The organism is Mycobacterium sp. 29Ha (assembly GCF_032883055.1).
Lineage (GTDB): Bacteria > Actinomycetota > Actinomycetes > Mycobacteriales > Mycobacteriaceae > Mycobacterium > Mycobacterium gallinarum.
Map to the genome: position 1 here is coordinate 56,853 of NZ_JAMQTI010000015.1, position 56,988 is coordinate 113,840.

Annotated in this window: 60 protein-coding genes and 1 pseudogene (2 of these 61 running past the window's edge); 38 read left to right on the top strand and 23 right to left on the bottom strand. The window is 64.4% G+C overall.

Annotated elements, in window-relative coordinates:
- Both M1248_RS19835 and M1248_RS19840 read right to left on the bottom strand, forming a co-directional pair.
- Positions 1-51, bottom strand: the start of a protein-coding gene (locus M1248_RS19835) for a glycoside hydrolase family 15 protein (protein ID WP_317149493.1). Its footprint begins 1,659 nt before the window's first position; the window shows 51 of its 1,710 coding nt (coding positions 1-51); its start codon is at positions 49-51; its stop codon lies beyond the left edge, outside the window.
- A gap of 201 nt (positions 52-252) precedes the next feature.
- The gene (locus tag M1248_RS19840; protein ID WP_317149494.1) at positions 253-612 is read right to left on the bottom strand and encodes a DUF488 domain-containing protein; all 360 of its coding nucleotides are present in this window, start codon (positions 610-612) and stop codon (positions 253-255) included.
- A 118-nt stretch (positions 613-730) separates the two neighbouring features.
- On the opposite strand from M1248_RS19840, the gene M1248_RS19845 reads away from it, so the two are divergent.
- Positions 731-1,510, top strand: a complete 780-nt coding sequence (locus M1248_RS19845) for a helix-turn-helix transcriptional regulator (RefSeq protein ID WP_410506698.1) — start codon at positions 731-733, stop codon at positions 1,508-1,510.
- 171 nt (positions 1,511-1,681) lie between these two features.
- Here the strand turns inward: M1248_RS19845 and M1248_RS19850 are convergent, their stop codons facing one another.
- Positions 1,682-2,185 (bottom strand): VOC family protein, encoded by a 504-nt coding sequence (locus tag M1248_RS19850; protein ID WP_317149495.1) that lies wholly within the window; start codon positions 2,183-2,185, stop codon positions 1,682-1,684.
- Between the two features lie 614 nt (positions 2,186-2,799).
- Between M1248_RS19850 and M1248_RS19855 the strand changes: the two genes are divergently transcribed.
- The 11 genes and pseudogenes from M1248_RS19855 to pstB all read left to right on the top strand — a co-directional run.
- Positions 2,800-3,372, top strand: a complete 573-nt coding sequence (locus tag M1248_RS19855; RefSeq protein WP_317149496.1) for a hypothetical protein — start codon at positions 2,800-2,802, stop codon at positions 3,370-3,372.
- A 10-nt stretch (positions 3,373-3,382) separates the two neighbouring features.
- Positions 3,383-3,970, top strand: coding sequence for a DUF5994 family protein (locus M1248_RS19860; RefSeq protein ID WP_317149497.1), 588 nt, complete (start codon positions 3,383-3,385; stop codon positions 3,968-3,970).
- Positions 3,960-4,475, top strand: coding sequence for a DUF3040 domain-containing protein (locus M1248_RS33420; protein ID WP_410506699.1), 516 nt, complete (start codon positions 3,960-3,962; stop codon positions 4,473-4,475). The genes M1248_RS19860 and M1248_RS33420 overlap by 11 nt, the downstream gene beginning before the upstream one ends.
- Entirely contained in the window at positions 4,472-5,377 is a 906-nt protein-coding gene (locus M1248_RS19865) for a slipin family protein (protein ID WP_317149498.1), read from the top strand. The genes M1248_RS33420 and M1248_RS19865 overlap by 4 nt, the downstream gene beginning before the upstream one ends.
- Positions 5,378-5,474: 97 nt before the next feature.
- Positions 5,475-6,248, top strand: a complete 774-nt coding sequence (locus M1248_RS19870; RefSeq protein WP_163732412.1) for a universal stress protein — start codon at positions 5,475-5,477, stop codon at positions 6,246-6,248.
- Between the two features lie 105 nt (positions 6,249-6,353).
- Positions 6,354-6,881 (top strand): DUF488 family protein, encoded by a 528-nt coding sequence (locus M1248_RS19875; RefSeq protein WP_197905546.1) that lies wholly within the window; start codon positions 6,354-6,356, stop codon positions 6,879-6,881.
- Positions 6,847-7,191 (top strand): MGMT family protein, encoded by a 345-nt coding sequence (locus tag M1248_RS19880; RefSeq protein ID WP_197905585.1) that lies wholly within the window; start codon positions 6,847-6,849, stop codon positions 7,189-7,191. Before M1248_RS19875 ends, M1248_RS19880 begins: the two co-directional genes overlap by 35 nt.
- Positions 7,154-7,369, top strand: coding sequence for a hypothetical protein (locus tag M1248_RS19885; RefSeq protein WP_317149564.1), 216 nt, complete (start codon positions 7,154-7,156; stop codon positions 7,367-7,369). Before M1248_RS19880 ends, M1248_RS19885 begins: the two co-directional genes overlap by 38 nt.
- Positions 7,370-7,666: 297 nt before the next feature.
- A complete protein-coding gene (locus M1248_RS19890) occupies positions 7,667-8,071 on the top strand; it encodes a MarR family winged helix-turn-helix transcriptional regulator (RefSeq protein WP_317149499.1) in 405 nt (134 codons plus the stop codon).
- Between the two features lie 1,020 nt (positions 8,072-9,091).
- On the top strand, positions 9,092-9,394 hold the full coding sequence (locus tag M1248_RS19895; protein WP_232076223.1) for a hypothetical protein: 303 nt from the start codon (positions 9,092-9,094) through the stop codon (positions 9,392-9,394).
- Between the two features lie 65 nt (positions 9,395-9,459).
- Positions 9,460-9,735, top strand: a pseudogene (gene pstB / locus M1248_RS19900) (phosphate ABC transporter ATP-binding protein); the annotation flags it as partial.
- 2 nt (positions 9,736-9,737) lie between these two features.
- Here pstB and M1248_RS19905 read toward each other — a convergent pair.
- Both M1248_RS19905 and M1248_RS19910 read right to left on the bottom strand, forming a co-directional pair.
- Positions 9,738-9,983 carry a DUF6328 family protein gene (locus M1248_RS19905; RefSeq protein ID WP_286201646.1) on the bottom strand — a complete coding sequence of 82 codons (246 nt, stop codon included), beginning with the start codon at positions 9,981-9,983 and terminating at the stop codon, positions 9,738-9,740.
- A 250-nt stretch (positions 9,984-10,233) separates the two neighbouring features.
- A complete protein-coding gene (locus M1248_RS19910; RefSeq protein WP_163732385.1) occupies positions 10,234-10,605 on the bottom strand; it encodes a hypothetical protein in 372 nt (123 codons plus the stop codon).
- 1,128 nt (positions 10,606-11,733) lie between these two features.
- Here M1248_RS19910 and M1248_RS19915 point away from each other — a divergent pair.
- The 5 genes from M1248_RS19915 to M1248_RS19935 all read left to right on the top strand — a co-directional run bounded on the left by M1248_RS19915 (position 11,734) and on the right by M1248_RS19935 (position 16,393).
- Complete coding sequence (locus tag M1248_RS19915; RefSeq protein WP_317149500.1) at positions 11,734-12,411, top strand: general stress protein; 678 nt, start codon at positions 11,734-11,736, stop codon at positions 12,409-12,411.
- Positions 12,408-13,463: a S1C family serine protease gene (locus M1248_RS19920; protein WP_317149501.1), complete on the top strand. Its 1,056-nt coding sequence runs from the start codon at positions 12,408-12,410 to the stop codon at positions 13,461-13,463. The genes M1248_RS19915 and M1248_RS19920 overlap by 4 nt, the downstream gene beginning before the upstream one ends.
- Before the next feature lie 220 nt (positions 13,464-13,683).
- Positions 13,684-14,199: a nitroreductase family deazaflavin-dependent oxidoreductase gene (locus M1248_RS19925; protein ID WP_163732379.1), complete on the top strand. Its 516-nt coding sequence runs from the start codon at positions 13,684-13,686 to the stop codon at positions 14,197-14,199.
- A gap of 233 nt (positions 14,200-14,432) precedes the next feature.
- Positions 14,433-14,678, top strand: coding sequence for a hypothetical protein (locus tag M1248_RS19930; RefSeq protein WP_197905545.1), 246 nt, complete (start codon positions 14,433-14,435; stop codon positions 14,676-14,678).
- Positions 14,679-15,469: 791 nt separating this feature from the next.
- On the top strand, positions 15,470-16,393 hold the full coding sequence (locus tag M1248_RS19935) for a DUF1295 domain-containing protein (RefSeq protein WP_163732374.1): 924 nt from the start codon (positions 15,470-15,472) through the stop codon (positions 16,391-16,393).
- Here the strand turns inward: M1248_RS19935 and M1248_RS33425 are convergent.
- The 6 genes from M1248_RS33425 to M1248_RS19965 all read right to left on the bottom strand — a co-directional run bounded on the left by M1248_RS33425 (position 16,365) and on the right by M1248_RS19965 (position 23,269).
- Positions 16,365-16,745, bottom strand: a complete 381-nt coding sequence (locus M1248_RS33425; protein WP_410506700.1) for a BCCT family transporter — start codon at positions 16,743-16,745, stop codon at positions 16,365-16,367. The genes M1248_RS19935 and M1248_RS33425 overlap by 29 nt on opposite strands.
- Positions 16,746-16,915: 170 nt before the next feature.
- Entirely contained in the window at positions 16,916-17,806 is an 891-nt protein-coding gene (locus tag M1248_RS19945) for an alpha/beta hydrolase (protein ID WP_410506705.1), read from the bottom strand.
- Positions 17,796-18,719 carry an SDR family NAD(P)-dependent oxidoreductase gene (locus M1248_RS19950; protein ID WP_197905544.1) on the bottom strand — a complete coding sequence of 308 codons (924 nt, stop codon included), beginning with the start codon at positions 18,717-18,719 and terminating at the stop codon, positions 17,796-17,798. The genes M1248_RS19945 and M1248_RS19950 overlap by 11 nt, the downstream gene beginning before the upstream one ends.
- A 100-nt stretch (positions 18,720-18,819) precedes the next feature.
- Entirely contained in the window at positions 18,820-20,079 is a 1,260-nt protein-coding gene (locus M1248_RS19955; RefSeq protein ID WP_410506706.1) for a cytochrome P450, read from the bottom strand.
- A 1,112-nt stretch (positions 20,080-21,191) separates the two neighbouring features.
- A complete protein-coding gene (locus M1248_RS19960) occupies positions 21,192-21,458 on the bottom strand; it encodes a hypothetical protein (RefSeq protein WP_163732365.1) in 267 nt (88 codons plus the stop codon).
- A 50-nt stretch (positions 21,459-21,508) separates the two neighbouring features.
- Positions 21,509-23,269: an alpha/beta hydrolase gene (locus M1248_RS19965; protein ID WP_163732362.1), complete on the bottom strand. Its 1,761-nt coding sequence runs from the start codon at positions 23,267-23,269 to the stop codon at positions 21,509-21,511.
- An 822-nt stretch (positions 23,270-24,091) separates the two neighbouring features.
- Between M1248_RS19965 and M1248_RS19970 the strand changes: the two genes are divergently transcribed.
- Together M1248_RS19970 and M1248_RS19975 are read left to right on the top strand one after the other, a co-directional pair.
- On the top strand, positions 24,092-24,343 hold the full coding sequence (locus M1248_RS19970) for a helix-turn-helix transcriptional regulator (RefSeq protein ID WP_232076222.1): 252 nt from the start codon (positions 24,092-24,094) through the stop codon (positions 24,341-24,343).
- A gap of 252 nt (positions 24,344-24,595) precedes the next feature.
- Positions 24,596-25,738, top strand: coding sequence for a hypothetical protein (locus tag M1248_RS19975; RefSeq protein ID WP_232076221.1), 1,143 nt, complete (start codon positions 24,596-24,598; stop codon positions 25,736-25,738).
- A gap of 290 nt (positions 25,739-26,028) precedes the next feature.
- Here the strand turns inward: M1248_RS19975 and M1248_RS19980 are convergent, their stop codons facing one another.
- Complete coding sequence (locus M1248_RS19980) at positions 26,029-27,018, bottom strand: TerC family protein (protein ID WP_232076220.1); 990 nt, start codon at positions 27,016-27,018, stop codon at positions 26,029-26,031.
- Between the two features lie 295 nt (positions 27,019-27,313).
- Here M1248_RS19980 and M1248_RS19985 point away from each other — a divergent pair, with 295 nt between their 5' ends.
- The 4 genes from M1248_RS19985 to M1248_RS20000 are packed head-to-tail and all read left to right on the top strand — an operon-like array spanning position 27,314 to position 32,316.
- Complete coding sequence (locus M1248_RS19985; RefSeq protein WP_317149502.1) at positions 27,314-28,834, top strand: proton-conducting transporter membrane subunit; 1,521 nt, start codon at positions 27,314-27,316, stop codon at positions 28,832-28,834.
- Complete coding sequence (locus M1248_RS19990) at positions 28,831-31,389, top strand: DUF2309 domain-containing protein (RefSeq protein ID WP_317149503.1); 2,559 nt, start codon at positions 28,831-28,833, stop codon at positions 31,387-31,389. Before M1248_RS19985 ends, M1248_RS19990 begins: the two co-directional genes overlap by 4 nt.
- Before the next feature lie 17 nt (positions 31,390-31,406).
- On the top strand, positions 31,407-31,706 hold the full coding sequence (locus M1248_RS19995) for a P-II family nitrogen regulator (protein WP_232076219.1): 300 nt from the start codon (positions 31,407-31,409) through the stop codon (positions 31,704-31,706).
- Positions 31,707-31,728: 22 nt separating this feature from the next.
- Positions 31,729-32,316, top strand: a complete 588-nt coding sequence (locus tag M1248_RS20000) for a carbonic anhydrase (RefSeq protein WP_317149504.1) — start codon at positions 31,729-31,731, stop codon at positions 32,314-32,316.
- A 64-nt stretch (positions 32,317-32,380) separates the two neighbouring features.
- Here the strand turns inward: M1248_RS20000 and M1248_RS20005 are convergent, their stop codons facing one another.
- Positions 32,381-33,373 (bottom strand): zinc-dependent alcohol dehydrogenase family protein, encoded by a 993-nt coding sequence (locus M1248_RS20005; RefSeq protein ID WP_317149505.1) that lies wholly within the window; start codon positions 33,371-33,373, stop codon positions 32,381-32,383.
- 150 nt (positions 33,374-33,523) lie between these two features.
- Between M1248_RS20005 and M1248_RS20010 the strand changes: the two genes are divergently transcribed.
- Positions 33,524-34,519, top strand: a complete 996-nt coding sequence (locus M1248_RS20010; RefSeq protein ID WP_163688834.1) for a GlxA family transcriptional regulator — start codon at positions 33,524-33,526, stop codon at positions 34,517-34,519.
- A 108-nt stretch (positions 34,520-34,627) separates the two neighbouring features.
- Here M1248_RS20010 and M1248_RS20015 read toward each other — a convergent pair whose 3' ends face one another.
- Both M1248_RS20015 and M1248_RS20020 read right to left on the bottom strand, forming a co-directional pair.
- A complete protein-coding gene (locus tag M1248_RS20015) occupies positions 34,628-35,182 on the bottom strand; it encodes a CIA30 family protein (RefSeq protein ID WP_235690129.1) in 555 nt (184 codons plus the stop codon).
- A 119-nt stretch (positions 35,183-35,301) separates the two neighbouring features.
- Positions 35,302-35,688 (bottom strand): DUF4174 domain-containing protein, encoded by a 387-nt coding sequence (locus M1248_RS20020; protein ID WP_317149506.1) that lies wholly within the window; start codon positions 35,686-35,688, stop codon positions 35,302-35,304.
- Between the two features lie 331 nt (positions 35,689-36,019).
- Between M1248_RS20020 and M1248_RS20025 the strand changes: the two genes are divergently transcribed.
- Entirely contained in the window at positions 36,020-36,646 is a 627-nt protein-coding gene (locus M1248_RS20025) for a class I SAM-dependent methyltransferase (protein ID WP_317149507.1), read from the top strand.
- A 167-nt stretch (positions 36,647-36,813) separates the two neighbouring features.
- Positions 36,814-38,280: an APC family permease gene (locus M1248_RS20030; RefSeq protein ID WP_163688838.1), complete on the top strand. Its 1,467-nt coding sequence runs from the start codon at positions 36,814-36,816 to the stop codon at positions 38,278-38,280.
- 12 nt (positions 38,281-38,292) lie between these two features.
- Here M1248_RS20030 and M1248_RS20035 read toward each other — a convergent pair whose 3' ends face one another.
- Positions 38,293-39,546 carry a YihY/virulence factor BrkB family protein gene (locus M1248_RS20035; RefSeq protein WP_235690130.1) on the bottom strand — a complete coding sequence of 418 codons (1,254 nt, stop codon included), beginning with the start codon at positions 39,544-39,546 and terminating at the stop codon, positions 38,293-38,295.
- Between the two features lie 222 nt (positions 39,547-39,768).
- Positions 39,769-40,500 (bottom strand): ZIP family metal transporter, encoded by a 732-nt coding sequence (locus M1248_RS20040; RefSeq protein ID WP_163688839.1) that lies wholly within the window; start codon positions 40,498-40,500, stop codon positions 39,769-39,771.
- A gap of 205 nt (positions 40,501-40,705) precedes the next feature.
- Between M1248_RS20040 and M1248_RS20045 the strand changes: the two genes are divergently transcribed.
- The 3 genes from M1248_RS20045 to M1248_RS20055 are packed head-to-tail and all read left to right on the top strand — an operon-like array spanning position 40,706 to position 43,247.
- Positions 40,706-41,569 carry an alpha/beta fold hydrolase gene (locus tag M1248_RS20045; protein ID WP_232076213.1) on the top strand — a complete coding sequence of 288 codons (864 nt, stop codon included), beginning with the start codon at positions 40,706-40,708 and terminating at the stop codon, positions 41,567-41,569.
- Between the two features lie 35 nt (positions 41,570-41,604).
- Positions 41,605-43,005: a WS/DGAT/MGAT family O-acyltransferase gene (locus M1248_RS20050; RefSeq protein WP_163688840.1), complete on the top strand. Its 1,401-nt coding sequence runs from the start codon at positions 41,605-41,607 to the stop codon at positions 43,003-43,005.
- 35 nt (positions 43,006-43,040) lie between these two features.
- A complete protein-coding gene (locus M1248_RS20055; RefSeq protein WP_174262126.1) occupies positions 43,041-43,247 on the top strand; it encodes a zinc-ribbon domain-containing protein in 207 nt (68 codons plus the stop codon).
- A gap of 46 nt (positions 43,248-43,293) precedes the next feature.
- Here the strand turns inward: M1248_RS20055 and M1248_RS20060 are convergent, their stop codons facing one another.
- Positions 43,294-44,472: a lycopene cyclase family protein gene (locus M1248_RS20060; protein WP_232076212.1), complete on the bottom strand. Its 1,179-nt coding sequence runs from the start codon at positions 44,470-44,472 to the stop codon at positions 43,294-43,296.
- Between the two features lie 339 nt (positions 44,473-44,811).
- On the opposite strand from M1248_RS20060, the gene M1248_RS20065 reads away from it, so the two are divergent.
- From M1248_RS20065 to M1248_RS20085, 5 genes are all read left to right on the top strand, one after another.
- Complete coding sequence (locus M1248_RS20065; protein WP_163737925.1) at positions 44,812-45,927, top strand: coiled-coil domain-containing protein; 1,116 nt, start codon at positions 44,812-44,814, stop codon at positions 45,925-45,927.
- A 281-nt stretch (positions 45,928-46,208) separates the two neighbouring features.
- On the top strand, positions 46,209-47,054 hold the full coding sequence (locus tag M1248_RS20070; RefSeq protein ID WP_410506701.1) for a nitroreductase: 846 nt from the start codon (positions 46,209-46,211) through the stop codon (positions 47,052-47,054).
- 165 nt (positions 47,055-47,219) lie between these two features.
- A complete protein-coding gene (locus M1248_RS20075) occupies positions 47,220-47,912 on the top strand; it encodes an NmrA family NAD(P)-binding protein (RefSeq protein WP_317149509.1) in 693 nt (230 codons plus the stop codon).
- Positions 47,913-48,003: 91 nt separating this feature from the next.
- On the top strand, positions 48,004-49,155 hold the full coding sequence (locus tag M1248_RS20080; protein WP_317149510.1) for a hypothetical protein: 1,152 nt from the start codon (positions 48,004-48,006) through the stop codon (positions 49,153-49,155).
- Positions 49,152-49,472, top strand: a complete 321-nt coding sequence (locus M1248_RS20085) for a hypothetical protein (RefSeq protein WP_163732324.1) — start codon at positions 49,152-49,154, stop codon at positions 49,470-49,472. Before M1248_RS20080 ends, M1248_RS20085 begins: the two co-directional genes overlap by 4 nt.
- A gap of 6 nt (positions 49,473-49,478) precedes the next feature.
- On the opposite strand, the gene M1248_RS20090 is transcribed toward M1248_RS20085, so the two are convergent.
- Positions 49,479-49,823, bottom strand: coding sequence for a MerR family transcriptional regulator (locus M1248_RS20090; RefSeq protein WP_317149562.1), 345 nt, complete (start codon positions 49,821-49,823; stop codon positions 49,479-49,481).
- Between the two features lie 108 nt (positions 49,824-49,931).
- Here M1248_RS20090 and M1248_RS20095 point away from each other — a divergent pair, with 108 nt between their 5' ends.
- Together M1248_RS20095 and M1248_RS20100 are read left to right on the top strand one after the other, a co-directional pair.
- Positions 49,932-50,351: an Hsp20/alpha crystallin family protein gene (locus M1248_RS20095; RefSeq protein WP_163688848.1), complete on the top strand. Its 420-nt coding sequence runs from the start codon at positions 49,932-49,934 to the stop codon at positions 50,349-50,351.
- 562 nt (positions 50,352-50,913) lie between these two features.
- On the top strand, positions 50,914-51,240 hold the full coding sequence (locus M1248_RS20100; protein ID WP_317149511.1) for a J domain-containing protein: 327 nt from the start codon (positions 50,914-50,916) through the stop codon (positions 51,238-51,240).
- 32 nt (positions 51,241-51,272) lie between these two features.
- Here M1248_RS20100 and M1248_RS20105 read toward each other — a convergent pair whose 3' ends face one another.
- The 3 genes from M1248_RS20105 to M1248_RS20115 all read right to left on the bottom strand — a co-directional run bounded on the left by M1248_RS20105 (position 51,273) and on the right by M1248_RS20115 (position 54,268).
- A complete protein-coding gene (locus tag M1248_RS20105; protein WP_317149512.1) occupies positions 51,273-51,947 on the bottom strand; it encodes an NADPH-dependent F420 reductase in 675 nt (224 codons plus the stop codon).
- 76 nt (positions 51,948-52,023) lie between these two features.
- A complete protein-coding gene (locus tag M1248_RS20110; protein ID WP_317149513.1) occupies positions 52,024-53,610 on the bottom strand; it encodes a phospholipase D-like domain-containing protein in 1,587 nt (528 codons plus the stop codon).
- Positions 53,611-53,644: 34 nt separating this feature from the next.
- The gene (locus M1248_RS20115; protein ID WP_317149514.1) at positions 53,645-54,268 is read right to left on the bottom strand and encodes a TIGR03085 family metal-binding protein; all 624 of its coding nucleotides are present in this window, start codon (positions 54,266-54,268) and stop codon (positions 53,645-53,647) included.
- Between the two features lie 164 nt (positions 54,269-54,432).
- On the opposite strand from M1248_RS20115, the gene M1248_RS20120 reads away from it, so the two are divergent.
- Entirely contained in the window at positions 54,433-55,701 is a 1,269-nt protein-coding gene (locus M1248_RS20120; protein ID WP_317149515.1) for an oxygenase MpaB family protein, read from the top strand.
- Positions 55,702-55,711: 10 nt separating this feature from the next.
- Positions 55,712-56,305 (top strand): TetR/AcrR family transcriptional regulator, encoded by a 594-nt coding sequence (locus M1248_RS20125; protein ID WP_163732312.1) that lies wholly within the window; start codon positions 55,712-55,714, stop codon positions 56,303-56,305.
- Between the two features lie 15 nt (positions 56,306-56,320).
- Here M1248_RS20125 and M1248_RS20130 read toward each other — a convergent pair whose 3' ends face one another.
- Positions 56,321-56,988 carry the 3' portion of an HD domain-containing protein gene (locus M1248_RS20130; RefSeq protein WP_163688855.1) on the bottom strand. It continues 10 nt past the right edge of the window, so the window shows 668 of its 678 coding nt (coding positions 11-678); its start codon lies beyond the right edge, outside the window; it ends in the stop codon at positions 56,321-56,323.

Genomic DNA, 56,988 nt, shown 5'->3' on the forward strand with positions numbered 1-56,988 from the left:
GAGCACGGCGGCGAACACCGTCGGCGAGTCCAGGTTGGGCAGGGCAACCAATCAATAGATCCGTCGCGGCCGACCAGAGCAGCCGTGCGGCCATCGCCGATCACCGCGTAGTCGCGCAGCGCAAGATAACCGTCGGTGCGGTGCACCGGTTCGGCCGGACCGGCTTCACCATGTTCGTCTAGCTCGGTGTTCGACGGCCCGTCGCCTCCGTTCGAGGCAACGAATTTGGGCCGCAGCTCACCGCGCGTCACGTCACTGCAGCACGGCAGCCAGCACGGTGGCCTCGCTGATGTCAACGGCCTTGCTCGCCGTAAGCAGCGTCAGAGTTCCCCTTCGTGCGAGGTAGCGTAAGTGCGTCAGGACTTCGGCCCGCACAGGCTCGGTCAACTCCTCCTGATACCGGCGAGTGAACTCCTCGAACCGTTCCGGAGCGTGGTTGTACCACTTGCGCAGCTCATTGGACGGCGCGATCTGCCTACACCACTCGTCCACATCCGCCTTTTGCTTGGTCATCCCGCGCGGCCAGATCCGGTCCACCAGCACCCGGGTGCCGTCGCCGCGGACCCGAGGGTCATACACACGGCGCACCTGCACCGGGTGGGTGTACCCCATTGGTTTGCCTCCCGCCGCTGACAAGGCACTTCGCCTCCTCCATGGACATCTGAATCCACGGATTTCTGCTAATATAGAGGAAGTATATCCGTTAAACACGGGAAGGGTAAGGCGCGAGGTGGACGACGAATCAGACACTGTGGCCGGTCCGCGTCGGCGACGAAATCGCCTGCCGCGCAATCGGCAACGTGAACGAACGCTTCAGATGGTGCGCGAGCGCGGCGGTGCGATCGATGCGGTCGAGCTTGCTTCGCTCATGAAGTTGCATGTCACCACCGTGCGATTCCACCTCGATGCGTTGTGCGACGAGGGAGCGATCGAGCGCATCCGGATGAATCGGGATGGCAGGGGTCGCCCACGCACCGGATACCGCGCCGTAGCGGAGCGCCTGGACTATCGCATACTCGCCGAGATCCTTGCGATGGAGCTCGGCGAGACGGTAGAAACACGCGCTCGGCGTGCTCAGCGCGCGGGAGTGCAGTGGGCCGAACGGATCGCGACTTCGCGGCCTGAAGCTGTTGGGGGTCAAGGTGGTACGGACGCGGCGCGGGCCGGTGACCTGTTGGATAGAGGTGCCGTGCTGGCGACTGAGGTGTTCGACCGTATGGGGTTTGACGCCGAACTGGCCGCTGAATCAGAACCATCGGCATCGCTGTCGGCTGATAGCGAGCAGGTTTTCGGGGCCGAGCGGGTCATTCGTCTACACGCCTGCCCAGTGCGCGATTTGTCTCGAGCCCACCCCGAGGTGGGTTGCGGCCTACACCTGGGGTTGCTGCAGGGCTTGGTCAACCGGGCCGCGGGTGGACATGCCGACCACGACGAGGTGTCAGTGTCCGCCAGGCTCGAGCCCTTCGTCGAACCCGAACTCTGCATTGCTCGGTTGGGGCCTCGGCAATAACGGAGTGGTTGAGGTGCGGCCACCGCTGGAGGGCTCTCTGCATCCTGTCAAAGGGCTCGATGATCTCCGGGGACACCATCCTGGGCAACACCGCGCATGTCGAGCGCTCCCGCGTATCGGCGCTCACATTCCTCAACTACCTTGAGGGTCAACGAATCCGGTGCGGGTGGCCTAGGCCGCGAGGTCTCTGGTGCGCAAGCGTCGCCGAAGAGAGCGCAGTCGTCCCCGCAGTCGCGAGCCGATCACCTCTCTCGGGAGCTGGCTCGGACTTGGGTGTGCCACGATGACCCGTCCGCCGTCGGGGTCACATCCCTCGACGAAAGTAACCCCATTTTCGGTGTAGGTAAAAGTCGCGACATCATAGGCGAATAGACGCTGGGATATCTGCAGCAGTTCTGCTCGGTTGTCGGTCGCCCACATAAGGTACTGGACGCCCGTGGCGCCGATACGCCGCCGCCGGGGCGGTGCTTCCGAACGCAGATAGATCTGAAAACCGCCCGTTGTCAACAGTAGTGCGGTGTCCTGCTCCTGCAGCGCCACCTGGCACGAAAACACGTCGCAATAGAAGTTGATCGAGCGGGCCAGATCGGAGACCGTCACCAAAGACGACGCCACTGTGGCGGTGCCCCCACTGGCCGACCCGGGTTGACCCTCGCGGTCCGGGTCCGTCTTCATGACGACCTCCGATTATAGATGATTATTATCATTCATAATACGCCTTTCAGGTTTAGCAGAAAAGCTTCCGACTAGAAACCGGGATCGCTGAACGAGGTCCGTCTTGACGACCGCTGTCTTGCGGCGTCGGTGGTTACGGCGCCGGCCAGAGAGGAGCATCGAGTTCTGCCGCGTCATTGCCGATGTGGGCGGCGGCGCATCGCGCGAACAATTCGGACGCTGGAATTTTCGCGTGCTGGCGACTGGGTTATGTACATCTGGTCGATAGTCCCAGTCAAACACGATGTGCTGCGGGAAAAGATGGGGGGCAAGCGCGCGCTGCTCATGCCCGCACGAATGAGTGCCGACTACCACGAGTCGCACATCACCATCAGGTGTGATCCCAGCTGATTCAACAGGATTTTCGCCGACCGCTCAGCACGGATGTCGTTGTGAAGGACGCGGCCGTTGAAGGCGGCGTAGCGGCGCCTCGCACCAACGCGATCGGTAGATCCAGCGGCCCGACGAATCCTGGGGTTGAGCATGCGACAACTTATCTCGCACCCTTATCAGGCACATTTTTAAATGATAGTATTCCTTTATATTGACCGTCCCAACGAGAGAGGTAGGCAGCCGTGATCGTCGGCGATGTCTACGGCGGAGGCGCCGGACTACCGGAGATGGCCGAGTTGGGGCGTTGCAATACCGTCTTCTCGTGGTCGAAACCCAACGGCTACACAAGCTTGCAGTTGGTCATCGAAATCCCCGTCCGCTCGAGAAATCGGACCCGATTGGTGCCGGTCGAGGTGCAAATCAAAGCCCTCGCACAGGATCTGCGGACCAACAGCGAGCACACGATCGATGACAACTCCCCGCACGCGATACCTAGCCTGGCGCTCGGCCCGCTGACCCAAACCGCCCATGCCGCCCACCGACTCAATAGGGCACTGCAGCCAGTACAAGGCCACGTCATGCCCTCGGTCACATCGAATGCTGATGACGGCGACCGGAACTCACCGCCTGGGATCGACCTCGACGCACGTGCCCCACGCAGGACGGCTGCGATGACGCGCCCCGTCACAACCCCAACGACGCAGACAACGGGCAAGGCGGAAGCGCGCGTGAGGCCGTCGAGCACCCAAAGCTGCTCCGCGTACGCGAAACTGGCCAGCTCGATCCCAAGGCTTCAACCAACTTTTTCCCGGTAGGAGGCAACGTATGTCCGCGCCAACTCTGCACGGCAATGCACCCCTGACACGTCCCAGCGTCGAGCGAGGTCTGCGATTTAGATTGAAGCCCGCACACCGATCCTCCGGGTTCGTGCAGGGTGCGTGGTGGCCCCGCACCGATCAACTACTCACTGAACTTCCGCCTCTGCTGACGGCCCTCACGCGGCGGCTCGGCCAGATCGACCACGTGATCTTCGATGAGACGTATTGGACGCCAGCATCATTGCGCATGGAGGTTATGGGTCGCAGCATCCTCCTGGAAGGCTCTGCGCAATCATCCACCAACACGCTGACGGTGATCGGTGAAGGGTTCGGCAAGCTAGTTCTCCTGGTCGTTCCCCCCTATACCAAACCAGCGCGCGCATACGCGGCCGTGATGACAGCATCGAAACCCGATGACGTGTCAAGCCCCGACGAACTGTTGGGGATCGGACCTCGGGAGGCGCAGGGTCGCCGCCGCGCAGTGCTGGCGCGCCAGCGTTGGCAGTCCGAGGGCAGAGTGCCGCGCCGTCTGGACTGTCAACGCGGTAACGGCAGCGTTGTAGAAATATTTCCGGAGGTGCGGAGTGCTCAGTGACGACGAGCTCGCTGCGCTGCGCGACATCGAGCGCCGGTTGTACCGGGGTAGCCCGGAACTGTTTCGTCTCTTCGACAGCGTGGAGCCGCAGCCGGCGACGAATCATCGTAAGCCGGCCAGGACCCGAGTGTTAATAGCTGCGGTCGCGCTTTCGGGGTTGGCGCTGCGGGGACCACGCATGCTCAGCGCGACCGAAGTCCGAACCCTGCGGCGCCAGCCGCCGTCGCGCACCGCCCGCGCAGACAGCGCCCTCGCCGAACGAACCGACCTAGTTGCGGATCCCGCCGGCCCGGTCGAGGAGCTGGGCATACTCCCCGCCCGGTCAATCACAGTCAGGGCGCCCTCCTACGGCTCATATACGGAAGAGGGACCTAGCCATCTCGATTGGGTACCCGAACACGTCGAGTCGCCTAGTCAAGAGGTGTTGGTGTTTCCACAAATAGCAGTCCGAGCTCGCGAACGAGTACCAACAGCCAAAGCCCGGGCGGAACTGGAGAGAAAATGATCGTCCTCTCTGCAGTGGCCGCGGTCTGCGGGCTTGTCGTTCTCTGGCTGGGATCGCATTTTCGCGTCATCAAACAATATGAGCGGGGCGTTGTCTATCGATTCGGACGGGTGCAATCCGGCGTTCGCGGACCGGGGCTCACGTGGTTGATTCCAATCTCCGATCGCCTCGACAAAGTGAACATGCAGATCATCACAATGCCGATACCCGCCCAAGACGGCATCACCCGCGACAACGTCACCGTCCGGGTCGACGCCGTCATCTATTTCAATGTCGCCGATCCGCAGCGCGCGTCTGTGGACGTGCAGGACTACATGTCCGCAGTAGGACAGCTCGCACAAACATCGCTGCGTTCGATCATCGGCAAGAGCGAGCTCGACGACCTCCTGTCCAATCGCGAAGGTCTCAACCAGGGCCTGGAATTGATGATCGACAGCCCCGCGCTGGGCTGGGGGATCCACATTGACCGCGTTGAAATCAAGGACGTGGTGCTGCCGGATACGATGAAGCGCTCAATGTCGCGCCAAGCCGAAGCCGAGCGCGAGCGACGGGCACGGATCATCACCGCCGACGGCGAACTGCAGGCATCCGACAAGCTGGCTGAGGCGGCCGAGGTGATGGCCGAGCACCCAGCCGCGCTGCAACTGCGACTCTTGCAAACCGTCGTCGAGGTCGCCGAGAAGAACTCCACCCTGGTACTTCCGTTCCCCGTGGAACTGCTCCGTTTCCTTGAGAAAGCCACCCCGCAACAGCAGGGGGCCACAGTAGGCACCACGCCCGCCGAAGCGGTCCCGCTTCTCAACGGTCAGACGCCGAATGTAGATATCCCGACGATCCACGACGACGCTCGCAGTCTGCCTCTCGAAAGTGTTGCAGGCCAACCCTTCCGGCTGAACCAGTAGCGCCCGTATAGCCGACATTGCCTGCCCGTCAGACCGTCGTGGGCAGTGGTGACTACAGCGCCCACTTCCAGAACAGATCGGAGCTAGGACAATAGCCATGACGGAGCAAGCCCAAACTCAAGCAGTGGTCGTTGGCATTAACGGCTCTCAGGCCGCGATCGACACCGCCGCTTGGGCGGTGGCAGAGGCGGTCAGCCGCGGCGTGCCCCTACGCCTCGTATACGTCCGCCCCGCCACTTACACATCGCGCGTGGCTGTTAAGGGCCGTCCATGGGACGTCGTACGTGCCGAAGCAACCTTAGACCGCGCGGAGATGGCCATTGACCACATGGGAAAGCCGATACAAGTCGAAACTGTCATCCGGCGCGGCCGTCCCGATTGTGTGCTCGTAAACGAATCCCGTGGAGCGTCACTGATCTGTGTCGGCTCGGAGAGAAAAGGACCCTGCGCACGAATGCCGCTCGGTTCGACCGCGGCGGCCCTAGCGAGGCATGCGCACTGCCCGGTAGCGATCGTCCGGTCCGGCGGCACAGCGGAATCAGACATCGGTTGGATCGCTGCTGTGCAAAACGACGACGCCGACAATGACGCGGTCGTGCACCGCGCGATGGAGGAGGGGCGGCTGCGCAGAGCGCCGGTTCTTCTGATCGATATGCGAGTCGATAGCTGGGTGCGACGCTATCCGGACGTTCATGTGCAAACCGTTGCTGTGCGCCGAGGTGCGACACGACGCAACGACATCCGCAGTGATTCAATCCAATTAGCGGTGGTGGGTAGTGCAGATGCCGAGCACGTCGCTCGACTCGTCTGGCCGGCTTACCATCCAGTACTGGGCTACGCCAACGGTTCAGTGCTGCTGGTCCGTCAGTGATCGTGACATCGCCAGAAGCGCGCCGCGCCCACTGGTGAATCAAGCCGTCGCCCGGAAAAATCGCTGATGCGTTCGATCACCTCGACCAAAAGGGAGGGTTTGATATTGGCCATTCGTGTCTGGACGATCGGTCATTCAACACGCGCCTTCGAGGACGTAGTGACCATGTTGCGCGCCACCGCGATCACCGTTCTGGTCGATGTGCGCTCCTATCCGGCGTCGCGAAAGTTCCCGCAGTGGAACCAAGCGGCGATAATCGAGGAGATGCCGACCGACATTGACTACCGGTGGCTTCAGAAGCTGGGTGGTCGGCGCCATACCCCGGCTGGTGTCGAAAGCCCGAACGGAGGGTGGCGAGTCAAGGCGTTCCGTGACTACGCCGACTACATGCAAAGCACCGAGTTCGCCGATGGGCTGAGCGAGCTGCTCCAGCTCAGCGACCACCTCCGTCCGGCGATCATGTGCAGCGAGGCGGTCCCCTGGCGCTGTCACCGCAGACTGATCACCGATGCGCTGATCGTCGCCGGAGCCGAGGTCCGCCACATCATGTCCGCATCGACCACGACCCGAGCGACGTTGAGCGACTTCGCCCATGTCGATGGCGGCAACCTCACCTACCCGCCCGCCGGATGAGGACCAGGTGAGCATCGTCGATGACGTCTGTGAAGACGTCCAAACCATTCCTCTTGGCTCCGTCACGACTTACGGAGACATCGGCAGCAGGATCGGAGTCGGCCCCCGTCAGGTCGGCCGCGCAGTGAGTCTGCTCGACGCCAATGTGCCGTGGTGGCGAGTCGTCCGCGCCGACGGGACCCCCGCCACCTGCCATGGTGGCCGCGCCCGCGCGCTGCTGATCGAAGAAGGCGTCCCCTTCCATGCCAATGGATGGCGCGTAGACATGAATCGTGCTCGATACCCGGGGGCCGGAGCTCGCCGACAATGATCGTTCGAGAATTCACCGGACATCTTCGTGTCGGGTGGACGATCAGTATCGCCTGAGCGACACCGACATTCATACCACGGAAGATCGCAAATCCCGCCGGACAAAGTGCATTGTCGACGACTGCACCTCCGATGCGCCTCGACCGGAATACCACACCGCCGAGGATTACCTGCGCTGACGATCTCCTTATCGGTGCCGCAGACGCCGATAGCCAAGCCGTCGACCAGTAGCTCGTCGGGTGGGCGGCGCGGGTCCGCCACGTCCTCGACGCCTAGCGATTCGGCCGTCTTGGGTTGCACGGTCAGAGCTTGCATACTCGAGTAGTTGCCGGACTGCAGTGGTTGCAAACACGCAATGGTTGCGGTGTGATAACAATTAGGCGGTTCTTGTCGATTGGAGGGTTATGGCTGAGCACAACAACAGCCGGGTATCGGCGGATCAGGTGGAGTCGGTACTCCGCGCGTCGCGGGCTTTGGTGGGCATCACCGCAGCTTCGATCGCCGAAGTCGACGATGTTGTCACCGTCCCACAATTGCGCGTGATGATGATGCTCGCGACCCGCGGTCCGTTGAATCTGGGGGGCGTCGCCGTCGGCCTGGGAGTGGCCCCGTCCAACGCTAGCCGTATTTGCGATCGACTACTTAAGCTCGGCATAGTCGACCGCCGCGACGACCCGTCAGATCGCCGCCAACTGGAACTAACGCTTACCGCCGACGGAAGCGCATTGATCGAGCGCGTCATTCGTCACCGCCGGACCGCGATCCGGCGGATTCTCCGCAAGTTGGCTTCCACTCAACGCGATCAACTGGCCGCTGCACTGGACGACTTCGCGACTGCTGCCGGCGAACCCGTCGCCGAACATGATCGCGCGTTCATATGAAGAAGTCGGGCCTATCGACGCCGTCTGTTTCTTATGCGCTTCTGCTGATCGGGCGACCACAGTGTGCGCGACGCTGAGCCATCGCACAAGAGTTATCGCACCTTCAGACTGGGATTGTGAACTTCCAGGTCGAGAGTGAAGATTTAATAGGACTGGCTTCCGTCCTGATGCCGCATTTTGCAAACGGAAATCGGTCACGCTCCAACCCCCGCAACGCCTTTCGCTGAGAGTCGCACGTTCTGCAGACACCATCTCGGCGGCCAACGGTCTCGGAGGCTCACCGCGAATGTCACGAACGCGAACGCTCGTGCCGATAGACAGTGCGTCCCGTTTGTGGACGTAGAACCGTTCGACGCCTGGACACTTTCGGCCAAGCGATTCGGCGACAAATTTTCATATCGCCTCGTTCAAATAAGGAAAGCCAAGCCCAGTAGCTCGACGAGGTAGCTCGCCGAGCGCCGGGATGTCCAGGACGATAACCGTTGGGGAGACTCGGTATGCATCGCGAGTTCGCGCTCGGTGACGGTCCCCAATCCCGGCGCCGCGTTCGATGGGTTTCGTGGGCAGATACCGGCTAAGTTGCCCGACCTGTGCATGGGAATCCTCGGACAAGTCATACCCATGGTCCACGCTGAACGTCAGTTCCTCACCGAGCAGGGTCACCGCGGCGGTCCTGGTTCCTGGACGCTGTCGGCTCTACCACCATCGGGGCACGCAATTTGACGATTGGTCTGGTCAGATCTGGGTTGCCGAAATGCTGTGGGATTAGTCCGGTTCAGATCGGGTTACCCGCAACTTATGGTGTATCCAGCGAGGCTAGGACGATCTGCGACAGTTGGTGTCGCGCTACTGACGACGCTAGCCGCCGGTTGCGGAAACGATGCCGACTACAACTCGTCGAACCGCGGATCGGGCACCGATACCGAGCCAACATCAGTCGAGAACGCGTTCATCGTGCCCAAGTTTCTGCCAGGCTCGTGCGCGATTCAGGTCGGAGAAAGTGCGAACCTCCGTTTCACGGTGTCCAACATTAGACCCGCGGAATCAGAGCGACTGCTTGGGATCACGACAGACGCCGCCGACATGGTTCGGATCTCGCCGACTGCGACGGTGGAGATTCCGCCCAAATCAACCATCGCGGCGGGCCAGCCCGTGGAAAACCTTGACGACCCTGCCGCACCGGACGAGCCGTTCACCGTGACCCTGGAAGGCATGAAGGGCAACGTCACACCCGGGAAGTCGGTGGACGTTACGTTCCGATTCGAGAAGCGCGGGGAGCTGGAGTTCCTGGTTCCCATCGAGGCGTGCCCCACCCAGAAGTAGCTTGACCATCTACCAAGTCACCTAATCCGCCGTCGCACAATCTATTGGGCGGAGTGCCCATATGCGTGGTCCTGTTGAACGAGCCGTGCTCGGCGCTGGTTCCGGTCTCGACACTGGCAATCGAGAACTGATCAACGAGCTGAAGAAGGTTAGATTTAACCATCGTCATCGTCAGGCACAATATGCAGCAGGCGGCGCGGGTGAGCGACTGCACCGGGTTCGTCAACATCAAGGACACCGGCGCGCTCGGCAAGCTCGTGGAGATGGACGACACCGAGAAGATGTTTTCCAACCCGAATCAGAAAGCTGCCGAAGACTACGTTGTCGGCCGGTTCGGATGATGCTAACGCGACATCGGTCGCGTCGGGATTCCGCTACGCATTCGGCGCCATAAAGGCAGCCCGAACCAGGTCGTTGCGATGACGATCAGCACGATGATGGTGACTGGTGTCGAGCCGGTTGGGCCGAATATCAGGTCGGTGATGAGAAAGTCCACCGAACCCATGCCCGCAGCGAGCAGAACCATCGCGGTTGTCATCTGCCGACCGGCCGTCTTGACCAATCGGGCCTTTGTCGTAAGACTTCCCACGCAGCCGGCGGTAGGCGGGCTCGCCGAGCAGAAAGATTACCGCCAGCGTCGTGGACAGGAACGCCACAAAGTAGACGCCCTGCTGTTTTCGGTTCAAAGCCGGACATCAGCACCGTTACTCCGGGGATGATCATGCGAAGCTCGCCGCAAAACTCATCGAGTTCGCGGTCAAGGGTTTCCGGGTCACGATCCTGCGGATCCGGAGCATCTGCCCTCGGTAGACATGAATCGTTTTTACCGTGACGTGCGCCTATGAGGGTTGTTCGCCGGTGGTTGCGGATTCGACGTAGCGGGCCGCCTCGGCGGCATGCTCGGCGGCGACGTAGACGTCGTAACGCTGGGCTCGGAGGGTCTGCACGCTGGAGAAGTCGCGTCGACCGCGCGTGGACCAGTGCGACGCGAAACCGAAGATCGCACCCCAGATGGCGCCGACCACGACGGCGACCAGCACCATCCACAGCCACAGCGGGCCTACGACGACGATGGCGAAGAGCAGCCCGACGAGCACGCCGAACCAGGCGCCGCTGGCCGAACCGGCGAGGGCGGCCTTGCCCTTCGTCATCACTTTCGGTGACGTGCTCGACGTACGGACACCATCACCCACGATCCGGACATGCTCCACCGGGAATCCGCAGCCCGACATTCGGTCTACAGGTGCTGGGCCGCCAAGTAGTGGGGCGAAATGTGTTGTTGATTGGGTGTGCCCATATGTTGGGTTCGTCATCTGCATCTGCTCTCTTAAGGTTCCGCGTGACGGGCGATTGAGTTTGTGGTACGCACCATGGAGCGGCATTTCTCTCGCACCAGATCCGATGCGGCATCGTTATGGCGTGGGCGTTCGTCGATTGGATAATGCGCCGAGCACGAGGGCCCCGATGACAGCGAGGGCTCCGACGGCAGCCAGGGTGATCGTCCAGATCCGGCGATCCTCGAGGTCCAATTGACACAGCCGAGTGAACTTCGTGTCGACCACGATCCCGCCGGGAACAGGGATGTTGGCGGCGCTTCCGTCGTCGTTGGCACGGGCGGCAGACAGGTCGGGAGCTATGGCGCTTCCGCACCCGACAGAAGACTCCCCTTCAGGAGAAACCGAAAGAGGAACAAGTAGACCCGCCGTTGCGACGATTAACGCCACAACCCCCGCGAACAAGGCGATCCGTCGCACGATCACACCTGACCGCTTACCCGGGCTGCGTGGTTTCAACCCCCGACTGGCCGACGACCGTCAGCAGTTGGTCTCGATGGTGAAATCGTGAGCCGGTGCGCAGGCGCTCGCTGCGGCGAACCCGACCTGGCTGGCGGGATTGCTGACCCGCCGAGTGCCGCTAGCCGCCGACTGGCCGAGGCGCTGATCGTCGTGGAACCGCGCGTCGACGAGCGCGTACTCGGGTCGTTCGCCGTCCTGATCAATCGGGTCGACGAGACTGGTAGTCGGAGAATCGGCGAGACTGGTAGCCGGAGAAATGGATTCGCTTTCCGATTCGATCTACACCCACATCGGTGGGGCACTGACCGACACTCACGCAAACCGCTTCTGCCGTTAATTGCAAGGCGTACAACATGTTTCAGCAGCCTGAGAACATCAAAGCAGAAGATTCGATCAATCACATCCAGTCCTCAGCATTCGCACAGGGACTAGTGGTGCAGTAGTTGTGGTACGCGGATAGCTCCTTGGTGATACAGGTGTCAACGTGCTGTGACCCGGCGCCTCGTGTCGATCCGCGCAGTGCATGGATATCCACGGCACTGGATGCGCGCGCAGCATCTTGCACTCTGCGACAGAGCGGCGCGCTGGTGGATTCCCATTGCGCAACTCACGACCGATGCGAATCGCGGCTCGACACAGCTGAGCGACAGACCGCTGGGCGACAGTACGTCGGGAATAGAGACTCGGAAGGAGAAAGCAATGGTTGAACAACCAACACAAGCAGGTTCGACGGTGGCACCGCAGGAGCACCCACGGCAGGTTGTCAAAAGTTTCACCCGATACCGCGATGCCGAAAACGCAGTCGACCAACTCGCCAGTCAGCCGTTCGACATTGAACGCATCGCCATTATCGGATCGGAGCTGCAATTCGTTGAGGAGGTCAAAGGTCGGCTAAACCGCGGCGTCGCCGCCGCGCAAGGCGCGGCCGGCGGAGCCCTGGCGGGCGCCTTGATCGGCTGGATCTTAGGTCTGTTCGACCTGCTCCACCCGATCATCACCGGGCTCGTGCTGGCCCTTTACGGAGTCGTGCTCGGCGCCGCGGTCGGAGCCGTCGCGAGTCTCGTGTGTCATGCGTTGCGGGGTGGCCGACGCGACTTCCAAGCCTCCAGCGCGCTGCGGCCCCGGCACTATGACGTCGTCGCGGATGCTGCCGTGGTCGAGCGTGCCCGACAGTTGCTCGGCGCGCACGACACTGCGCCTTTTCAGCGAGAAGCCGGATGACGGCCGAAACGCGCACCAGGCGCGCCGGAATCCCGGCGCTGGCGGTTGCGGTCACGCTCGTGTCGGCAGGGTGCTTCAACCCGCCGGAACAGGTCAGCAATCCGTCAAGCGGGAGCCCAACCGCCACCACGACTCCGCTGGCCGAGGAGTCGTCGGGGGCGACGACCGGCTTTGTCGAGGTGGTCGAACGGGTCAGCCCCAGCGTGGTTACCGTGCTAACCGACGGTGGTCAAGGCAGTGGTGTGGTGTTGCAGCCCGACGTTGTCGTCACCAACGCCCATGTGGTCGGTCAACAACGCAACGTGTCGATCGTCTTGGCCGACGGCACACGATCGCCCGGGGAGGTGCTCGGCGCCGACGAGGTCACCGATGTCGCGGTGGTGCGCACCGAACGTGGTGATCTACCGGTAGCGCAGTTCCGCAGGGACCTCCCGCGCCCGGGCGAGCGGGTCCTGGCCATCGGCAGCCCGTTAGGGTTTCAGAATTCGGTGAGCGCCGGCATCATTTCCGGGCTGCACCGCGATGTCCCGGGCTCGGCCGCGCAGACTTATTCACTGGTTGACCTCATTCAAACCGACGCATCGATCTCACCGGGCAACTCCGGCGGCGCACTGCTGGACACCCAAGGGCGGGTAGTGGGCATCAACGAGGCCTACATTCCGCCCGCGGCCGGAGCGGTATCCATCGGATTCGCGATACCCTCGGCCACCGTGCTGGACGTGGCCGAGCAACTATCGGCCGACGGCACGGCCACGCATCCCTACTTGGGCGTATCCGCCGGCCGGCTGACCGACCCGATACGACGGCGACTCGACGTCCAGGTCGACCGCGGCGCGGTCGCACTCTTGGTCGACGAGGGCGCACCGGCCGCCCGCGCAGGTATCAAGTCGGGCGATGTGATCGTGGAGATAGCGGGTCAGTCGGTCGGCAGTGTCGAGGACCTGTTGAGCGCGCTGCGCCAGACACGACCCGGGCAACAGGTCGAGCTGGTGTTCGTTCGCGGTGATCAGCGCCAACATGTAGACGTCACGATCGGATCCCGACCCACCTGAACGCGAATGACTCACCGAGATAAAAACTTTCGGCGCTCGACGCACCATAACGGCAACGAACGTTAGGAGGATCTAGCAGTGCAGGCACTCACGGTGGTGTCGAGCTGGCCAAGCCCACCTCTTCAACGGATAGCTAGGCGATTCGGCACCGACAGACAGATCGCAGCGGAACTACCAGGGAGCCATGACATGCCGAGCCCAAATGAAATGGAGGCACATCATGTTCACAACACGTCCGTCGTCGATTAGTGTGGCCAACACGATCGCCAACGCAGGCGCGCGCCTACTGCAATCCCGCCGGCTCGTGCGCGCACCGATCTGGATATACAAGGCCCGCGCTGGGGCACTGCTGGGCTCACGGGTACTGATGCTCGAACACATCGGGCGCAAATCCGGTGCAGCCCGCTATGTCGTCCTGGAAGCCTTCGACCATCCCACGCCCGACACCTTCGTCGTCCCTTCCGGCTTCGGCGAGAAAGCGCAATGGTTCCGCAACCTCAAGGCCAACCCGCGGGTGCGGGTCTACATTCGCAGCCACGCGCCGGTCCCTGCCACTGCACGGGTCCTCGAGCAGCAGGAAGCAGACCTCGCGCTCGCCGCCTACATCCGTCGACATCCGCGCGCGTGGGCACGGTTCAAGTCCGTGATCGAGACAACCCTCGGCAGCACAATCAGTGACACCAACACCGACCTGCCGTTAGTCGAGTTGCGCCTCGAACCGGCGACACGGAAATGACAACGAATCAAGCCCACCGGACTCTGCCGACTTCAGCGCCCGGATGTGTCGTCGAGGTCGAAATAGGCTGCCGGGTGGTTGTTCGATCGGCTGGGGGCCGTCGTGGGCGCACCCTCAGCCCGAGACGACGATGGCCACCAGGACGCCATCGCGTCGACCAATAACCGTCAGGTCGGTTCGCGGTTCTGCGGTCAAGATGGAGGAAGAACATCCGACTCGAATAGGAAGGAATGATGACCACATATTTGAACGGCTTGGAGTCGGTGGACAGTGTTGCCCAACAGTTGATGGAAGAATTCGACGGGATCCTGCCAAAGCGGCAGGTGGCCGGCACCGTGCTGAAAGCAGTCGCCGACCTCGACGGGCAGGTGCCATCCGGCGCCTTACCCCAGATGCTGCACCAGCTCGCTCAGCAGCGGCTGCACAGCTCGATCTCCGAGGTGTGGCCCATAGCAGCCACCCCGGCTGACCGGCGCTGATCTCATCCCTTCGACCATTCGGGCCGTCGACCAACTCGCAATCGCTGCCAGCGGTGGGCCCGGCGTGGTGATCGGGTACGCGGCGCGCGCGGTGTCGCCGCGGCTTCCCGCCGCCGCTCAGCGATCACATCCTCAGTAACGGCCGCAAGGCGATAAAGCTGCCTGACGGCAACTAGGCTCCTGCGTAGATCATTGGCGACGGCCAGCAGCCCATCATCGTCAACGGGGGCGTCACGTAGCGGCAGCGCTCCAGCGCTTCCAAACCAACAGCTGGCACCTTGACCTGCGGGTATGCAAGATAGATTAACAAGCTTCCGCGACACGCCGAAGTCTTGTCAAAGTAGTCAGGCGTGTCCCGTCAATCTTCGTTGCACCTCTACAGAGGCTAGGCCAGCGGCGGACCGTCCGGTGGGAAGCGACCTGGCATCGGCCGTAACGATACTGGGATCTCTGGGCGTAAGGCATTGCGAATTCGGGATTAATGGCGCGCCTGCAGCGGCACCTGGGAGGGAACCGCAGCGCTCAAGATAACTACACGCTTATGCAGGGGATGCTGCCGTCCGCGGTCTCGCGTACCAGAAGGCGTCTGCGGGAGTTGTCCATTGTGTCGACCCGCACGGCAGCACCGGTCTAGACGCGTTGCAAGTCTGACGGCGGCCGCCGGATCACATACGCGCGTTCCCGGCCTCGTCCACGACTAAGCTCGCTGCGGTGTCGACCGTACAAGAGGCGAAGCGGCGAGCCATCATCGAGGCCCTGATCTGCGCCGCACAGGATTGCTTGAGCGTTCAATGAGCACCGGACGCTCGTCCAAAGCGCGGTCGCTGAGCATCGTCGCCATCGCCTACCTGACCGCGGTCGCAGTCGGCGCGGCATGGTTGATCGCCGGACCTGCCGCCGGCGCGGCCTGGTTGGACGCTCTGATTGCCGACGTGCTCGGAACCGTCGTGATCTTCGTGTTCAGCCGGGCCTTCCGAAACTCCAGCTTCTACGACGCCTACTGGAGCGTGATACCGCCGCTGTTGCTGCTCTACTGGTGGCTCGTCGCCCCCAACCCCGACCCCCTGCGGACGGTGCTGATCGCAATCGTCATTGTGCTGTGGGCGATTCGGCTCACCGGGAATTGGATCTACGCCTTTCCCGGTTTGCACCATGAAGATTGGCGCTACCCCAAGTTCAAGGCGAGCGCAGGCCGCTGGGAGTTTTTCGTCGACCTGTTCGCCATCCATCTCATCCCCACGGCCCAGGTTTTCCTGGGCATGATCCCGGTCTACATCGCGGTGACCCAACCGGGACCCGGCTTGCGGTGGCTGGCGTGGACGGCCTTCGTGGTGGGCATCGCGGCCGTCGCGATCGAATTTGTCGCCGACCTGCAGATGCACCGCTTTGTCGCGGCTGCCCGGCCGGGCGAGGTGATGGACCGAGGATTGTGGAGCTGGTCGCGACATCCAAACTACTTCGGGGAGTTCACCTTCTGGCTGTCGCTTGCCCTGTTCGGCATCGCCGCCGCTCCCGCGCACTGGTGGTGGCTCGGCATCGGCGCGATCGCCATGCTCGCCATGTTTCTCGGCGCAAGCATCCCCATGATGGAGGAGCGCAGCTTGCAGCGACGACCGGATTACGCCCAGGTGGTCAACCGGATACCGCGGTTCCTGCCGCGGCCGCCGCGCGCATCTGGGCGGGGTTCTAGGTCAGATGGGGACTCTGCGGGGTGACCGCTCGGTACTTCTCTCGTAGAAGCTTGCCAACGTCTGATCCGTCGATGTACGGACAGCTACGCGGCGAACTCGGCATCGCCGTTGGCGTCATCCTGTGCGCGCATGTCGACGCAGTCGCGGACGTAGTCACCAAGCACACTGGGAATAGGTTGAGGATCAACAGGTTTAGGCCGTTGACCAACACGAACACCGCAAGCACAAGTGCCAGCACCATGTTGATGTTCGACAGCCACTGGATCCCGCGTGCGATCCCGGAGACCGCCGACAACATGAAGGCCAGGGTCAACACGGCGATGATCATCACCAGTACCGGGGTGGCTACCGCGCAGACCCATCCGTTGAAGTCCATTTCCGTCACCGATTTGCAGGGCGCCCAACCCCAGCGACGCGGCCAACCCGAACAGGGAGGTGAACGCCGCGGATAATCGGCTGGACTGGCCCTTGCGGTACATGCCGTAACCGATCGCCGCGCTCCAGTCCACGTTGATCGCCAGATGCCGGCCCCGGCTCCCGCCCGAATCAGCTTGCAAACGCTGCCAGCAGTGCTTCGCACTGCCGATCGAAAAAGCTCTGCGCCACTGGAGTTTTGGAGGAGGTGATGTCGAATCCGTGGAACGCTCCGTCGACGACGTCGAGCTGACACGGCACGCCTGCGGCACGCAGCCGATGCGCGTACTCGACGTCCTGGCCATATAGCGGATCCACCGTTCCCACGCCCACCCATGCAGGCGCGAGATTGGAGTGGTCGTCGTGTCGTGCCGGGACCGCCGAATGGCGATCGGCCCCTTTCAGGTACGCCTGCCAGCCCAGCCGATCGCTCTTTTCGCTCCATAGCCGATAGTGCGGGCTCTCCAGACCTGGGCGACTGGACGGTCGATCGTCGACCATCGGATAGACCAACAACTGGAACAACGGTGTCACCTCGCCGCGATCGCGGGCCAGCAGCGCAAGCGCCGCTGCCAAACCTCCACCCGCGCTGGCGCCGCCGATCGCTATCCGGTCGTGAACCACCCCGGGCTGGCGAGCCAACCAGGTCAGCGCCGAATAACAATCCTCCAGTGCGGCCGGATAAGGATCTTTCGGAGCGAGTCGGTAGTCGACGGACGCGACCGGAACGCCGACGCGGCGGACGAACCGTCGGCACAGCGCATCGTCTTGGGCTGCCGTTCCGATGACGTATCCGCCGCCGTGGATCCACAGCAGTGCGCCGCCGTGCGTGCACTCGCGTTCGGGTCGATAGAGCCGGACCCCGGCGCTGTGCGTGATCGCGAGGACTTCCACACCCTCTGAGGTTGCCGGCGCAAATCGGGTCAGGGCACGCATTGCCGGCAGCGTTACTTTGTTGAAGGGCGACCGGGGGAGCACTCGCGCGATGCCCCTCAGGTCAGGGTGATAGTGGTCAGATCGGATACGTGACACCGGTCAACTCCTCGGACACTGTCCACAAACGTTGTTGCGTCTGCTGGTCGTACGACCTCTTGCTCGACCGCACCAGTGTGGGGCGACCCGCCATCTCGAGGAACCCGCCTGGTCCCCAGTACTGACCACCGCGCACGTCAGGCATCGTCGCGGCGTACAGCTGTGGCAGTGCACCTTTCGCGGGATCCTGACCGATGAAACGGTCGGAGAACTTCATCATGGCCTGGACCGGTTTCCACATGTTCCTGAAGAGGTCAGACTTCGTGTACCCGGGGTGAGCGGTAACCGCTATCAGGGGCGCGCCCGATCTACTCAAGCGTCGATGCAACTCATAGCAGAACATCAAATTCGCCAGCTTGGACTGGGCGTAGGCGAGCGCGCCACTGTACCGGCGCTCCCACTGGAGATCATCGAAATGAATTGCGCCGCCGAGCTTGTGGTCCAAACTTGCCACCACCACCACCCGCGCCCCGTCAACGCCGAGCATGTTCTCCAGCAGGAGTCCCGTCAGCGCAAAGTGGCCGAGGTGGTTGGTGGCGAATTGCAACTCGAAGCCGTCAGGTGTCGTCGTCTTGGGCGGGAACGCCACCGCGGCGTTGTTGATGAGTAGGTCGATCCGCGGATGGGCGGCACGCAGTTCGGCCGACGCGGCCCGAACCGCCTCGAGTGACCCCAGATCGAGCTGCTGCACCGCTACCTGCACCTCCGGCACCGACCGGCGAATCTGGTCAGCGGCCGCTTTGCCTTTGTCCGCATTGCGCACAGCCAACACCACCTGCGCGCCGCGTGCCGCAAGCACCCGCGCGGTGTCCAACCCGAGGCCCGTATTGGATCCCGTGACGACGGCAACTCGACCCGATTGATCCGGAACGTCGCTCTCGCTCCACTTGTGCTCGTTCATCATCCGTCAAAGTCCCAATCGATCGCGATGTCGGCGGTCTCGCAATTCCTTACCTGTGCCGTCACGTGAGCCGCCGCGTTGGGGCCCGCCGCGCAGCCCACCATCAGCATTTCTGAAGGTGGACAGGCAATTTGGTCGGCCCTCGCAACGAGCTGTTGGTCGACCACGTTACGGGCCCCTCTGTGGAAATCCTCTCGACACGACTGACGAGCTCCCCCAGGACGGCTTCGGCTTCCATGCGGGCCAGCGGTGCGCCGAGGCACATGTGGGCCCCGTACCCGAAGGCGACGTGCATGCGTGGATTGCGGTCGGCGATGAAGGCATCGGGATCGTCGAAGACCAGCGGGTCACGGTTGGCAGCGCCGAAGGACAACAGGACTCGTGATCCGCTGGGGATGGTGACGTCGCCAATCGCGTAGTCGGCGCAGGTGTACCTGTACAGGTTCTGGATCGGGCTGGTGAAACGGAGGAGCTCTTCGATGGCCATCGGGATGAGATCCGGATTGGCCCGAATCTTGTCGTACTCTTCGGGGTTTCGGGCAAAAGCCTCGAACATGCCACCGAGGAGGTTGGTGGTGGTCTCATTCCCAGCGATGAGAAGCAGTACGGCGATGAAGAACAATTGTTCGTCCGTCAGGTTGCCGTCGGTACTGTGCTCGAGCAGGCGTCCCAGCACGGTGCCCGACCCCTTGAGGTGGCCGCTCGCGAGTTGTTTGAGGAAATAGCGGCGTAGCGCCAGAGCAGCGTTCACGGACTTGGCGACACTGATCACGCCGCTCGGAGTGGGGGTGAAATTGATGAGTTGCACTGCGCCCTCGGACCATCGACGGAAATCAGCGATATCGGTCTCCGGGATGCCCAGAATGCCGGCGATCACGCGCAGCGGCATAGGGATGGCAAGCTCCTCGACCACGTCGCAGCCCGGATTGGCGACAACGTTGTCGACAAGTTCAGTCGCGAGGCGGCCGGTGATCGCCTGCCAGCTCTCCAGAGCGCGTTTGGTGAATGCGGGCTGAACTTGCTTGCGCAGTCGACTGTGCTGCTCGCCGTCCGTGACCACAACCAAGTCGGCGGCCATGCGCACCCGGGTGACGCCTTGGCTGCTATTGATTCTGTCGGTGTCTCGCAGGGCGGCTCGTACATCGTCGAGGCGGGAGACGATCCACGTTGCCCTATTCGGGTTGTAGTGGACGCGCCCACCGCTGTGCAGAGCACGGTAAGCGGCGAAGGGTTCGGCGGCGGTGGCCGGATCAAGGGGGTCGTAGGCGGTATTGACCGCCCCCGTCCACCCCTTTACTCCGCGCCGCCTGGTGCGAATCGCGGCGCCGATGTTCATCTGCACGGCGGTGCCGAACGGCCGCATCGACGCAAGCACGCCAGTGTTGTTGTGATCTGCTGTCATCGCTGCTTAACCGGTGTCCTTTCTTGCTGATCAAGACCGCCGCGGCTGCATTCCCACTGCGCGACGAGGCGGGTCACGAATCGTGTGGTGGTCGATGAATGGCTTTTCGCTGGAGCGTGGGGTGGAGCCGAGATACGCCTATGCCGAACCGTAGTGGCGCGTCGGCCCGGGACGAGCGATCCTCAGCCATGGCGTACCCGGTCGGACGCGGCGAACCCGGAAGGTGTCCACACGTCGACGTGGGTGGTCTCACCCATGACATCGCGCGTGCAGCACCGACCGAGTGCAACGTCGACCTTCGGGATGCGCCTCTGCCATGGCATCAGGCTGGCGAGGCGACTGGACCCACGTCAATAGGCCGAGCAGATGTTGCGACGTGTGCTACGCCAGCGACACCTCCTCGATTCTCAAGCTAGTCCGCTGACCAGCGGTTAAGATGCAAAAAGCAGACGGCTGTTTCTCATCTCGAGACATGGTGTGTCCGACGAAGCAGCTTCGCTGGCGGGGCCGAGAGCCCAAGCCGATCTTCAGGATTTCGACAACGATGCGAGATCTCGCACCGACCCGCGACTGCAGTGGGCACATTGAACAGCGAGGGTGCCATCGACGCCGCGCTGACACTGCCCGGGGATTGCAGTGAGGGCAGATGCTCGGTCCAGACGACCGCTACGTTGCGGCCATGGACTGGCCGACGGTGACCGTCGACGTCCGCATCGCGGCGTCGACGCAGCGGGTCTGATCGCTGGTGTCCGATATCGGCTTGATGCCTCGGTTCAGTAACGAGTTGCAGGCGGTCGAGTGGATCGAGGGCGGTCGCCCGAAGAGGGGTGCGCGCTTCATCGGGACGAATTCCCATCCGCTGATCGGTACGTGGTCGACGCGATCGCATATGTCGATTGCACGCCGCCGAGCGTTTTCGCGTGGGCGGCGGGTGATCCTGAAAAGACAGCTGCGACAGGGTGTTTCACCTTGAATGAGGCCGCGCATGGAACCGACTTGAGTTATACGGTGTGCGTCGGTCCCGGCCGGTCGGGGGTTTCGATGCTCGTTGACCGCGAGCCGCTGAGGCGCGATCAGATCGTGACGAACCGGCTTGCCCAGTTCGAACGCAGGGTCTCTTCGACTGAATCTTCGGCCAGGCCGGGGTCGGCCACCAGCTGACGCCAGGGATCGTGCTCGTCCAGCATCACCGACACCGCGTTGCCGTTGAGATTGACCGCGGTCTCGAAGCCGATGACGATGCCGATCTTGGCGAACCGTTGCCGGTCGGGCTCCGGGATCGCGAGCAGATCGCTGATTAACCCGATCGGCAGCGGGAACAACCCCGCACCGCTCGGCACGCGTTGGGCTGAAGCGCATTTGAGCGATCTCGGCGACGACGAGCGCCAAGTCACGAGGCGATGAACTGCTCCGACCCGAGCGCAGACGGCGATGCCGCCGGCACGGGCAGGACGATGGCTGAGGCGGTCCCTCTGCTGGTGGGGATGGTGATGGTCTGGCCGGGCAGGCCGTAGAGGCCGGAATCCTGTGTTCCGGTGAACATGTCGTTCACCCATCCCGCGGCCAGTGTCTGCACCGCCTCGACGTTGCGCGCAGAGGAGAACCCGGTGAACAGGTAGACCCCAAACTGAATGAGCGGGTTGCCGCCTTGCACCGAATCCGAGTGCAGCCCGCCGACGACTTCGACGCCGACGAACTCGCCTGGGCGCGCGGCCACGAGCTGACTGCTTGCCAAGCCGTCCCTGTTCCACGAGTAGGGCTTTGCCGCCAAGTTGTAAACGGGAATGTCAGCGGGCAATCGACTCAACGTATCGGGAATCTCGTTGCCGGCCGGTACACCGTCATACATCAAGACTCCGGCCAGTTTGCCCACTGTGCCGTTATCGATCATGTAGCCCGCGACCGCGACGGCCAGGCCGCCGCCGGCCGAATGCCCGGCCAGCACGACTCGCTGCGGCATCGCTCCGGTGTAACCGGCGCGGCGCGCGCTGTCGGCAAGTGCGGGGTTGTCGTCGAGGAAGAGATTGGCTATCGCTCGGCGCATCGGGTCACCGTTGAGTGCGCAGCCGTCACACGACAGCGGGTTCGAGCTCAACGATGTCACGACGACGATGCTGTTGGTCTGCTCGGCGAGATTGGCCGCGGTGTAGCTGTACCACGCCCCGCTGCCCAGGAAGCCGTGCTGCAGGTAGATCAGCCGCTCCGGCGGATCCTCGTTCGCGCCGGCCGGGATGTACCAATCGGCGGGCACGTCGTAGCCGTCGCCGCAGTCGATCCTCAGCGTCGTGCTGCGCACGGTGACCGTGCTGCCTGGTGGAAGCTGCGGCGGCCCGCTCAATACGCGTGCCGCCAGCGCGTAGAGGTTGAAGATCAGCGTGCTGATAGCGGTCACCAGCGACGTGATCGGCGACGCGGTCGCGGTGGGGCTGACCGTGGCACCGAACAGCATCGGCGTCGACGTCATCGCCGTTGCGTTGACCGGCGTTGCGTCGGCCGCCACAAAGTCGAGCGGCTGGACCGCGGCAACGTCAAATGATGCGTCCGCGTCGAGCCGCACTGCAGCCAATTCGCCGGGGATAACGTTGCTGGGGTCCTGTTGGCCGGTGTCGCCGTGATCAGGCTCCGGCGACACATCATCCAACACCACGACGTGGGCGGTCTCGGGGTTCAGAGCCGCGGTCTCGTCGTCGGACCGGCTGTTCGCCGGTACGGATTCTGCAGGGGCGATCGGTTCGACGGGCTCGATCGGTTCGACGGGCTCGCTCGGTTCGACGGGCTCGACCGGTTCGGTGGGCTCGACCGGTTCGGGCAGCGCGGGAGGATCGTCGGACTCCGTCTGCCCGGCGGGCGTCTCCGTAATCTCCTCGTCCACCTTTGGCGGCGGCGCAGAGGTTGAGCCGCCGGATGAACCCCTGCCCACGGTTCCGACGCCATCCTCGCTGATGTCGGACTCCCGCTTCGATGGCTCGTCGGTCGCGGTGGCAGACGAACGGCCAGTTGCGTCGGAAGATTCAGTTGAGCTTTTCGTCGAATTGTCACCCGACGCGGAGGACTCCTCGGCGGTCACGACGCCCGCTCCCGCAAGTGCGGCGGCCGAGAGTCCGACCATCAGCACGGCCGTTCCGAGCCACCTCGCGTAATTGTCGCCCATGTCAAAGAAACCTATTCCGCGGACCTCACCGCGTCGTGACTTCGATGCGAGACGTCACAATCTCGTCCGTTCTTCGGCGAACGATCGGCAGCTTCGCGCGCGTGTTCATCGTCGGCGTCGCCGTGGGGATCATGTCGCGCCGAGGAATTCCCCAAACGTGCCGGGTGAGCTCTGGTAAACCCCCGCTCAGCTGTTGTGCGTACCCGCTCGCTGCGTACCCCGTCGATGGCGGCCCGATGTGGCACCCGAGTCGCGGCATCCCGAAACGCAGCCTGCGCCGGTCCGCTCGGCGAGCCACGGCATCTCTGTTCGACCAGACAATCGGCCGGTGGTCCGGTCGTTGGGGGTAGGAATACGCTTGTGCGACTGGATAATCGGCCTGGCTAACCGCTCCGCCTGTTGTGGGGAGGCACTGGAGCACGGCCGACCCCTCGCGCCAACAATGCCCGAACGGCCGCTGGTCATGAGATCCGGATAGCACGCCGGAACCTATGGCCTCAGGACGAAATTGCAGTGTCGGCAGCGTTTGACGCACGTCGGCTGTTCCGGCGTCAAATGCGTTGTGCACCTTGACAAACACACAGACACGTATTGCGAATTGTCTCCTTGCACTCTCGTGCCAGATCGTCGGTCTCGGCATGTAATTTTGCGAAACACGATACGCGAAAAGCGTGGTACGGTTTGCCGATGGCCGGTACAGCAACCAGCACTGCACGGACGCAGTCGCGCGCTCGAACCGCCGATAAGCGCACGCGCTCCGAAGGGGGGCGCCCCCGCAAGTCCACGGTCTCAGCCCCTGCTCCAGAGCGCGGGTGGACGTTCTTGACCAACCACGCTCACGTGCTGCTGTGCTTGGCCCACAGTGGTTCGCTGACCGCGCGAGAACTGGGACTGCGCATCGGTATCACTGAGCGCTCCGTACAGGCCATCCTCGCCGATCTTGTTGCCGGCGGCTACCTCGAGAAGACAAAGGTCGGCCGTCGAAATCATTACACCGTCAATTCGTGGGGACGCCTGCGCCACCCGGTCGAAGCGGCCCACACCGTGGGAGAACTCATCGAGGCACTCAACTGAGGCTGTCGACCGGGCTGTGTGGCCTCAACGATCGCCGTGCCGGGGGCACTCTCATCCGTCCTTGACATACGAAAGACATTTCGGCATTCTTCTTGCGAGGGGAGTACCTCTTCAACGTCCTCCGTCGTCACCACGACTCGGGCCACCCCGATCCGGCGCAGGAGTCCGCATCACGTGTGCTGCACGGCGGACGAGGAAGACCACACCAACTGTCAGCGCTGTTTGTGACGGCGCCAATCAGATGGGAAACCCGTGAGTCTGACCGATGACACCCCCAACACCACGATCTCGGCCGATCCGTCACCGGCGCTGCGCAGCTTCCGAGGCGGCGTAGCGGCCCAGCTGAACGCCGATACCGTGACCGTCCTGCAGGCGATGCGCGCCTATCCCAGCATCTCGCTGTTGGCCAACACCACACCGGGGCCTCGGCTCGAAAAGAATGACCTGGCAAAGCTATTGCGCCTGACCGCCGACGCGGAGCAGCGACTGCGAGACGAGGCGATCGAGGACCGCCATCCAATTCTGGACGCATTGTCAGACATGATTTCTCGGGCTGCCGGCGAACGTTGCGACCGCGCGGTAGCCCTTTTTGCCAGCCCCGCCCATCAGTGTCGGGTGACGCTTCCTGTCCCGGTCGTCGATCGGTGCGTCATCGATCCAACGTTCGCCACCCGAGATCTTGTGCGCAGCCTGCAGCATTCCCCACGCCACACGGTGCTTCTGCTGTCGCTCGACGAGGCGCGACTATTGCACGGGAACGGAACTGTGTTGAGGCCCGCCCCGGGCAACGCCTTCCCTGTGTACCGCCGCACCTACAGCAAGCATGGCGGGCGAGATTCCGAGCGCTACGACGACTTCCTGCGGAGGGTCGACCGCGCGTTGGGTGCCGCGTTACGGCTGAACCCCATGCCGCTGGTGCTGATTGCCGCCGAGCCGACCGGCTCGAAATTTCGCCGGATGTCGCGCAACATGTCGCGGCTCGCCGGACTCATCACCGGCAATCACCTCAACACCTCGGCTGCCACGCTTAGTGACCTCATTCGGCCGGTGCTCAGCGGGTATCTCCGGTCCCGCACGCAGGAAGCTCTCGAGCTCATCGAACGACGCGCCAATGAAGGCCTCGTGTTGCGCGATATCGGCTCCGCATGGATGGCCGCCCGCTGGGAAAGACCCGAAATGCTCGCTGTGGAGGAGGACTTCTTCTACCCTGCGCGTCTCGCGCCAGACGGTGACAGCCTGATACCAGCGGACGACGTCGACCACCCCGACGTCATCGACGACGTGGTCGATGAGCTGATCGAAATTGTGCTCGGCCGTGGCGGCTGGATTGCTTTACTCCCGACGGGGCAGCTCCCCGAGGGCACACAACTGGCACTGACCCTGCGGCGGCGGTGAGGAGCCGACAGCTTCGGGAGTGGTTTGCGCCGAGAGGATTTCGGCAATCAGCCGCAGGATAGAGGTCCTGGTTGATTCTCCAGCAGGGCGGTGACGGCGATGCTCAGCGCCGTCAGTGGGGCGTCGACGGTGGGCGCTGCGGCGCGGCACCGACGAGTGACAAAGCGATCCCGGTGATGAGCCCATGCAGGGCGATATGCCCAACGGGTTTGGGCGAGTATCGAAGCCTCGCCGGTAGCACCTCGCCGACCCGTACGACGATCAGGTCGGCGAGGCTGCCGTGTAGTGGATCAGGTGGTGTCGCGCGGTGCCCGCACCGTGTCATCGGCCGCCGCGTGGTGGTCATCCGTGGGCTCGGTGCGGGTGGCCAGCAGGCTCCACACAATCGAGGCTGTGAGGGTGACGACGATGACGCCCAGGGTCAACGGGATGGGCAGTTTGCCCACCGGTGTCTCGGAGAGAATGAGTTTGACGCCAGCGAACGCGAGCAGGACGGCCAAGCCGTAGTGCAGGTGGGTGAATCTGCGCAGCAGTCCGGAAAGACAGAAGTACAGACTGCGCAGCCCCAACACGGCGAAGGCGTTGGCGGTCCATACGATGAAAGTGCTGGTAGTAATCGCCAACACCGCGGCCACAGAATCCAAAGCGAAGATCAGATCGGTGGCCTCGACAGCGATGAGAACGACGAATAGTAGTGTGGCAACACGCTTTCCGTTGACGCGGGTGAAGAAGCGGTCTCCGTGATAATTCGGGTCGGTTGGCAGCACTCGGCGCACCAGCCGCACCAGCAGGTTCTTGTCCGGTTCAAGATCTTCATCGTGCTGGAACGCCATCTTGTAGGCGGTATAGAGCAAGAATGCTCCGAAAAGGTAAGCGGTCCAGAAGAACGCCGTCAGCAGCTCGGCACCGACGAAGATAAAGACGAGCCGAAACAGCAGTGCCCCGACAACGCCCCAGAACAGAACCTTGTGTTGATAGCGGTCAGGGACAGCGAAGTAGGTGAAGATCAGCGCGAAGACGAACACATTGTCGACCGAGAGCGCCTTCTCGATGAGGTAGCCGGCGTAGTAGGTGCCTGCGACCTCGCCGCCGTAGGCCCACCACACGATCGCGCCGAAGCCCAATCCGGCGGCGATCCAGATCGCCGACCACGCAGCGGCCTCGCGAAATCCGATCACGTGGTTGTCGCGGTGCGTGAACAAGTCGATTGCCAGCATCAGGCCGATCGCCACCGTCAGCGCGACCCAGCCCCACACCGGAACGACTACCGCGTCGGTCATCAGTACATGCACCTTTCGTTAGGAACTGCCCTTGGCAGTCGATTTGACGGGGAGCCCAGAAGCCAATCGACGTCCGATGGGTCTCCTGTGCAAACCATCTGCACCTGTCACCACCTACATAGGAAGATTAACACACGAAAAACAATTCGTTTAGGGACTGAGTAGCTCACCGGGCGATCGTCAGGAGTTGCAGCTTAGGCAACTTGTAGAGCGACGGACCTGGCGACCCGCCTCGACACGTCGATTTTATCGCGAATGTTGACACACGCATCATATTACACGTAATTTACTTCGCATGTGGATGTGGACTGAGTCGGCGGCATTGGCCGCACTGGTGGCGGCACCTCTGCTGATGGCCGTGACGTCGGTGGTGTTGGGCCGGCGGGCGCCGGTGTTGACCGCGCGTCTGGGCGCTTCGGCGGCGGGGTGTGGTTTTGTCCTCGCCGCATTGCTGACTTTTGGTGCAGCGCGGGGCGAGGTCGCCTCGGTAGGCGCAGGCGTAGCGATCATCACCGCCGACCGACTCGCCGCCGTCATGTTCTTGTTGATCTTCGGTGTGAGCACCGTGGCGCAGGCGTTCGCAATCCGTTACCTAGCGGGGGATCTACGAGCCGGGTGGTTCACCGGCGGGGCCAGTCTTCTCACCGCCGCGTCTGCAGTGTTGGTCAGCGCTTCCACGCTGGTGGGCATCGCAGTTGGTTGGACGGTGGCCGGCGTCGCGCTGTGCCTGCTGTTGGGAACCTACCGGGAGCTCCCTAGCGCACGCGACGGCGTCCGCCGTGCCACCACGGCATTCTTGATCGGTGATGCGGCACTGTGGGTGGCTGTTGCACTGATCAGTCTTTCCACAGGCTCTGTCGCCCTGAGCGACGGTGTCACCGCCCAGATTGGGGGGCCGGTAGCGGGGGTCGTCGCCATCCTGATCGTGATCGCTGCCTTATCGCGCTCGGCGCAGATCCCCTTTCACCGCTGGCTGCCGGCCACCTTGGCCGCGCCCACACCGGTATCTGCGCTGCTGCACGCCGGGGTCGTCAACGCCGGCGGAATTCTGTTGGTCAGGCTGAGCCCGCTGCCCAGTCCCGCGTTAGCGGCCGTCCTCATCGTCACTGCCGGAGCCGCCACCATGGCCGTCGGCGCGGCCATCATGCTTGTCAAGCCGGACATCAAAGGCGCACTCGCCTATTCGACGATGGCCCAGATGGGTTTCATGATGTTGACCTGCGGACTGGGTCTGTGGGCGGCCACGGTGTTACACCTGATTGCCCACGGCTTCTACAAAGCCACCCTGTTCTTGTCCTCTGGTTCGGCGATCGCGCGTGGCCGCCGGCACGCGGCACTGCCGGCCGCGCCCCGGATGACCGGACGTCGCCGATGGCTGTCCGCGGTCTGCGCGCTCGCTTTGCCGGCGATCACGCTGTCCGTCGCTACGCTGCTGGTTCCCAGCGGGACCCCTCACCACGCCGAACAGGCCCTGCTGTTGTTCGCGTGGGTGACCGGGGCCGCCGTCACCTGGGGTTGGCTGCAACGCCGGCCCGACGTCACCGGCGCGCTCAGTGCCGCGGCTTTTCTGCTGCTTGCCGCCTTGGCCTATGTCGCAATCATCAACGCGGTCAGCGCTTTTCTCGCCCCGGCACTGCCCGCCGCCACAGTTCCGCCACCCGTCGTGTGGGCGGTCGTCGGGACGGCGGTGATCCTGCTCGCTGCCCTTGCGGGTGTGCGGATGTCTTCTCCGGCCAACCCTGCGCACCGCCTCGTCTACACCAACGCCCTCAGCGTCGGAACCATCAACCCCACCACATCAGGAGCGCGCCGATGACCGAAACCGCCTCGACCTCAACCGATTCCCGCCGCGCCCGGCTTCGCAGCGATATCCGGCTGTCTGCACGTGTGCTACCCACCCACTACCCGTTGAGCACGTTCATCGCCGTCAACCCTCTCGCAGGTCTGCAAGAGATGCCGTTCGAACAGGCCATCCGGCGGGCGGGCGACTTATACGGAACGCCTGGCACTCTGCCGGAAAGCACCTTTCGCTCCCTGTACCGCCGCGGACGGATCACCGACACCGATCTGGACAAGGCGCTGCTGCGTCGTTACCCGATCCTGGCCGAGGAACCCGATCTGCGACTGGCCGAGCGCACCCTCACCGCCACCGATCTGCTGCGGGCCGATCTGCTGCATGGCCAGCCGTGCCCAGACCCGATCCGGCGCTACCGCCTGCGCGCTGAGGAACTCGCCCCCGACGTGGCCCACACCGTCGACGCGCTCACCTCGAAGTGGTCGGCGGCGTTCCTGGGCCACGCCAGCTGGCCGATGCCCGGGCGAGAACGTGGCTTCTACGCGGCGTGGCGCACCCTCGCGCCCGGTGACCGGACTCTGCCGCGGACCGCGCGCACCGCACTGCGTGGCGTCGCCGAACGTCCCGACGACGCCGCGCTACAAGCCTTGGACGCCCTCGGCGTCGACGACGACGCCCGGATCACCTATCTGCAAGCCCATTTGACGCGACTGCCCGGCTGGGCTGCGCATGTGCAATGGTGCGGTGACCGAGGCGTCGGCATCGACCTGTTGCAGTACCAGGCGATGCGGTTGAGTTACGAAGCGGCGCTTATGCAGCACCACAATTGGCAAGGTGCGACAGCGCCCCCGGGGCAAGCGACGCCAACCGCCAGGCAGCGCGTCGAGCACCTGCTGCGCGTGTGGGGCATCACTGAGGCGACGGACAACGAGATCGTCACAGCCGCGCGAATTCTGTCCGCAGCACCGGTTCCTGTTCGAGTCATCTTGTGGCAGAGCGCCTTCGAGGACCATTACCGCGACCAGCTACTGGGCAAGCTGCAATCGCATCGGCCGCCCGCCTCGCCCCCCGCACATACGCACTTCGTCACCTGTATCGACACCCGCTCGGAGGGACTGCGTCGGCGCCTCGAAGCGTGCGGCGGATATCAGACCTTCGGGTTCGCCGGCTTCTTCGCCGTGGCCATCCGATTCAGCGATCTGTTGGGTGGAGAACCGGCCGACCTGTGCCCGGTGCTGATCGCGCCCAGGCATCACGTGGCCGAGCAACCGGCACCCAGAGCCAACAGCGAAGCCGCCCGCCGAGTAACGGGAACCAGGGACCTGGCCGGGGTCGAATCAGCTTTTCACGCCGCAAAGGAGTCGCTGGCAGCGCCCTATGTTCTCGCCGAAGCCGCCGGCTGGATCGCGGCCCCACTGTCGGTCGCCAAAACCCTGACCCCCACCGCCGTCGGCAACCTACGGCGCACGCTGCGTAACGCAATAGCGCCCTCCGCAAAGACTCAACTGAACGTGGAATCTATGTCGCTCGCCGAACGGGTTCTTTTCGCGCAAGTGACCCTCAAAACCATCGGACTGACAGCAGAGTTCGGTCGCCTGATCGTGTTGTGCGGCCACCACAGCGTCACCGAGAACAATCCTTACCAGGCTTCGCTGGACTGCGGCGCCTGTGGCGGTCAAGGCGGCGGTCCTAACGCGCGCACCGCCGCGCTGATCCTCAACCAGGCCGATGTGCGCAGCGAATTGCGCTCGATGGGCATCGCCATACCCGAACACACCCGCGTCGTGGCGGCTCTACATGACACGGCCACCGATCGGGTCACCGTCCTGGACACGCACCTCATTCCCCCCAGCCACCGCGCCGATATCGACCGTCTCGAAGCAGACCTCGCCCGCGCCGGCCGTGCCCTGGCCGCCGAACGCTGCACCACACTGCCCGGCGCCCGCAGCATGTCACCGCGCGCCGCGGGACGACACGTCGGACGCCGATCGGTGGACTGGGCCCAGGTCTACCCCGAATGGGCGCTGGCGGGAAACGCCGCATTCATCATCGCGCCAAGGGAACTGACCCGCGGCATCGACCTACAACGACGCACCTTCCTGCACTCCTACGACGCCGCCATCGACCCCGACGGCACTGCACTGGAAACGATCCTCACCGCGCCACTCGTGGTGGCTCAATGGATCAACTGCCAGTACTACTTCTCCACCGTCGCCCCCGATGTATTCGGCGCAGGCACCAAGACTGTGCACAACGTCGTCGGAAACGCCGGAGTCGTCGCCGGCCACGTCGGCGACTTACGCCTGGGCCTTCCGTGGCAGTCGGTCGCACATCAGGACCGCCTTGTGCACGAGCCGCAACGGTTACTCGCGATCGTGCAGGCACCTCTTGAACGCATCGACGTGGTCGTCGCGCGCAATCCCATTCTGCAACAGATGTTTGGTAACGACTGGGTCTGCTTGGCCGCCCGCGAACAAGCCACCGACCCTTGGCAACGCTGGACTCGAGCCGGCTGGCAGGACTGGACCGAAACCCAGTGTCGCGAAACCGTTTACAACGAGGAGATGATCGGATGACACCTGTTCTCACCAAAATGACGAAGATAGAGGTCGTCGTGACCGGAAACGATGCGCCGGCCGTCCGAGAACTCATCGGTAGCGTCGGCGCCACCGGCTACACCAGCCTGTCGGGTGTCTCCGGTCTTGGTCATCACGGTTTCCACCAAGGCCGACTGTTGTTCAACCAGCAGGCCACCCTCGAACTGATCATCACCGTGGTGCCCGACAGCAAAGTCGAGGCACTGCTCGCCGGTCTGCGTCCGCTTTTGGACGCTTCATCGGGCGTGATGTTCGTGACAGAAACCTATGTCAGCCGCCCCGAGTATTTCAACTGACAACAAAGGAAAGGACACCACCATGACCACCCCACTTCTCGCCTGGGAGCAACTACGCGCGGGCAACCGAAGTTTGTTCGGGCAGCTACCAAATCAACCCATCGCCGCGGTCTTCCGATGCTCCGACATCCACTTCTCCAACGAAGAGGTGTTCAGCCAGCCCTCGGGCTCGCTGATCGACATCAGTACCTGGGGGCATCTCCTCGACACCAGCGTGCTGGGCAGCATCGAGTACGCCGTTGAGACGCTTGAGGTTCCGCTGATCGTTGCCCTCGGCCACGACGACTGCCCGGCCATGCATGCAGCATTACGCGCATGGGAAACCGCCGAAATGCCCGACGGGGCGATGCGCCCCGCCGTCGAACACGCGCTCCTGTCTGTCGTAAGCCGCGGTACACCCGCCGACTCAGTCGAGTCGGTCGCCGCAGCACACATCGTCGAAACCGGTGTCGCGCTCATGCAACGCTCGCCGGTGATCTCCAGCCGAATCGACACCCAAGCCTGCGGAATCGTCTGTGCGACATATGGATCTGCCGACCGACAGATCCGTGTCCACGCAACGTTCGGAGCAGTGGCCGACAACACGGACACACTCGTCGAACTCGTTTGAAATGATCCGCCGGGCGGAGGTCTCCGTCCGCCGACACAGGGGTCGATGGTGCAACGTCGGCCCACTAGACGCGAGCGGGCAGCGCGACAGTGTCGCCTGCCACGTCGATCGCGACCTTTCCGTGAAGTGTGTACGACCGCCTGTTTTCCAAGAGCTCATGAGCCTCGCCCATCCTCGCGAGCGGCAGGGTCGCGCCGATGACCGGGTTCACGAGACCGCGCTCGATCAGGTTGGTGAGTGCGTCCAGCTTGCCGCGGTTCTGCCGAGTGAAGACGAAATGATAGGCGGCGTTCTTGCCCCACGCCTCGATGAGATTCTGCGGCTGCGCGATGTCGACGATACTGACGACGCGACCGGAGTCTGCAAGCGTCAGTGGACTTCTCGTGAGCGCGTCGCCGCCGATGGTATCGAAGACGACGTCGACTCCCTGGCCTCGCGTCATCTCAGAAACGGCGTCCACGTAGTCGATCATCGTGAAGTCAATCATCGCATCCGCTCCGAGCGAGCGCACGATGTCATGGTCGGCCGCTTTCGCGGTGGTGATGACGCGTGCGCCCATCGCCTTCGCGATCTGGATCGCGATCGAGCCGACGCCCCCCGCACCGCCGTGGATGAGGATGGTCTCACCCACGGTGAGCTGAGCTCGCGTCACGAGGGCCTCCCACACTGTCCCGCCGACGAGTGTCAGGCTGGCCGCCTCGAGGTGGCTGAGATTCTCCGGCTTCCGGCCGACCAGATCGACGTCGGCAACGTGCTGTTCGGCATACGAACCGGCGCCGCCAAAGATCTGGGGTGTGTAGTAGACCTCGTCGCCAACGCGGAACTCGGTCACGTGAGAACCGACTTCCTCGATCACGCCGGAGATGTCGTGTCCGATGATCGCAGGGAGTGGGACGTAGTCTGCGTAGTCTCCGCGACGGATCTGAAAGTCGAGCGGGTTGACGGCGGTCGCATGGACGCGCACCCGCACCTGGCGGGGTTGGACATTCGGTACGGGGACGGCGCGCAGTTCGAAAGCGTCGGCACCGCCGAAACGGGCGAGGACGACGGCCTTCATGGTGTCAGCAATGATCAGAACTCCCCATCTGGAGTGTCGGCGCGACCGCGCCCGAACGGATGTCCTCTCAGTGTTCGCTATCGGCGATGCATGCTCCAGTGGCAAGATTGCCAATATGCGCGAGGATAGTGACAGCGAGGCGTTTCTGTGGTGAGCCGACCCCATCACGTTGTGGTCCTCGTGCTCGACGGTGCTCTTCCCCTGGACGTCGGCATCCCGGCGGAGGTGTTCCATCCCGAGACGGGGTTTCCCTATGACGTTTCGCTCTGCGGGGTTGATGCTGGAACGGTGCCGGCTCACGGGGGCTTCGGGTACGCCGTCTCTCGCGGCTTGGAGGCGCTGGCCGGAGCCGACACGATCATCGTCCCGGGCTACGCACCGGCGGGTCGACAGGTACCGACAAAGGTGCACGAAGCACTTCGGAGCGCGGCATCGCGCGGCGTGCGGATCGCGTCGATCTGCTACGGCGCCTTCGCCCTCGCCGAGGCCGGCCTGCTCGACGGTCTCCGTGCGACGACGCACTGGGACGCGGCCGAGCAGCTGGCGGAGCGATACCCCGAGATCACGGTCGAGCCGAACGTGCTCTTCGTCGACGAAGGACCCGTCCTCACCTCGGCGGGTGCCGCCGCCGGACTCGACCTGTGCCTGCACATCGTGCGACGCGACCTCGGTGTCACCGCGGCGAACGAGATTGCCCGCGGCCTCGTGACTGCGCCCCATCGGAGCGGAGGGCAAGCCCAGTATCTGCCGAAGAACAGCTCCGCGCCCCGGGGTGACACTCTGGCCGCGACCCGCGAATGGGTCATGGCGCGGCTCGACCAGCCGCTCACCATCGATGATCTCGCGGCGCACGCGCGAATGTCGCCGCGTACGTTCCTGCGTCGCTTCGCCGAAGAGACCGGCAGCACTCCGTTGCAGTGGATCTTGCGCGCTCGGGTCGACGCCGCCCGAGAGCTTCTGGAGAGCACGCGGCTGTCCGTCGACCAGATCGCGGATCAGGTCGGCCTCGGAACCGGATCTAACCTGCGGCTGCACTTCCGCAGGATCGTCGATGTGTCCCCTTCCGAGTATCGGGCCACCTTTTCTGGCGGGGCACTGGCCGCAAAGCCCATCCCTGTGTCTCGAATCGCAGTGGGCCGAAGCTAGTTCACGCGTTCACGACCGCAGGCACCGCAGCGCGCAGCGGACCCGTGCCCGCTCTTACGCCCGGCTTGAATGACGCAGCCGCCATGGAACCTGTTGCGGGAGGGGCAATCAGGAGGTGGCATCGATCTTGCTGACAGTGAGTTCGAAGGGGCCTTGCTGTTTGTCGAGAATGTAGAGCGACACCTGGCTGATGCTTGACGGGTCCAGAGTCTGCGGCGCGTCGGGTGCGGGATCGAGTCGCATGCCAACCGGCTCGAAGCCCTCAACGGGCAGATCGTAGATCCGCTGGACGGCGGCCTCGGTCGCGAAGCGCTGGACGTAGGACCATGGCTGCCCCGCAGTGCCCACCTTCAATAGGTAGGTCTTACCGTCGCCCACCGCGTGCACGCGCAGCGACTTCGCCCCCGCTGCGCGTAAGCCGATATCGGGATCCTGCGGACTGCGGGCCGAGGCGAATCCGCCGTTGTTCTGCAGCGAGATGTTGCCGGAGAACACGAGACCACCATCGGCGAACGCGATTCTCGAGGTGGACATGCCGCCCATCACGGGGTCGTTGACCGTGGCCCAGGTGGCCACCTCGCCGGCGTCGTCGAGGTCGACCAGAACGGCGCCAGGTGCTTCTGGCCGGGGTGCTTGCGAGGACGATTGGGGAGTCTGCGCCACGTTCGTCGTCTCGTCTGGGTCGACGGTTCGCCCAGTGCTTCCGCATGACACCGTCAGAAGCGCCAAGCAGGCGAACAACACGCTGAATTGCCCACGTCGGTACCCTCGCCGAGCTGACATCAACACCGACTCGGGTTGGCATTCATCTCGCGGCCTCGCATGGGCATGCCATCGATCACCGCATAGATTGCGGAGAGGTCCGGTACCTCGTTGACGCGCAGTTTTTCGCCGCCATCTTTCCCGATCAGCACGACGCTGAAGGCGTTCTCGCCGATCGCATGTCGGTCTCTAAGCCGTTGTGACTCATCGGCGTTGATGGCTTGACCATCTAGCGTGCTGTTTCCCTCGGTGACCACCAGGCCAAGCACCATGTCGCGGCTGACAAAGTCACATCGCCTGGCCTCGATTCGGCCCAGCGTTTCAACGAGCCGTGGATCGCTGTCTGTCGGCGCGAACACCAGCAGAGGGCGACGTTCCCACCGATAGTCACCGAGTTCGTCGGCCACGGCGGTAGCCGATCCGAGGGCAATGCTCGTTACCAACACCATTAGAACGAGCGCCAATTGGCGAATGCTGGGCTTCTTTACCATGATGATTTCGACTGTACTGACTCATGCTGGTGACGACAGCCTGTCGAGTATCGCCACGCGGACGCCTAAACGACGCAGGAGACGAGGGTTCGGTCCCTCACGAAGCGGTCGATAAAGACAGGACGAGATAAGACAAATCAATGAGCACATGTGTGACGCTCTGCGTGAGCGCGCCGTAAGAACCGCACAGTGACAACGAGTTTGGGAACTGACGGTACCCTCGGGTCCTGCCGAAAGGATCTGACACGTGAATCCACAGGCCGAAGACCACAATGCACCGATATCGCACTGGTCGCAGATCCACGGCTGGTTCGGCTGGCGTGACCTGCAGGAGGAGGCGGTGACCACCTTCGCGGACGGCAGCACGTTCGTCGAGGTCGGCTCCTACCTGGGTCGCAGTCTGTGTTCACTGGCCGAGGTGGTGCGCGAGGCGAATCGCGACTTCACCGTGGTCGGCGTCGACTACTGCCGCGGCAGCGGACGCGAGGGTACCGCGGACAAGGACTCTCATGCCGCCGCCGTCGCCGATGGGGGCGGCACCCTGGCCGGGCAGTTGCACCGCAACGTCATCGCGTGTGGTTTCGCCGACCGGGTACACCTCTTGGTAAGCCCGTCACCGGCGGCCGCCGCGCTCTTCGCCGACGGGTCCCTGGCCTGGGTTCACCTCGACGCCCGCCACGAGTACGACAGCGTGCTCGCCGACATTGACGGCTGGCTACCGAAGGTGGCGCCGGGCGGATGGCTCTCCGGGGACGACTACGACGAGCAGTGGTGGCCGGGTGTGGTTGCGGCAGTGCGGGATCGCGTTCCCGATGCCCAGGAATGCTCCACCCGACAGTGGCGCTGGGTGAATCCGCAGAGCTCGTCTCGCTGACAGCCGGCTGAAATCGCCCGGTGGCACGGCTGGTCGAAACCCGAGGCCACGCATTCCCATCGCCCTGCTGCTTGCGCCGTTTGGCAATCGACGAGGACCGACAATCGGCTAGCTTGAGTTCAGCCCTTAGCGGTAGCCAAGACGAGCACCTGAAAGGTGTGTTCTCAATGGAGAGAAACGCAGTCGATAAAACCGAAGACGCCTCTCTGCTGAAGGTCCTCGGCAATTGGGATGTATTAGCCCTCGGCTTTGGTGCCATGATCGGATTCGGCTGGGTGGTGCTCACCGGAGACTGGATCGGGTCTGCGGGCTCGCTCGGCGCGGTGCTGGCGATGCTCGCCGGCGGGGCGATCATGGGCGTGGTCGGATTGACGTACGCCGAGCTCACGGCGGCCATGCCCAAGGCCGGAGGTGAGCACAACTTTTTGCTTCGCGGCATGGGACCCCGGTGGTCGTTCGTCGGCTCGTGGGGCATCGTCGGCGGTTACGTGACCATCGTGATGTTCGAGGCGGTGGCTCTGCCCAGAACCGCGCTGTATCTATTTCCCGGCCTCAACCAGGTTCCGTTGTGGGAGGTCGCGGGCAGCCAGGTCTATCTCACCTGGGCACTGGTCGGCGCGATCGCCGCGGCGATCATCACCACGATCAACATCCTCGGCGTCAAGTTCGCGAGTGTGGCACAGACGTTCGTCGTGGTGCTGCTGCTGGTCATCGGCCTGATGCTGGTTGTCGGATCCTTCACCGGCGGCTCGACGAACAACATGGAGCCGCTCTTCACCGGCGGCACCGCAGGGTTTTTCGCCGTTCTCGTCGTGGTGCCCTTTCTGTTCGTCGGATTCGACGTCATCCCGCAGTCCGCGGAGGAAGTGAACATCCCTGCGCGTCAGATCGGACGCCTGGTCGTCATCGCCGTGTTCCTGGCCTCCATCTGGTACGTCATGACCATTCTGACCACCTCGTCGGCGATGAGCGCCGCCGAGCTCGGGGAGGCGGATATCGCCACCGCGGACGCGTTCGGCGCGATGTTCGGCAGCGACTTCATGGCGAAGCTCCTGATCGCGGGCGGCATCGCCGGCATCCTCACGTCGTGGAACTCGCTGCTGCTCGGCGCCTCGCGTCTGATGTACTCGATGGCGCGCTCGGGCATGCTGCCCGCCTGGTTCGGCAAGCTGCACCCGAAGTTCCGCACCCCGATCAACGCACTGCTGTTCGTCGGTGGCCTGTCCTTCGTCGCCCCGTTCCTCGGCGAGGCGATGCTCGGCTGGCTCGTCGACTCCGGCTCTCCCAGCATCGTCATCGCCTACCTGCTGGTGGCGGTCGTCTTCGTCGTCCTGCGCCGCCGGGAGCCGCTGATGGACCGACCGCTCCGGGTGGGGGGCAAGGGGAACGGCGGCCTGCTGATCGGCGGCGCCGCCGTCGTGCTGTGCGTTGGGCTGCTGAGCCTCTACCTGCCGGGCATGCCGGCGTTCCTCGACGTGCCGCCGTGGATCCTGTTCGGTGCCTGGTGGGCGCTCGGCGCGTTCTTTCTACTTCGCATCCCAACGCGTATCAAGCCGGGCGAAGACGCTGAACATCGGTTGCTCGACGCGCTAAAGGAGCGTCGAGCGCTGGCGACGGGCTCGAGTAGCCGGTAAAGCGCCTGCCGATTAGCCGTCGTCTTGGCCGCGAGATTCCCGTAGGGCGCGGCCACGTTCGACGTCCTGTTCTTCTTTGGCCTGATTCTTGAGGGCGACCCGGCTGTCGCGGGGCGGCAGTTGCAGATCGCGTTCGGCATGGATGCCTGCCTGCAGTTGGCGGCCGCGTTCGAGTTCGGCGTCCAGTTCGGCTCCGAATAGCAATGCCAAATTGGTGATCCACAACCAGAGTAGGAAGACGATGACTCCGGCCAGCGCACCATAGGTCTTGTTGTAGCTGCCGAAGTTGGCGACGTAGAAGCCGAACCCGACCGACGCCAGAACCCAGACCAGTATCGCCACCCCGGCCCCGATGCTGATCCACCGGAACTTTGGTTGCTTGACGTTGGGGGAGGAGTAGTACAAGACGGCGACCGCCAAGATCACGAAGATCAGGACGATCGGCCAGCGCCCGATGTTCCAGGCCGTCAGCGCGACCTCGCCTGCTCCGATGGCGTCGCCGACCGCCTGGGCGAGCGGTCCGCTGACCGCGAGCATGAACGCCACCACGGCCACGGCGACGAGCCCGACCAGGGTCACCGCCAACTGAATCGGCCGCAACTTCCAGACCGGTCGGCCTTCTTCCACTTCATATATCCGGTTCATGGCGCGACCGAAGGCGCCGATGTAACCCGACGCCGACCACAACGCGCCGGCGATACCGACGATCAGCGCGAAGCCGGCAGACGGGGACTCGACCAATTGCTGAATCGGGGCGCGCAGCGTGTCAACCGCTGAGGCCGGGCCGAGGTCATCCACGATTTGCAAGACCGCCTCGGTCGTGCGCTGCCCCTGACCGAACACGCCGAGCAGGGAGACCACGACCACCAAGGCGGGGAACAGCGAGAGCACGGCGTAATACGTGAGGGCTGCGGCCAGGTCGGTGCACTGGTCGGTGCTGAACTCTCGTGCTGTTTTGCGGAGCACGAACAACACCGAACGCTTCTTGAGATCGGTGGGTGAATCTGGCTTGGAGGGGTCTTCTGGGTCGGGGGCATCTTTGGTGTCTTCATTGGCGTCGGGTTCGGGAAGATCACGGTCAGGTGCGGGGTGGGCAGGTGCGGTCAGCGTTCTCTCGACGGACGTGGCGCCCAGCCCGGTGACCGAGTCTCTGGGCGACCGATTCCGCCATCGACTCACCAACAGGCCAGCCAGCAGCCCACCAATCGCCCCGATCCACCACTTGAGCCACGACGGCCCACGCGTCATTTCGACCTGGTCGTTCATCGACGGCGGCGCCCCACCAGAACGCCGATGATCGACGGTTCTGGCGAGCTGCGGTCGGGTCCTGTCACAGCCTCACGTCCTCACGCCTTGTCGGTGACCCAGCGCTCTGGGCCTCGCCACGCAGATGCCCGCGAGCAAGGTCGACGAAACTGCCTCGCGCGTAAATTCGTTCGCCGGAGATCCCCGATCGCATGACAAACGAGGCGCGGCAGCTCGCCGAATTCAGCCGGCGAGAATGAAGGACAGGAAGAATCCGCCCGCGGTGGCGAACGCGTTGAGTGGCCGGCCATGTTCGAACGCTTCGGGCATCAGCGTGTCGGCTAGTGACGCCAGCACCGCGCCACCAGCGAATGCGAGCGCCACCGCCAACACGGGATCGCTCAAGTGTCCGGCGGTAAACCTGCCTACGACCACCGCTGCCGCCAGCAGCGCCGCACACGCCATCCAGACACCGATCGCAGCGCGAGCGCTCATACCGGAATGGCGCATCGACATCGCGCCAACTAGCGATTCGGGCAAGTTGGAGAAGAAAATCGCCACCAACAGCGAAACAGACGCCCCGCCGACCAACGAGACACCCAACGCCAGATTTTCGGGCACGCCGTCCAAAGTCACCGCGGCCAGCAGCGCCAGCCCAACACCTCGGCGAGCCCCCTCGGTGACCACTTCACGTTGCTCCGGACCGGAATGTCCACTGACGTAACGATCGAGCAGACTGTCCGCGATGACGAACGAAGCCGCTCCGGCCAGCAGGCCGAGGCCGGAGTGCAGCGCTCCGCCCAGATGGAAGGCCTCTTCGAACAGTTCGAAGGCCAGCGCGGAGATGAGGGCGCCACTGGCAAAAGCGAGCAATACGCCGGTCACCTTCTTGGGCAGATCCCATCGTGCGCCAATGGCCGCACCGATCACCAACGCGCTAGACGCCGCCAGCCCGAACAGCACAGCTGTGAGCATGGGCATTCCCTTCTGACGACCTCAGCACCGTGTTCCCGCGGCGAGCCCCGAAAAACGTGCCGACTGAACGCGCAGGCCGTCTGGACCAGGCTGCTTCTCCGATTTCGCGGCCGATGAACCCGGTTCGGCTTCTCCAGAGTGTTTGAATGGAGCCATCAATGGCTCCCGGCCTCTTCGAGGTCTTACGCTGCCGCGGCTTCCGAAGGTGCCCGCGCTGGCACCGGTCGGTCGGATTCCGGAAGGGCGGGTCATTGATCTGCCCAATCGGGGCAGCACGTATGTCTATGACTCGGGGCCATCGGACGGGCCGGCGCACCTGCTGCTGCATTCGCTGGCCTGCACGGGGCTCATGACGTGGTACCCCGCCTTGGACGTGGTGCGAGAGTTCGGCCGCGTCGTGGTGTTCGACCAGCGCTGCCACGGGCAAGGTATCTCGGCGCCCCGCGTCCTGCTCGAGGACTGTGCTGACGACGTCGCGGCAGTCGCCGATGCCCTGGGCATCCGCAGTTTCGTGCCGGTCGGCTACTCGATGGGGTCGCTCGTCGCGCAACTGGTGTGGAAACGACATCGCGAACGGGTCGACGGACTGGTGCTGTGCGCCGCTGCGGCAGCCGTTAGCCGCGCTCGCTACGAACGGTTGGCCACCGGCTTGTTCGCCTCGCTGATCGAGGCACTCGGCCCGACGCCCCGCCGCTGCGGGCCCTCGGCAGCGGTGACGGGTGGACTGCTCCCCGATCATCAGTGGGTGTTGAGTCAGTTCCGCGCCACCTCGCCGGGGGGCATCACCCGCGCGATCGCCGAGGTGGTCCGGTTCGATTCGACGACATGGGTCGGCGATATCGATGTCCCCACATCGGTTCTGGTGACTGCCAAAGATCGAGCATTCGGCGTCCAGCGGCAGAAGTGGCTGGCAACTCACATACCTGACGCCGAGATGGTGACGGTCGAGGCCGGCCACGCGGGGTGCACCTTGCAGCCGGCTGTTTTCGTCCCCGGACTTCGGCGGGCGATCGAATCGGTCCACCGCCGACTTCCATCGCCGCGCGTCGCCGAGCGCACCGCCAGGTAGTGGCGCAAGGCCTCCGGGCGAGGGGAGGAGCGGCGGTGAAGCGACTCAGCGGGTGGGACTTGTTGTTGTTGAGCAGCGAGACGCCGAACGTGCATCAGCACACCCTGAAGGTGGCCATCGTCGACACCACGGGCTTCGAAGGCGAGGCGACGTTTGACGCGTTCTGCGATGTCTTCCGCACCAGCCTCGACGTTCTGGAGCCGTTGCACTATCAGTTGGTGAAGACCCCCTGGCGTCTGCATCGCCCGATCTGGCGAGAGGACGCCGAACTCGACCTCGACTATCACCTGCAGCCCGTGCAGGTCCCAGCGCCCGGCGGCCGATACGAGCTCGACGCCGTGATCGGCACCATCGCCGGGACACCCCTCGACCGCAGCCGCCCGCTGTGGCAGTTCTTCTACGCCGAAGGCTTGGCAGATCAGCGGGTCGCGGTCATCGGCAAGGTGCATCACGTCCTCGCCGATGGCGTCGCCTCCGCCAATCTCATGGCGCGGGCAATGAAGGGATTCGACACCGAATCGGAGCCGAGCCGCACCAGCCCGACCTCGGGTCCGCCGCCGTCTGTCGAAGTCGTGCGATTCGCGGTGCGGGATCACTTCGCGCGGCTGCGGGCGTTGCCTGCGGCGGTGCGGGCAGGACTGATCGGCGCCTACCGGCTGCAGTCACGTGTCAGGCAGCGTGACCGCCATCCGGAACTGGCCGCCAAGTTCAAGCCGCCGCCCACCTTCTTCAATCAAAAGCTCTCGGCCGCAAGGGTTTTTGCGAGCGCCGGCGTCCCGCTGGGCGAAGTGGTGACCCTCAGCAAGAGGCTGGACGTGACGATCAACGACCTGGTGTTGACGACGACGGCTGGCGCATTGAGGCGCGTGTTACTCGACCACGGTGAACCCACCGACCGGCCGCTCATCGCGTCGGTTCCCACCGCCACGGACACGTCGCCGGACAGGATCAGTGGCAACGCGTTGGCCACGTTGTTGGTCTCGCTTCCAGTTCAGGCCGAGGACGCGATGGAGCAGCTGCGGCTTATCCGTACTTCCACATTCATCGCCAAGGAGGATCACCAGCTGCTCGGCCCCACTCTGGTGGGTCAGTGGCTGGAGTTCGTGCCGCCGGCCGTCACACGGGCGACGTTTCGCTGGATGTCAGGGCGCGAGGCTCCCAATCAGCTGTTCAATCTGATCGTGTCCAACGTCCCCGGGCCTCGCGAACGGGTCAGCACCGCCGGCGCGGTGGTGACCGAGTTCTATTCGGTGGGACCGCTCGCTGCCGGCGCTGGGCTGAACATGACGGTATGGAGCTATGCCGACCAGCTGAGCGTCGCAGCGTTGGCCGACAAGAACATCTTTCGTGACGCGCACGAACTCACCGAGGCGTTCGTCAGCGCGTTCACCGAACTGCTGGAAGCAGCTGGCTCAACCAACGGTTCGCTCGCCTAGCGGGTTGGTGGCGCCGGTACGCCTACGGTGGTGTTGTGTTGTTCTTCATCTTCGGTTACGGCACCAAGCAGAAGCACCTTGGCGCCGGACAGGTTCGCGCCTGTCCGCGCTGCCACAACACAACGCAGTGGGCGCGGATGCGAGAGTTCAAACAATTGACGTTGTTCTTCGTCCCGGTTGCGCGCTGGAAACGCCGGCAGTTCGAGGTCTGCGGCGTCTGTGGCACCGCGGTCGCTGTTTGAGCCGCGCTGGCCAGCCCGTCACCGCACTAGGTCCACCGAGGTGAGGTCACGCCGTGACGTCGTTGCTCCGTAGAGGGCGGCGCACGGCCGACGCGACGAGGTGGCGGCGCAACCCCCAGTTGGACGCCCAGTAAAGGCAATTCATCGCCGACGCCGTTCCGCCCACGTCGTCGCGCGCAGTGAGATACGTCCACCGGTGCCGTTCGGGGAGGGCGAAGAATGTTTCGAAGAAACCGGGGACCTCGTCGGGCGGCATGCTCAGAAGCGCCTCCAACCCGATCCGCCGGAAACGGTGAATTGCCTTTGCCGACGGCGACCACACGGTTCGGTGGGCGGCCGCCAGCGCCCGGCCCGGGTCGGGAAGGTTTGCGGCTATCGCGTCAGCCACCTGCGGCGCGAGGCGAAACGACGCGGCCAGGCTGTATCCGGTTGCAGGGTGGATGAGCGGTGCGGCCGCGCCGAAACCCAGCACCCCTTTCCCGTCGTGGCGTAGATCGTCCACTGGGAACGAAACCTTCTCGTCGCGAACGTCTTTCGGGATGGAGACACCTCGGCGTTCAAGCCGGGCGTGCAGCCGCCGCCGCAGCGTCGACAGCGGCAGCCCGGGTCGCCGTGCCAGCGAGGTCTCTTCCACGAGCACCCTGCCCCCGCCCAGTGGAATCGCGTAGAGAAACGTCGGCCAACCGCTTTCTCCGTGGTCGGCGCGCCAATCCATGAACAGCGCCGCCCCAGCGTCGACCAGTGACGCCACCGCGCCCTCGTCGAGGACGAGCCCGTACGCCGTCTGCTCGGCCGGGATGCCGCGCTTCTCGGTAGCGGCCAGTGGCCGCCACCGCCCGGCTGCATCGACGACGACCGAGGCCCGGATGCGTGAGCCGTCGGCCAGCGCGACCACCCCGCGCTCCGGCGACCCCACCGCTCGCCCGACCCGAACATCCACCCCGGTCAGCCGATCGCTGAGGTGGGAGTGCAGCGCGGGCACGTCCAAGACGGCGTACTCCCAGCCCAGATCGTGTTCGGTCACCGCGATCGCGCGACCGGCGGCCCGCGCCGCGACGACGGACGCGGGCAGATCGGCCGGGAGTTCTCGGCTCCACATCCCGTAGGTCGCCAGCCACGGCCGCTGCGGGGCCGGGTCGAGCAACCCCGTGGTCAACCCGACGCGGCGGCACGCGCCCGCCAAAGCCATTCCGGCCGGTCCGGCGCCGACCACCAAGACGTCCATCCGTTCCATCGTGCCGGTTCACCGCAAATCGGCAGCGCTCACGTCACCCGCTCGCACACGATGGCGATCCTGGTTCCGTCCGGACGAGTGAAGTTTTCGCTGCGGGAGACCATTCGACAGGACACGGCGCGAAGGTGGCGGTGGCGATGGCCCTGATCGGCGACGACGGACCCACGGCAGAATTAGTCGGCGACACCGGCGCCGTCTACCCGTGGTGACCGACAGCTCTGTTCACGGCCGCGAACGAATACCGGGAGTGGACATCGACGGTGCCAGTTCATACCCTGTCCGAGACGCTTGTAGCCGGGGGGCTTGCAACGAAGGATCGTGACTGTCCGTATGAGTCCGGCGCGCCACCCTCTTCGGCGAACAGTGGGCGGATTTGCGGCCGCGGTCCTAGTGCTGGCGATGTCGATCGCGGGAGTGCAGGCAGACCCGGCGGCTGACGCGCTGGCCAAGCTCGAAGAATTGTCCAGCCAGGCCATTCAGACTCGTGAAGCCGTCACCAACGCCCAACATGACGCCGAGGACAAATTGGCGGCCCAGACCGCGGCCGAAGACCGCCATCGCGCCAACCTGGCAGCCCTCGATGCCGCGAATTCTCAGCTCGCCGCCAACCAGGCCGCAGCCGACAAAGTGGCGGCAATGACGTATATGAGCGGACGCACCGGGCAGATGACGGCAGTGCTGACCGCAGGCTCCCCGCAAGAGCTGATCGACGGGCTGTCGCTGCAGCGGGTCATCACCGCACAGGCGGCCGATCAGATGAAGGCTTATCAAGTCGCGCGTGAGCGCGCGGCCGCCGCTGCGAAGGCGTCGGAGACATCGGCCGCTGAGACCCGTGTGGCGGCCGAGCGCTCCGCCGCGGTGCACGCCGACCTGCAGGCGAAGTGGAAAGAACTGCAGCGACAGATCATCGCCGCGGAGGCGCAGTACGAGGCGTTGACGCCCGCTCAGCAGGCGGCGGTCGACGTCGCGGCCGCCCTGCCGCCGCCGCCCCCGGCGGCTGTGCCCCCTCCGGCGGATCCGATGCTCAACATGATGCCCGCCCCGCCTCCGGCCGCGGTTGTCCCTCCGCCTGCGGCCATTCCCGACAACCCCGACGCACTGCCGGTCGGCGTCGCGTACGAGGCCGGGTTGCAGCCCAACACCATCCTCGCGGCCCGCGCCGTCAGCCAACGGTTTCCCCAGATCGCCGAGATCGGCGGTGTCCGGCCTGACTCGAAGCCGTGGCATCCGAGCGGCCTGGCGATCGACATCATGATTCCCAACGCCGAAACCCCCGAGGGCATCGCGCTCGGGGACGAGATCATGGCGTTCGCGATGGCCAATGCGGGGCGGTTCGGGCTCCAGGATGTGATCTGGCGCGGCACCTACTACACGCCGTCCGGGCCGGCCGGATCGGGCTACGGGCACTACGACCACGTGCACATCACCACGACGCCACGCCGCTAGCCGACGAATCGGCCGACGGCACGATCGCCAGGGTTCTGGCGGGTGTCGCTTCGGCCAACCGGGATCCGGACTACTTCGAGAACCCCGAAACCCTAGACCAGTCCCGAGAACCCAACCGGCACGTGTCTTTTGGCAACGAATTCCGCTGAAAGGCAAGCGTTCCCGTTACGCCTCGCCCGAACGTGGTTGCGCGACGGCCCATCGTGGGTGATGCCAGGGACGCAAACGCCGCTGAAGCCCCGCCGAGTGTGAGACCATACAGACCCGCACCGGACGTCACGATGGAGACGGCGTTGCCAAGCGACTTTCCCGACACCGCCACGCTGCAACGAGTACTCGAACTCGCCGCGTGGGCGCCGTCGGCGCGCAACTCGCAGCCCTGGCGTTGGGAGGTCGACGGCTCAGGATTACACCTGGCCGCCGATTGGGGCCGTGCGGGTCTCGACAGCGATGCGGGCCGGCGCGACGTTCTGCTGGGGTGTGGCTCGATTCTGAATCATTGTGCGGTGAGCTTGGCCGCAGCGGGATGGCAGGCGCGCATCCGCCGGTTTCCCGACGACGGGCATGTGGCTTCGTTCGAGCTGATCGACCGCGCCCCGACCGACGCTGTCGTCGAACTCGCGACCGCCATCCCGCGACGCAGGTCGGACCGCCGCGAATACGCGGCGTCCCCCCTACCACCGTCAACACTGGAGCTGCTGCTCATCCGGGCCGCCCGATACGGTGTGCAGATGAGCGTGGTGCCCAAACTGCACTGGATGCGGTTGCCGGAAGGCGCAATTCGCTTGCGATACGGAGGCGACGTCGATGACGGCCCGCGCCCCGGTGCCGTCGACGGTACGCTGCTGGTCCTTGCCACCGAGACCGACGACGACACCATGCGGTTGCGCGCGGGAGAGGCGCTCAGCCATCTTCTGCTGTCAGCGACAGTGATGGGGCTGGCCTCGTGCGCATTGACCGAACCCATCAGTGACATGCGGGAAAGGTTGGCGCTCGCGTGCGAGCTGTTCGACGCTGAAGCCCATCCCCAGACGCTCATTCGGCTCGGCCCCACACCGGCGAACGCCGTCATGTGTCCCGTTCCTTCGCGACGGTCGGTCGCGGAGACAACGGTGTGGACGGTCTGACGGCTCGGCCTGGAATGCTGCTGGTGACCGGGCCGACGGGCAACGTCGGCCACGAACTGGTCGACGTGCTCGACGCGCACTACGACCGAGCGTGGCGGGTCGGCAGCCGACATCACGAGGACCTGACCGCATACCGCACTCCGGAACGCGTCTACCTGGATTTCTTTGATCAGACGACATGGGCCGGGGCGCTCGCCGACGTCGACGCGTTGTTCCTGTTGTTCCCCCTGCCCGGCAATCGCGCCGCTCGAGCGGGCCGGGTGCCGCCACGTCGTCTATGTGTCGGTATTCGGCGCCGACCGGGCCAAATTCATCCCGCACTACAAGGTGGAGGACGCGCTCCGGAGTTCGTCGATGGCGTACACCGTATTGCGGTGCAGCTTCTTCATGCAGAACCTGCACCGAGCCATCTCCACCCACGGCACCGACATCGTGGACACGGGGGAGCTGTTCATTCCGGCCGGCCGGGGTGCGACGACGTTCATCGACGCCCGTGACGCCGCCGAGGTGGCCGCCGAGGTTCTCGCCGACACGACCGCCCACCGCAACGTGGTGTATCACCTGACCGGCCCTGCCCCGCTGACCATGAAACAGGTCGCCACCGAGCTGACGGTCGCGCTGGGCCGCCCGATCCGCTACACCGATCCGAGCCTCATTGCTTTCGCGCGGCGGTTGCGCCACCGTGGAGTCGGCTGGGACACGATCGGATTCATGGCCGCCGTGTACACGTTGACCAGGTTCGGCCGCAATCAACCGATTACCGGTGACGTCGAACGACTGCTGGGTCGTCCGCCGCGCTCGCTGAGCAACTTCCTTGCGGACTCGGCGTGGCGCTGGCATGAACGCGCCTGGACATAGCCGCATCGACGGCGTTGAATTCTTGGGATCGGTAGCCAGGTGGCGCTGCTCTACTCGCGACAAGACAGAAACGCGGTAGGGGAGGCACGACATGAACGCCAACAACAATTCAGGCGCGGCGCGCCAGTTCGTCGCGCAGCCACCCTTCTGGGGATCCAAGGTCGCCTCCTTCACCACCCCCGCCTGGCAGAACAACCCCGCCAAGGCATATCTGTTCACGATCGTCGGGGTTTTCGCCTTCACGGGAGCGCTCTGGGCCCTGTTCTTCGGCATGCAGTCGCTCACCGAGGATGGGTCGGAGTGGATCCAACGAGCGTCAACGCACGGACTGCAGCTGAGCCTGCTTGTTCTCCTCTTCGGCGGTGTCTACGGCTGGACCCGTTGGTCTCGAGACAAGAAGATCGTGGTCTCCGCCACGAGCGACGCCCTTACAGTCACCACCCGGCCCGGCGACGTGTATCCCTTCACCGACGCGCAACTGGGGACCTGGGGTGTGACCGGTGGCCACACGATGGGCACGGCGCTGCACTTACACTGCGGCTCAAAGCGATTTGTTCTCGGTGGTCGAGACCGACGTGTCGCTGCCGGCACTCGGCTCGATGCGCCCGACGCGGGCTATGGCTTGCCGATTGACGTCGACGCCTGGTTGTCGGCAGAGGACTTCGACGCGCTGCTCGCCATCGTCAGCAGCCGCAGCGGACTGGATGTCCGACGGCCAAGCGCCGACGAACCAACCCGCTGCCTGCTGTTCACGAATTCGCTGAAACTACAGGAAATCAGCTCGTTCTCGATCCGTAAGCAGTGGCAGTTCACCCGTTCCCTCAGCACAGCCCGGCTGGCCATCGACATAGGCGTCAACTCGATCCGAGTGATCGATCCGACCACCGCAGCGGTCATCGCCTCCGTCTCACCCCGGCAGGTGAGCGCACAGCCGGTGGTGTTCCGCCCGATGCAAGGGCGGCATTGGTTCCCCACCCTCGGGAATGCGATGAGCGATGCGGCGACCGATTACTGGTCCACGTCACCCGGGATGCGCATCACCATTCCCGGTATGGAACCGCTGACGGTTGGATGCCGCGACACCGCAATGGGTTTGGACTTCCGGTTCGCATGGCCCGGTGGTGTGCCCACTGTTGCCGCGCGCGCCGACTACGAGGTCTCGGGGACCGATTGGCTGACCCTTGTCGAGACATTCGGCTTGGCATCACATCTGCAACACCGCGGCGACAGGAGTTCACGATGAATCGAGTAAGTGCAGTTCTGACAACAACTTTCGCAGCGCTCGCGGCCTTGGGGCTGAGCGCGGCCCCCGCCCTGGCGGCCCCGCCGTCAGAACCACGCACGTGGTGCCCCGGTGACGACCCAGGCGGAGGACCGGGTGGTCCCTTCAATTCTCCCGGTCCGCCCAACTGGGACTGGAACATCTGCCACACCTTCTACATCGTCAACTGGGGCCAGGGCAACGTGGGCCCGATGATCTGGGACGGACCGAACCCGCCGCCGGACAATCGCGGTCCCGTGGGGCCATGCTCGCTCCTCGACACCAGGGGCTGCAACTAGGTCCCGTCATCCCTGCCGGTCACGGGTGGTCCGGGTCTGTTCGCGCAGCCTGGTGTTCTCCGACCGAAGATGCCCATTGTCGCTTTCCAACAACGAGTTTCGGTGCTCCAGATCCAGAATCTGGGCGACGCCGGCGAGATTGACGCCCGCATCGACGAGCAGGCTGATGCGCTCCAGTCGGACGACGTCGTCGTCGCTGTACCGTCGCGTCCCGCCGTCGGTCCGTGCGGGCGTGAGTAGTCCGCGGCGCTCATAGAGCCGCAGCGTCTGCGGGTCGATTCCGGTCAACTCCGCGGCGACTGAGATGCCGTACACGCCGCGCGCCGATCGGTCCGCCGACTCCTCACGCATAAACCCTCCGTCCAAAAATCTCATCAAACATCCTTGCACACTGCTGCATCTGGTGTTATAAGAAATTTATGGCACACGCCACAGATCTATCGGCCGAGGAGGGTAGACATGTTGATGCGCACCGATCCATTCCGCGACGTCGATCGCCTCGCCCAGCAGGTGCTGGGCACCGCCGCCCGACCCGCGGTGATGCCGATGGACGCGTGGCGCGAGGGTGACACGTTCGTCGTCGAATTGGACCTTCCCGGCGTCGACCCCGATTCGCTGGATCTCGACGTCGAACGCAACGTGCTCACCGTGCACGCCAAACGCCCCGCTCTCGACAGCGAGCGCGAAATGGTTGCGGCGGAACGCCCACGAGGTGTCTTCAGCAGGCAGCTGTTTCTTGGCGAAACGCTCGACACCGAACGGATCGAGGCCGACTACAGCGGCGGTGTCCTCCGGCTGACCATCCCGGTGGCGGAGAGGGCGAAGCCGCGAAGGATCCAGATCTCCACCCGCGACGAGAAGAAGTCCGTCAACGCGTGACATCGGGTGGTGAGCGACGTGCCAACGAGCATTGCATGGACAGTCGAGCCACTCGTCGAAGCCGAAGCGGTCGTCGAGGCTGAGTGGATACGCATTCTCGAGGAGCAGAGCGCGGACCCGAACGACGCGATAACCCGTGAGAGGCCCGCGCTTCGGCGAGTTCCGATAGGCACCGCGGTGGCGGCGGCCACTGACCCGCGCCCAGGCCTCGGTCTCTCGGCGGGCGGGTGCGCGGTGGCACCAAGACAACGAGGGCAGGCGCACGTGTGGCCTACCCAGAGATCGCCTCCGCACCCCGGTGCGACGGTGCTTCTCAATGAGTCAGGACTAGCAGGGAGGTGATGCTTTTCCGAAGTCTCCGAACAATTTCGAACAAGTTCAGCCAAGCCGCCCAGGTCTCATAACGTCGAAGCGCACAGACCGACAGACGCCGGTCACTGCGACCTGCCATCGACATGGCATTGAGCACGCGCGGCGGCTACGACACCAAACGCCCAATCTGAGCGGCGGGGCCGGGAACCCCCGGCCCCGCTTCAGGCGCTTTCTCATGCAGGAGAATGCGGTGAACAGTGAAGATCCGTACGCCGTGCTGGGAGTGTCGCCCGGCGCGTCGCAGGCCGAAATCGTCCGTGCGTTTCGTGCCCGGTTGCTCGCGACTCACCCCGACACGCGCGACCCCATGTCGGCACAGGAAGCCGACACCCGTCTGCAACAGGTGCTGGCCGCCTACTCGAGGCTGCGCACCCACGCCCCGGCCGCCGCACCGCAGCAACCTACGGTCACCTCTAGCCCAGTGAACATCACTGTCAGACATCATGATTCCGGTGAGGCCCCGACGCGCGACTCGACGCCGCCGCTTCGGGCCGGGCCGGTACGTCGGCACCGTTGACGCGCGGGCCCTGCTGCCGACGGCTGCTGGGGTCAGCTCACGCCAGTGCGTGCGCTCCACTCAGGCGTACGTTCCCGCGTCGCCTCGGCGAGTGCCTTGCGGGTGTCGTCGGCGTTGAAGTCTTTGCCGTACACCGGTGTTCCCGGTTGCTGACGCCACGACTCGGATACCGGACCGGCGTTCACCGGCTCGAAGCCGAGGCGATCGACGATGCCGTGAATCAACTCGCGGCCGGGGCCGTCCTCTCCCGCGATGGGCAGTGCGATTCGGTGAGGTGAACCGCTCGGACGGCCGCTCTCGAGCAGGTGCTTCCACCAGATCCCGTTGAACACCTTGTACACCGGCGCGCCGATTTCCTCTGCGACCCAGGCGCTTTCGACCTGACCATCCTCGATCGCCGCGATCTCGCCGTCTCGCTGTTGCGGGTAGTAATTGTTCGTCTCGATCACCGGGGCGCCCGGTCTGCGGGCGTCAACGATTCCGTCGGCAAGGTCGCGAACGTTCCTTTGCGGAATGCTGATCACGAGGAGGTCGGCATCGGCCGCCGCGTCCTTGGCCCACACCGCCGTCGCGCCGGTCTCCTTCTCCAGGTCGGCGAGGGTTTCCGGAGAGCGCGAATTCGCCACGTTCACGTCGAAGCCGAGTTCGCGAAACCGTCGCACCAATGTGCCGCCGATATGACCCGCCCCGATGATTCCGATCTGCATGACGACCTCCGTGTGGTTGCGACTCTTGTGGGCGCAACGGAGGGCACGTGCTCGCTATTCCGCATCTCGCCGCCGATCACTCGTCGGGGTCGTCTCGCAGGGACTCCGCGACGCTTCGCAGTGCGGTTGCGGCGTCGGAAAGCGAGCGCACGGTCGAGACGGCCTGGGGCGCCAGCCTGGTCAGCGGCCACAACGCCGCTCCGGTGACCAAGCTGAAGACGCCTTGAGCTATCGACTCCGGGACGCTTGGGGGGTCCATCAGATCGTTCTCGGCAAAGGGACCTGCGTCGGCTGATGTCATGGTGGGGGTGAACTTGCGGAGCGACCGGCCCACGGTGCGCAACGAATCGACAGCGGCGAGAAGTGAGCCGCGGCTGGTGATTTCGGCACGGAGATCTTCGACGGAGACGCCGAGATGTTCCGCCAGCAGATCGTCTCTCGCGTAGGTGATCTCACCGGCGATCACCTCGTGGCCGCTCACACCAGGCACCGCTTCCAGAGCCACGTCACATTCGCTGTCGAAGCCCAACGACCGATTGTTGAGATTGGACGACCCAATCCGCAGCAGGCGGTCATCGATCACCATCACCTTGGAGTGGACGTAGACCGGAACACCGCCGGCGGCCACCGGCCAGTACACACCCAGGCGACCGTGAGTGTCCGCGTCCCACAGCAGCCGAAGCAGGCGCTGCCTCGCGCTGTCCATCGATTGCTGCTCCAGCCTGCTCTCAGAACTTCGCGGCAGGATGATGATGATCTCCGGCCCTTCGGGTTTCACCAGTTGCGCGGCGAGCGCCTGGGCCAACCTGCGTGCAGCCAGATACTGGTTCTCCAAATAGATGACGTCCTTGGCAGCAGCGACAGCGGCCAGATTGAGTGCCTCGACCTCTCTGACCTCCTCGCGTTCCGATAACGCGGGCAGCGTTCGTGCAATGCCGATGTCGACGTCACGCAACAGCCCCACGACAGCGGGCGGCCAGATATCGCGCCGTGCCGCGATCGGCTCGAGTAGCTCGCCGGTGGCGGCGTGCCAACGGTCGCGCGCCTGCTCGGCGAGGGCGCCTGCCGCGTCACCGTCACAGACCGTCGCCACTTCGTGCCGCGGTCCATAGGGTTGCCCCGCTCCTTTCCTGCGCGGGTCGTCACCCAGGTGCATCCGCGTGTCCCAGCGTCCAAGAGTGAGGTCGATGCCGCCGCAGAATGCGATGGCATCATCGGCGACGACGATCTTCTGATGGTGGACCGCGCCGGGCGGGTGTGCGCCGTCGACCGCAAAGTGCATGCGGGGTGGGGTGATCACATTGAGCAGGCCGACCGGTGCAATACCGAACCAGAATCCGTCGAAGGCGGGCAGCAACCGCAGATTCGACTTGAGCAGATAGACCCGCAGGTCCGGCCGCCGCCATACCAGCCAGTGCAGGAAGGTCCCGAGGTGATTGGGGCCGGGCAGCGATTTCTTGTCGGCCTCGAAGGCGGTCCGGTAATCGAAATCCCAGCCGATCAGCATGATGCGGCGCTTGGCGCGCAGCATCGCCGACTTCACATCGGCGAGGTAATCGGCACCGTCGACGATGCGGCTGAAGCGATCCGAGCGGGCGGTGCGCCAGCAGGTTTCGCCGGGCCTCAGAATGCGATCGGGTGGTTCAGACCGTCTGTCGCTCATGGAACGTCCTCACGCTGCCGTTCATCCCGCACGGTCAGAATCGTCGCTCGGCATGCCGCACCGCGTCGACGACCTCGGCATTACCGCTGAATTCGACGCGTATGTCGTTGCGGCCGAAGGCGAATAGCAGCAACTCGCCGGGGGCGCCGGTGACCGTGACCCCAGGGCCTGTCCCGAACCGCGCGAGCACGGCACCGTCCGTCTCGAGGAGTGCGACCCGCGCGGGCATGCCCGGCATGAGGGCTGGCGCGAAAAAACGCGTCAGGCGCCGGAGCGCTCCGACGGTGCCGTCATCGAGCGCTCGGGGTGTCCACCCGCCGGCGGCGCGACGAACGTCTTCGTGATGGACGAACATCTCGTGGATGTTGGCGACGCGGTCGAGCCAGCGCAGCGGCGAGTAGGGGGGCGGGCCGGACGCCAATCGATCGACCAACTCAGGCCAGCTGTGGCCGGCGGCGATCTGCGTTTCGATGCGATGTCGTCGCTCGGCGAACCGCGGCACGCCGATGCCCAACAGAGCGTCCGGTCGCCGCTCGCGGGCGATTAGGTGCGCGACGAGCTGTCGAGTTGTCCACCCCGGGCACAAGGTCGGTGCGTCGGGGCCGACCGTCCGCAGAGTATGGACCAGTGCCGCGCGTTCTTCGCTGGCGACCGACATTGTCCGACCTTAACCGCTCGCCGCGGGCCCTTCGGGGACGTCGACTCCGCTCGGCCGATTCACGGCAGAGGTCGTGACCTCCACCACGTTGCCGGTATCTCCTTGCTTGCGCGCAAGCAAGGAGATACCGTCGCAGCATCAGCCAGTACCGATCAGGAGTCGAGATGACAGTCGAGCCGACCAGCCCCGCCCCGCTTGCCACCCAGCGTTTCCCTGGCGAGTTCGTGTACTTCGACGTCAAGGACAAGCCCTTCGCCGGCGCCCTGACCGCACGCTTGTCCAAGCTCGCGGGTGTCGACGTGACGCTCGATGATGACCTAGCCGATGCGATGGGTCGCAGCCTCGATGCCGGCGACCGGCTCGGCGACGCGTGGTACGCGGATGCCCGCAGCCGCGGGTCGGTCCGCGCGGCGCGCGAGGAGTTCAACACCGCCCTCGAGCACGGAGTCGACGCCGTCACGGATCCGTCGCCGGCGCTGATCGCGTTGTTCGACCAGATCAACACCGAACCGGATTGGCTGGACTGGGACCTTCTCGATCGCGGCGCGCGAGTCTTTCGGCGGTACGGGAAAGAGCTCTACCCCTATTTCGGCATGGCGACGTTCTCGGGCTACCGAACGCCATCGGTGACCAAGCCGCTCATCCTGACCGGCGCCTACACCGGCAACTCCGCCCTCAACAGATTCTGGGAGACCTGCAAGCACTGGACGGACACCAGCGAACCCGACGGCATGCGACGCGGTAACCCCGGTTACCTGACGTCGCTGCGAGTGCGGCTGCTGCACTGCATGATCCGGTCCCGGATCGTCGGTCACGCAGAGTGGGACCGTGCCCGGTTCGGGGTGCCCATCAGTCAGTTCAACATGTTCAGCACGCTGATGGCCGGCTCGGTGATTCCCGGTCATGACCTGAAACGTCTGGGCTACCGCACCAGCGACGACGACATCGTGGCGCTCATGCACCTGCAGCGCTACATCGGCTACGTGATGGGCGTCGACCCGCCGTGGTACCCGGAGTCGATCGAGGACGGTTATCGAGCGATGCGGTTGATCGCGCTGGCGCAACGCACCAGCGACGACGACGACAGTCGCGCTCTGTGCTGGTCGTTCATGGACACCTACAAGCCCCCGGCGGACTCCAGAGGTGTGAAGCGGCTGGCCGCCGAGCTCAACTACCGCGCCCAGCTAGGTCACGCGTACTTCTACACGCCCGCGTCCTACACGAAGTCAGGGTTCCCGCCGGTCGGGCCGTGGCGTTACGCTCCGCTGGCGCGCTTCGTGCCGAACTTCATCAGAGAGACGGCGTGTCAACATGTTCCGGCTATCGCGCGCCGAATCGATGATCGGCACCGGGCGTGGCGCCGCGCGGAGAACGCGCGCACGCTCGGCACCGGCCGGGGCAGCTTCAGCCCGGTCGAGACGCTTTCGCGCTAGCGTCGACACCGTGGTCGAGCCCAGGGAAGCGGCGCGTCGGAATCAGATTCTCGAGGTGGCCACAACGCTGTTCGCTCAGCAGGGATACCGCGAGACCAATCTGGCGCAGATCGCCGACGAACTCGGCTTCCGGCGCCAAGCGGTCTACCACTACTTCCGTGCCAAAGACGACATTCTCTATGAGCTGATCGCCGAGGCGGGGGAGGCGATGACGTCATCGGCGGGCCCCATCTTCGACTCCGACAGCTCGCCGGAAGTGAAACTGGCCGAGCTCGTGCGCAATCACGTCCGGGTGGTGTCGTCTGACCCGAGCCGGTTCCGTATCCAGTTCAACGAACTCAACAAGTTGAGTGGCGATCGCGCCAAACCGCTGCAGGACGGGATCTCGGCATACATTCACCGGATCGCCGACGTCATCCAGGACGGTCAGCGCGCAGGCGTGTTCTTCGACGGCCCGCCCACATCGCTGGCATTACTGATCATCGGGATGTGCAATTCGACGACCGAATGGCGCGACGGCGCGCGGACGAAGGCGTCAGTCGACGAGATCGCCGACAACGCAGCCCGTCTGGCGGTCGTCGGACTCACCGGGACGCGCGGCTGAACGCGCCGGCTTCGTCTATCCCGGTTGCGCGAACTCATCGCCCCAACCGGCGTTCGTCACCACCTCCGCGAACGTGAGTCGGTGCGCGTCATTGACGAGCTGGTGGACATGGGCGGGGAATGAAAACGGCGGAGCCTTCATCGGATTGGCTTGAGTGCCGCGGGCGATAGCCTGGGTGATCGCGAAGCCGAGGTTGTGTCTGGCCCATGCCGCGAGGACGCGATCAGCGAAACCCTTGGGTAGACGGTCCCGCTGTGAGCCTGCGACATCGAGGTCAATCCCGCTGTGGCAGACGGCTTGTTCGGTACCGAAACGGTGCCCCAAGCCGATGCTGGTGTGCAGCGCAATCGACTGCCACACCGTCGTCACTCGGTCGTCGGTGAGGCCCTGCTCACGGAGGAACCGCGCTGCGGCATCGGCGCCTTCGACTTCGAATCGCTGATCGCCGGCTCCGTACTTCGTGAGGCCGAGGTCATGCAGAACCGACGCGAGGAACACGACCTCTTCGTCATAGTCGACGCCGCCGCGCAATCCGTCAGCAGCCGCCAGTTCCCGAGCGAACAGATAGCTGCGCACGCAATGGTTGTGCAGGAAGTCTGGCGAGACGTCGGAGGCCAGCTCGACCGCCGCAGCGCAGACTGTTGAATCGGGCAAGCCCCACTGTGCCGTGTCGGTGGTGACGT

Coding starts and splice junctions, on each gene's coding strand:
- M1248_RS19840 (WP_317149494.1), bottom strand. CDS start 612: ATGGGGTACACCCACCCGGTGCAGGTGCGCCGTGTGTATGACCCTCGG.
- M1248_RS19850 (WP_317149495.1), bottom strand. CDS start 2,185: ATGAAGACGGACCCGGACCGCGAGGGTCAACCCGGGTCGGCCAGTGGG.
- M1248_RS19860 (WP_317149497.1), top strand. CDS start 3,383: ATGTCCGCGCCAACTCTGCACGGCAATGCACCCCTGACACGTCCCAGC.
- M1248_RS19865 (WP_317149498.1), top strand. CDS start 4,472: ATGATCGTCCTCTCTGCAGTGGCCGCGGTCTGCGGGCTTGTCGTTCTC.
- M1248_RS19870 (WP_163732412.1), top strand. CDS start 5,475: ATGACGGAGCAAGCCCAAACTCAAGCAGTGGTCGTTGGCATTAACGGC.
- M1248_RS19880 (WP_197905585.1), top strand. CDS start 6,847: ATGGCGGCAACCTCACCTACCCGCCCGCCGGATGAGGACCAGGTGAGC.
- M1248_RS19915 (WP_317149500.1), top strand. CDS start 11,734: ATGCGCGCGCAGCATCTTGCACTCTGCGACAGAGCGGCGCGCTGGTGG.
- M1248_RS19920 (WP_317149501.1), top strand. CDS start 12,408: ATGACGGCCGAAACGCGCACCAGGCGCGCCGGAATCCCGGCGCTGGCG.
- M1248_RS19925 (WP_163732379.1), top strand. CDS start 13,684: ATGTTCACAACACGTCCGTCGTCGATTAGTGTGGCCAACACGATCGCC.
- M1248_RS19930 (WP_197905545.1), top strand. CDS start 14,433: ATGACCACATATTTGAACGGCTTGGAGTCGGTGGACAGTGTTGCCCAA.
- M1248_RS19935 (WP_163732374.1), top strand. CDS start 15,470: ATGAGCACCGGACGCTCGTCCAAAGCGCGGTCGCTGAGCATCGTCGCC.
- M1248_RS33425 (WP_410506700.1), bottom strand. CDS start 16,745: ATGGACTTCAACGGATGGGTCTGCGCGGTAGCCACCCCGGTACTGGTG.
- M1248_RS19950 (WP_197905544.1), bottom strand. CDS start 18,719: ATGATGAACGAGCACAAGTGGAGCGAGAGCGACGTTCCGGATCAATCG.
- M1248_RS19955 (WP_410506706.1), bottom strand. CDS start 20,079: ATGCGGCCGTTCGGCACCGCCGTGCAGATGAACATCGGCGCCGCGATT.
- M1248_RS19965 (WP_163732362.1), bottom strand. CDS start 23,269: ATGGGCGACAATTACGCGAGGTGGCTCGGAACGGCCGTGCTGATGGTC.
- M1248_RS19980 (WP_232076220.1), bottom strand. CDS start 27,018: ATGACCGACGCGGTAGTCGTTCCGGTGTGGGGCTGGGTCGCGCTGACG.
- M1248_RS19985 (WP_317149502.1), top strand. CDS start 27,314: ATGTGGATGTGGACTGAGTCGGCGGCATTGGCCGCACTGGTGGCGGCA.
- M1248_RS19990 (WP_317149503.1), top strand. CDS start 28,831: ATGACCGAAACCGCCTCGACCTCAACCGATTCCCGCCGCGCCCGGCTT.
- M1248_RS19995 (WP_232076219.1), top strand. CDS start 31,407: ATGACGAAGATAGAGGTCGTCGTGACCGGAAACGATGCGCCGGCCGTC.
- M1248_RS20000 (WP_317149504.1), top strand. CDS start 31,729: ATGACCACCCCACTTCTCGCCTGGGAGCAACTACGCGCGGGCAACCGA.
- M1248_RS20005 (WP_317149505.1), bottom strand. CDS start 33,373: ATGAAGGCCGTCGTCCTCGCCCGTTTCGGCGGTGCCGACGCTTTCGAA.
- M1248_RS20030 (WP_163688838.1), top strand. CDS start 36,814: ATGGAGAGAAACGCAGTCGATAAAACCGAAGACGCCTCTCTGCTGAAG.
- M1248_RS20035 (WP_235690130.1), bottom strand. CDS start 39,546: ATGAACGACCAGGTCGAAATGACGCGTGGGCCGTCGTGGCTCAAGTGG.
- M1248_RS20040 (WP_163688839.1), bottom strand. CDS start 40,500: ATGCTCACAGCTGTGCTGTTCGGGCTGGCGGCGTCTAGCGCGTTGGTG.
- M1248_RS20060 (WP_232076212.1), bottom strand. CDS start 44,472: ATGGACGTCTTGGTGGTCGGCGCCGGACCGGCCGGAATGGCTTTGGCG.
- M1248_RS20065 (WP_163737925.1), top strand. CDS start 44,812: ATGAGTCCGGCGCGCCACCCTCTTCGGCGAACAGTGGGCGGATTTGCG.
- M1248_RS20070 (WP_410506701.1), top strand. CDS start 46,209: ATGGAGACGGCGTTGCCAAGCGACTTTCCCGACACCGCCACGCTGCAA.
- M1248_RS20080 (WP_317149510.1), top strand. CDS start 48,004: ATGAACGCCAACAACAATTCAGGCGCGGCGCGCCAGTTCGTCGCGCAG.
- M1248_RS20085 (WP_163732324.1), top strand. CDS start 49,152: ATGAATCGAGTAAGTGCAGTTCTGACAACAACTTTCGCAGCGCTCGCG.
- M1248_RS20090 (WP_317149562.1), bottom strand. CDS start 49,823: ATGCGTGAGGAGTCGGCGGACCGATCGGCGCGCGGCGTGTACGGCATC.
- M1248_RS20095 (WP_163688848.1), top strand. CDS start 49,932: ATGTTGATGCGCACCGATCCATTCCGCGACGTCGATCGCCTCGCCCAG.
- M1248_RS20105 (WP_317149512.1), bottom strand. CDS start 51,947: ATGCAGATCGGAATCATCGGGGCGGGTCATATCGGCGGCACATTGGTG.
- M1248_RS20110 (WP_317149513.1), bottom strand. CDS start 53,610: ATGAGCGACAGACGGTCTGAACCACCCGATCGCATTCTGAGGCCCGGC.
- M1248_RS20115 (WP_317149514.1), bottom strand. CDS start 54,268: ATGTCGGTCGCCAGCGAAGAACGCGCGGCACTGGTCCATACTCTGCGG.
- M1248_RS20120 (WP_317149515.1), top strand. CDS start 54,433: ATGACAGTCGAGCCGACCAGCCCCGCCCCGCTTGCCACCCAGCGTTTC.